The 57,671-nt window shown below is 44.2% G+C and carries 47 protein-coding genes, 1 tRNA gene, 1 pseudogene, 1 riboswitch and 1 other annotated feature (1 of these 51 cut by a window edge); of the genes and pseudogenes, 8 read left to right on the top strand and 41 right to left on the bottom strand.

Translation table 11 applies throughout. From position 1 onward, the window contains the following. From ffh to HMPREF9698_RS07600, 8 genes are all read right to left on the bottom strand, one after another. On the bottom strand, nucleotides 1-1,384 hold the 5' portion of the coding sequence (gene ffh / locus HMPREF9698_RS07635; protein ID WP_003778997.1) for a signal recognition particle protein. The gene continues 116 nt to the left of window position 1, outside the view; the window shows 1,384 of its 1,500 coding nt (coding positions 1-1,384); the start codon lies at nucleotides 1,382-1,384; the stop codon falls past the left edge of the window. 7 nt (nucleotides 1,385-1,391) lie between these two features. Then, nucleotides 1,392-1,727, bottom strand: coding sequence for a putative DNA-binding protein (locus HMPREF9698_RS07630; protein ID WP_003778996.1), 336 nt, complete (start codon nucleotides 1,725-1,727; stop codon nucleotides 1,392-1,394). 30 nt (nucleotides 1,728-1,757) lie between these two features. Continuing rightward, nucleotides 1,758-3,245, bottom strand: a complete 1,488-nt coding sequence (gene ftsY, locus HMPREF9698_RS09170; RefSeq protein WP_003778994.1) for a signal recognition particle-docking protein FtsY — start codon at nucleotides 3,243-3,245, stop codon at nucleotides 1,758-1,760. A 41-nt stretch (nucleotides 3,246-3,286) separates the two neighbouring features. Beyond that, nucleotides 3,287-4,105 (bottom strand): Cof-type HAD-IIB family hydrolase, encoded by an 819-nt coding sequence (locus HMPREF9698_RS07620; RefSeq protein ID WP_003778992.1) that lies wholly within the window; start codon nucleotides 4,103-4,105, stop codon nucleotides 3,287-3,289. 136 nt (nucleotides 4,106-4,241) lie between these two features. Further along, nucleotides 4,242-7,814 (bottom strand): chromosome segregation protein SMC, encoded by a 3,573-nt coding sequence (gene smc, locus HMPREF9698_RS07615; protein WP_040292833.1) that lies wholly within the window; start codon nucleotides 7,812-7,814, stop codon nucleotides 4,242-4,244. Between the two features lie 181 nt (nucleotides 7,815-7,995). After that, the gene (gene rnc / locus HMPREF9698_RS07610) at nucleotides 7,996-8,703 is read right to left on the bottom strand and encodes a ribonuclease III (RefSeq protein ID WP_003778988.1); all 708 of its coding nucleotides are present in this window, start codon (nucleotides 8,701-8,703) and stop codon (nucleotides 7,996-7,998) included. Between the two features lie 521 nt (nucleotides 8,704-9,224). Further along, entirely contained in the window at nucleotides 9,225-10,211 is a 987-nt protein-coding gene (locus HMPREF9698_RS07605) for a nuclease-related domain-containing protein (protein ID WP_003778986.1), read from the bottom strand. A gap of 216 nt (nucleotides 10,212-10,427) precedes the next feature. Then, entirely contained in the window at nucleotides 10,428-11,336 is a 909-nt protein-coding gene (locus tag HMPREF9698_RS07600; protein WP_003778984.1) for a ribokinase, read from the bottom strand. A 292-nt stretch (nucleotides 11,337-11,628) separates the two neighbouring features. Here HMPREF9698_RS07600 and HMPREF9698_RS07595 point away from each other — a divergent pair, with 292 nt between their 5' ends. Next, nucleotides 11,629-12,471, top strand: a complete 843-nt coding sequence (locus HMPREF9698_RS07595) for a DUF72 domain-containing protein (protein WP_003778982.1) — start codon at nucleotides 11,629-11,631, stop codon at nucleotides 12,469-12,471. Between the two features lie 222 nt (nucleotides 12,472-12,693). Here the strand turns inward: HMPREF9698_RS07595 and HMPREF9698_RS09020 are convergent, their stop codons facing one another. Next, the gene (locus HMPREF9698_RS09020; protein WP_003778980.1) at nucleotides 12,694-13,644 is read right to left on the bottom strand and encodes an N-acetylmuramoyl-L-alanine amidase family protein; all 951 of its coding nucleotides are present in this window, start codon (nucleotides 13,642-13,644) and stop codon (nucleotides 12,694-12,696) included. Continuing rightward, nucleotides 13,641-14,183 carry a sigma-70 family RNA polymerase sigma factor gene (locus tag HMPREF9698_RS08560; RefSeq protein WP_003778978.1) on the bottom strand — a complete coding sequence of 181 codons (543 nt, stop codon included), beginning with the start codon at nucleotides 14,181-14,183 and terminating at the stop codon, nucleotides 13,641-13,643. Before HMPREF9698_RS08560 ends, HMPREF9698_RS09020 begins: the two co-directional genes overlap by 4 nt. A 332-nt stretch (nucleotides 14,184-14,515) precedes the next feature. Here HMPREF9698_RS08560 and HMPREF9698_RS07580 point away from each other — a divergent pair, with 332 nt between their 5' ends. Further along, the gene (locus HMPREF9698_RS07580) at nucleotides 14,516-15,676 is read left to right on the top strand and encodes a glycosyltransferase family 4 protein (protein ID WP_003778977.1); all 1,161 of its coding nucleotides are present in this window, start codon (nucleotides 14,516-14,518) and stop codon (nucleotides 15,674-15,676) included. Nucleotides 15,677-15,780: 104 nt separating this feature from the next. Here the strand turns inward: HMPREF9698_RS07580 and HMPREF9698_RS07575 are convergent, their stop codons facing one another. The 11 genes from HMPREF9698_RS07575 to HMPREF9698_RS07525 all read right to left on the bottom strand — a co-directional run bounded on the left by HMPREF9698_RS07575 (nucleotide 15,781) and on the right by HMPREF9698_RS07525 (nucleotide 27,946). After that, nucleotides 15,781-16,152, bottom strand: a complete 372-nt coding sequence (locus HMPREF9698_RS07575) for a hypothetical protein (protein WP_003778974.1) — start codon at nucleotides 16,150-16,152, stop codon at nucleotides 15,781-15,783. A 151-nt stretch (nucleotides 16,153-16,303) separates the two neighbouring features. Beyond that, nucleotides 16,304-17,770 carry an oligosaccharide flippase family protein gene (locus HMPREF9698_RS07570; protein WP_003778972.1) on the bottom strand — a complete coding sequence of 489 codons (1,467 nt, stop codon included), beginning with the start codon at nucleotides 17,768-17,770 and terminating at the stop codon, nucleotides 16,304-16,306. A gap of 57 nt (nucleotides 17,771-17,827) precedes the next feature. Beyond that, the gene (locus tag HMPREF9698_RS07565; RefSeq protein WP_003778970.1) at nucleotides 17,828-18,784 is read right to left on the bottom strand and encodes an acyltransferase family protein; all 957 of its coding nucleotides are present in this window, start codon (nucleotides 18,782-18,784) and stop codon (nucleotides 17,828-17,830) included. A gap of 101 nt (nucleotides 18,785-18,885) precedes the next feature. Continuing rightward, nucleotides 18,886-20,058: a nucleotide sugar dehydrogenase gene (locus HMPREF9698_RS07560; protein ID WP_003778968.1), complete on the bottom strand. Its 1,173-nt coding sequence runs from the start codon at nucleotides 20,056-20,058 to the stop codon at nucleotides 18,886-18,888. A 25-nt stretch (nucleotides 20,059-20,083) separates the two neighbouring features. After that, entirely contained in the window at nucleotides 20,084-21,001 is a 918-nt protein-coding gene (locus tag HMPREF9698_RS07555) for an LCP family glycopolymer transferase (protein ID WP_040292829.1), read from the bottom strand. Nucleotides 21,002-21,258: 257 nt separating this feature from the next. Beyond that, nucleotides 21,259-22,680, bottom strand: coding sequence for a hypothetical protein (locus tag HMPREF9698_RS07550; RefSeq protein WP_003778964.1), 1,422 nt, complete (start codon nucleotides 22,678-22,680; stop codon nucleotides 21,259-21,261). A gap of 424 nt (nucleotides 22,681-23,104) precedes the next feature. Further along, nucleotides 23,105-23,908: a glycosyltransferase family A protein gene (locus tag HMPREF9698_RS07545; protein WP_003778962.1), complete on the bottom strand. Its 804-nt coding sequence runs from the start codon at nucleotides 23,906-23,908 to the stop codon at nucleotides 23,105-23,107. A 15-nt stretch (nucleotides 23,909-23,923) separates the two neighbouring features. Then, on the bottom strand, nucleotides 23,924-24,997 hold the full coding sequence (locus HMPREF9698_RS07540) for an EpsG family protein (protein ID WP_003778960.1): 1,074 nt from the start codon (nucleotides 24,995-24,997) through the stop codon (nucleotides 23,924-23,926). Nucleotides 24,998-25,012: 15 nt separating this feature from the next. Further along, nucleotides 25,013-26,071: a hypothetical protein gene (locus HMPREF9698_RS07535; RefSeq protein WP_003778957.1), complete on the bottom strand. Its 1,059-nt coding sequence runs from the start codon at nucleotides 26,069-26,071 to the stop codon at nucleotides 25,013-25,015. A gap of 29 nt (nucleotides 26,072-26,100) precedes the next feature. Then, nucleotides 26,101-26,856 carry a glycosyltransferase family 2 protein gene (locus HMPREF9698_RS07530; protein ID WP_003778955.1) on the bottom strand — a complete coding sequence of 252 codons (756 nt, stop codon included), beginning with the start codon at nucleotides 26,854-26,856 and terminating at the stop codon, nucleotides 26,101-26,103. Then, nucleotides 26,849-27,946 carry a glycosyltransferase family 4 protein gene (locus HMPREF9698_RS07525; protein ID WP_169315229.1) on the bottom strand — a complete coding sequence of 366 codons (1,098 nt, stop codon included), beginning with the start codon at nucleotides 27,944-27,946 and terminating at the stop codon, nucleotides 26,849-26,851. Before HMPREF9698_RS07525 ends, HMPREF9698_RS07530 begins: the two co-directional genes overlap by 8 nt. Before the next feature lie 172 nt (nucleotides 27,947-28,118). Here HMPREF9698_RS07525 and galE point away from each other — a divergent pair, with 172 nt between their 5' ends. Both galE and HMPREF9698_RS07515 read left to right on the top strand, forming a co-directional pair. Beyond that, a complete protein-coding gene (gene galE, locus HMPREF9698_RS07520) occupies nucleotides 28,119-29,144 on the top strand; it encodes a UDP-glucose 4-epimerase GalE (protein WP_003778952.1) in 1,026 nt (341 codons plus the stop codon). A 2-nt stretch (nucleotides 29,145-29,146) separates the two neighbouring features. Further along, on the top strand, nucleotides 29,147-29,854 hold the full coding sequence (locus HMPREF9698_RS07515; RefSeq protein WP_003778949.1) for an RluA family pseudouridine synthase: 708 nt from the start codon (nucleotides 29,147-29,149) through the stop codon (nucleotides 29,852-29,854). 116 nt (nucleotides 29,855-29,970) lie between these two features. Here the strand turns inward: HMPREF9698_RS07515 and HMPREF9698_RS07510 are convergent, their stop codons facing one another. Both HMPREF9698_RS07510 and map read right to left on the bottom strand, forming a co-directional pair. Then, nucleotides 29,971-30,825 carry a YihY/virulence factor BrkB family protein gene (locus HMPREF9698_RS07510; RefSeq protein WP_003778947.1) on the bottom strand — a complete coding sequence of 285 codons (855 nt, stop codon included), beginning with the start codon at nucleotides 30,823-30,825 and terminating at the stop codon, nucleotides 29,971-29,973. 77 nt (nucleotides 30,826-30,902) lie between these two features. Continuing rightward, nucleotides 30,903-31,658, bottom strand: coding sequence for a type I methionyl aminopeptidase (gene map, locus HMPREF9698_RS07505; RefSeq protein WP_003778944.1), 756 nt, complete (start codon nucleotides 31,656-31,658; stop codon nucleotides 30,903-30,905). A 210-nt stretch (nucleotides 31,659-31,868) separates the two neighbouring features. Here map and HMPREF9698_RS07500 point away from each other — a divergent pair, with 210 nt between their 5' ends. Next, nucleotides 31,869-32,318, top strand: coding sequence for a flavodoxin (locus tag HMPREF9698_RS07500; protein ID WP_003778942.1), 450 nt, complete (start codon nucleotides 31,869-31,871; stop codon nucleotides 32,316-32,318). A 161-nt stretch (nucleotides 32,319-32,479) separates the two neighbouring features. Here the strand turns inward: HMPREF9698_RS07500 and HMPREF9698_RS08555 are convergent, their stop codons facing one another. Further along, the gene (locus tag HMPREF9698_RS08555; protein ID WP_003778940.1) at nucleotides 32,480-33,022 is read right to left on the bottom strand and encodes a TetR/AcrR family transcriptional regulator; all 543 of its coding nucleotides are present in this window, start codon (nucleotides 33,020-33,022) and stop codon (nucleotides 32,480-32,482) included. Nucleotides 33,023-33,224: 202 nt separating this feature from the next. Between HMPREF9698_RS08555 and HMPREF9698_RS07490 the strand changes: the two genes are divergently transcribed. Further along, a complete protein-coding gene (locus HMPREF9698_RS07490; RefSeq protein WP_003778938.1) occupies nucleotides 33,225-34,472 on the top strand; it encodes an aminopeptidase in 1,248 nt (415 codons plus the stop codon). Nucleotides 34,473-34,640: 168 nt separating this feature from the next. On the opposite strand, the gene HMPREF9698_RS07485 is transcribed toward HMPREF9698_RS07490, so the two are convergent. The 13 genes and pseudogenes from HMPREF9698_RS07485 to pepV form a co-directional block, all read right to left on the bottom strand. After that, a complete protein-coding gene (locus tag HMPREF9698_RS07485) occupies nucleotides 34,641-35,042 on the bottom strand; it encodes an OsmC family protein (RefSeq protein WP_040292791.1) in 402 nt (133 codons plus the stop codon). Nucleotides 35,043-35,109: 67 nt separating this feature from the next. Further along, on the bottom strand, nucleotides 35,110-36,285 hold the full coding sequence (locus HMPREF9698_RS07480) for an NADH-dependent flavin oxidoreductase (RefSeq protein ID WP_003778934.1): 1,176 nt from the start codon (nucleotides 36,283-36,285) through the stop codon (nucleotides 35,110-35,112). Between the two features lie 624 nt (nucleotides 36,286-36,909). Then, nucleotides 36,910-36,982: transfer RNA gene (locus tag HMPREF9698_RS07475), tRNA-Val, on the bottom strand. 127 nt (nucleotides 36,983-37,109) lie between these two features. Next, nucleotides 37,110-37,961, bottom strand: coding sequence for a metallophosphoesterase (locus tag HMPREF9698_RS07470; protein ID WP_003778932.1), 852 nt, complete (start codon nucleotides 37,959-37,961; stop codon nucleotides 37,110-37,112). Between the two features lie 245 nt (nucleotides 37,962-38,206). Continuing rightward, nucleotides 38,207-39,679, bottom strand: coding sequence for a DUF1538 domain-containing protein (locus HMPREF9698_RS07465; protein WP_003778930.1), 1,473 nt, complete (start codon nucleotides 39,677-39,679; stop codon nucleotides 38,207-38,209). A gap of 56 nt (nucleotides 39,680-39,735) precedes the next feature. Continuing rightward, the gene (locus HMPREF9698_RS07460; RefSeq protein ID WP_003778929.1) at nucleotides 39,736-40,416 is read right to left on the bottom strand and encodes a P-II family nitrogen regulator; all 681 of its coding nucleotides are present in this window, start codon (nucleotides 40,414-40,416) and stop codon (nucleotides 39,736-39,738) included. Between the two features lie 130 nt (nucleotides 40,417-40,546). Continuing rightward, the gene (locus tag HMPREF9698_RS07455; RefSeq protein WP_003778927.1) at nucleotides 40,547-41,440 is read right to left on the bottom strand and encodes a DegV family protein; all 894 of its coding nucleotides are present in this window, start codon (nucleotides 41,438-41,440) and stop codon (nucleotides 40,547-40,549) included. Nucleotides 41,441-41,578: 138 nt separating this feature from the next. Continuing rightward, nucleotides 41,579-42,417: pseudogene (locus tag HMPREF9698_RS08715) on the bottom strand (DegV family protein). Between the two features lie 227 nt (nucleotides 42,418-42,644). Continuing rightward, nucleotides 42,645-43,529, bottom strand: coding sequence for a DegV family protein (locus HMPREF9698_RS07440; protein WP_003778920.1), 885 nt, complete (start codon nucleotides 43,527-43,529; stop codon nucleotides 42,645-42,647). Nucleotides 43,530-43,766: 237 nt separating this feature from the next. After that, nucleotides 43,767-45,509 carry a Na+/H+ antiporter NhaC family protein gene (locus tag HMPREF9698_RS07435; RefSeq protein ID WP_003778918.1) on the bottom strand — a complete coding sequence of 581 codons (1,743 nt, stop codon included), beginning with the start codon at nucleotides 45,507-45,509 and terminating at the stop codon, nucleotides 43,767-43,769. Between the two features lie 78 nt (nucleotides 45,510-45,587). After that, nucleotides 45,588-45,755: riboswitch (Lysine riboswitch) on the bottom strand. An 85-nt stretch (nucleotides 45,756-45,840) separates the two neighbouring features. Then, nucleotides 45,841-46,329, bottom strand: a complete 489-nt coding sequence (locus HMPREF9698_RS07430) for a nucleoside 2-deoxyribosyltransferase (RefSeq protein WP_003778916.1) — start codon at nucleotides 46,327-46,329, stop codon at nucleotides 45,841-45,843. 128 nt (nucleotides 46,330-46,457) lie between these two features. Continuing rightward, nucleotides 46,458-47,243, bottom strand: coding sequence for an SDR family oxidoreductase (locus HMPREF9698_RS07425; protein WP_003778915.1), 786 nt, complete (start codon nucleotides 47,241-47,243; stop codon nucleotides 46,458-46,460). A 200-nt stretch (nucleotides 47,244-47,443) separates the two neighbouring features. Continuing rightward, nucleotides 47,444-48,847 carry a dipeptidase PepV gene (pepV, locus tag HMPREF9698_RS07420; RefSeq protein WP_003778913.1) on the bottom strand — a complete coding sequence of 468 codons (1,404 nt, stop codon included), beginning with the start codon at nucleotides 48,845-48,847 and terminating at the stop codon, nucleotides 47,444-47,446. A 108-nt stretch (nucleotides 48,848-48,955) separates the two neighbouring features. On the opposite strand from pepV, the gene HMPREF9698_RS07415 reads away from it, so the two are divergent. Beyond that, nucleotides 48,956-49,867 carry an NAD(P)H-hydrate dehydratase gene (locus HMPREF9698_RS07415; protein WP_003778912.1) on the top strand — a complete coding sequence of 304 codons (912 nt, stop codon included), beginning with the start codon at nucleotides 48,956-48,958 and terminating at the stop codon, nucleotides 49,865-49,867. A 275-nt stretch (nucleotides 49,868-50,142) separates the two neighbouring features. Beyond that, nucleotides 50,143-50,394: a hypothetical protein gene (locus HMPREF9698_RS07410; RefSeq protein ID WP_003778911.1), complete on the top strand. Its 252-nt coding sequence runs from the start codon at nucleotides 50,143-50,145 to the stop codon at nucleotides 50,392-50,394. A gap of 954 nt (nucleotides 50,395-51,348) precedes the next feature. Here the strand turns inward: HMPREF9698_RS07410 and HMPREF9698_RS07405 are convergent. The 4 genes from HMPREF9698_RS07405 to HMPREF9698_RS08980 all read right to left on the bottom strand — a co-directional run. Then, complete coding sequence (locus HMPREF9698_RS07405; RefSeq protein WP_003778910.1) at nucleotides 51,349-52,068, bottom strand: pseudouridine synthase; 720 nt, start codon at nucleotides 52,066-52,068, stop codon at nucleotides 51,349-51,351. Nucleotides 52,069-52,161: 93 nt separating this feature from the next. Then, entirely contained in the window at nucleotides 52,162-53,829 is a 1,668-nt protein-coding gene (locus HMPREF9698_RS07400; RefSeq protein ID WP_003778905.1) for a putative polysaccharide biosynthesis protein, read from the bottom strand. Between the two features lie 263 nt (nucleotides 53,830-54,092). Further along, nucleotides 54,093-56,510, bottom strand: coding sequence for a leucine--tRNA ligase (gene leuS / locus HMPREF9698_RS07395; RefSeq protein ID WP_003778903.1), 2,418 nt, complete (start codon nucleotides 56,508-56,510; stop codon nucleotides 54,093-54,095). A gap of 50 nt (nucleotides 56,511-56,560) precedes the next feature. Next, nucleotides 56,561-56,775: a binding site (T-box leader), on the bottom strand. Nucleotides 56,776-56,833: 58 nt separating this feature from the next. Then, nucleotides 56,834-57,671, bottom strand: an 838-nt coding sequence (locus tag HMPREF9698_RS08980) for a LysM peptidoglycan-binding domain-containing protein (protein ID WP_003778896.1), incomplete at its 5' end; no start/stop codon positions are given.

The following is a 57,671-nucleotide window of genomic DNA, read 5'->3' as shown; positions in this document are numbered from 1 at the left end:
GGATTTTACTGGCCATCCGCTTGAGCATGCCACCTTTTTTGCCACCGGACCCGCCCATGAGCTTGTCCAGTCCTTTAGGCATTTTACCTTTAGACATTTTACCCATGAGTTCACGAGATTGCTTAAATTGCTTGATGAGCTTGTGGACGTCGGCTAGGGGGCGACCAGAGCCTGCTGCAATCCGGCGCCGTCTGTTTTGCGATAGCATGTCTGGGTTCCGTCTTTCTTCCATGGTCATGGACTGGACAATGGCCTTCATTCGGTCCAAGTCCTTGTCATCCACCTGGAAGTCATCCAAGCCTGGCAACTGGTTCATGCCCGGAATCATTTTAATGATGTCTTCCATGGGTCCCATGTTCCGCATCTGGTCCATCTGCTCAATGAAGTCGTTAAAGTCATAGGTTTGATCAGCCATCTTGTCGGCCAGTTCTCTGGCCCTTTTTTCGTCCATATCCTGCTGGGCTTTTTCGACCAGGGTCAGGATGTCCCCCATCCCTAAGATTCGATTGGCCATCCGGTCAGGGTAGAAGGGGTCTAGGGCATCTAGTTTTTCACCGGTACCGGTAAATTTAATGGGCTTGTTGGTAATCTTACTGATGGACAGGGCAGCCCCACCCCGGGTATCCCCATCTAGCTTGGTGAGGATAACACTGGAGATGTCCAGTTGGTCGTTAAAGGCATCAGCCACATTGACAGCATCCTGCCCGGTCATGGCATCCACTACCAGGAAGATTTCTTCTGGGTCGACAGCCGACTTGATATTGGCCAATTCATCCATTAAGGCCTGGTCAACGTGCAAACGCCCGGCTGTATCAATGATAACCACATTACGGTTTTGGTCTTTGGCTGCTTGGATCCCTTGTTCGGCAATTTCAACGGGTGACACCTGGTCTCCCATGCTGAAGACCGGGATATTCAATTCTTTCCCAATGGTCTCCAATTGGTCAATAGCCGCCGGTCGGTAAACGTCCCCGGCCACCATCATGGGCTTCATGTTCTTGTGCTTGCGGAGATAGTTGGCTAACTTCCCAGCTGTGGTGGTTTTCCCAGCCCCTTGGAGACCGGTCATCATGTAGACGGTAATGCCTTGGTCATTGGTTATGATATCTTGGCGGTCGCCACCCATCAGGTCGGTCAATTCGTCGTTGACAATTTTAACAACCATTTGGCCGCCATCTACGTTATCCAGTACTTCTTCCCCAATGGCTTTTTCGCGGACGGTCTTAACGAATTCCCGGACAACCTTATAGTTAACGTCGGCTTCCAGTAGGGCTAACCGGACCTCCCGCATGGCATCTTTTACGTCTGATTCGGTAATTTTTCCTTTTTTTCTCAAGCCGGAAAAGGCATCTTGTAATCGGCCACTTAAACCTTCAAAGGCCATTTATCTGTCACCTCTCTAAACTGATCTTGTCAATAAATTCTTGTAATTGCTGGTCCTGTCCGTAGTGCTCTTTGACGTAGCTGGCTAGCTTGTCAAGTTCTTGCTCTCTTGCTTGGAAGTCAGCTACCAGGTGTAAGGTCTGCTCATAGTCTTTCAAGATTTTCTCTGACCGTTTGATGTTATCATAGACAGCTTGCCGGCTGACCGCTAAGTCATCCGCAATCTCCCCCAGGGAATAGTCTTGTTGGTAGTAGAGCCTGAGATAGTCTTGCTGTTTTTCGGTCAGTAAGGGGCCATAGAAGTCAAACAAGCTGTTGATTTCAATCCTATCTTCGATGGGCATACTTAGCCTCCTTGCTTTGTTTGACCCACTTTAAGCCGTCTGCTCAATTAAGTCTCTAAAGAGACCGATGGCGAATTTTTCGGTATCAAAAGCGTGGAGGTCGTCCATGGTCTCTCCTAAACCGACAAATTTAACCGGAATGCCTAACTCTTTCCCAATGGCTAGGACAATCCCACCCTTGGCTGTCCCGTCCATCTTGGTTAAGACAATCCCTGTCACATCAGTGGTTTCCTTAAAGATCTTGGCCTGGCTCAGGGCATTTTGACCGGTAGTAGCGTCTAGGACTAGGAGGGTTTCATGTGGGGCATCCGGGATTTCTCTGGAGATGACCCGTTTCATCTTCTCTAGTTCGTTCATCAGGTTTTTTTTGTTTTGCAACCGTCCCGCCGTATCAATTAAGAGAACATCTGCTCCCTGGTCTTTGGCCTGGGCAATCCCATCGTAAACAACAGCAGCCGGGTCGCCCCCTTTTTGGGTGGAGACGACTGGGGCGCCAATCCGGTCTCCCCAGACATGGAGCTGTTCAATGGCCCCAGCCCGGAAGGTGTCTCCAGCAGCCAAAATAACTTTTTTGCCTTGTTCTTGGTACTGGTGGGCCATCTTGGCAATGGTCGTGGTCTTGCCAACCCCGTTGACCCCGACAAATAAGATCACGGTCAGGCCATCGGGATTGTCGTTAAACTCAATATAGTCAGGGTTGGTATCCCCATAAAGGTCCACCATGGTTTTGACCAAGACCCGTTCGGCATCCTTCATGGTCCGAATGTTCTCTACCTTGGCTTCATGCCGCATAACTTCTGAGATAAACATGGTGGCTTCAAATCCCACGTCTGATTCAATCAGGAGGTCTTCCAATTCTTCAAAGAATTCTTCGTCTTCATAGCGGAAGTTGGCAAAAAGCTCGTTCAGCCGTCTGGTAAAGGATCGGCGTGACTTGGACAAGCCTTCCGTGTATTTTTGGGCTTCCAGTCGGGCCACTTCTTCCGGGTCACGACGGCTTGGCTGACTGGCCTCTGGGTCTGCCTGTCCTTGGTCGGGCTGACTGGTTCGGTCCTGTCTGTCACTTGCCTGGGCTTGACCCTGGTCTGGATTGGGCTTGTTAGATTGGGCTTGGTCGCTGGTAGTTTGGGCTTGGCTCGTCTGACTCTCCTGGCCAGCACCGGTCTGGCTAGCTTGGTCGCCGGCTGTTTGGTCTCTATCCTGGCTTGGCTTAGCTTGACTTGATTGAGTTTGGTCAGCTTGACCTTGACCTGCTTTTTTGACTTGTTTTTGACTAGGCTGGCCCGCTATATCAGCCTGGTGTTTTTCCTGGCTTGGCTGCAGGCTAGAACTATCCAGGTCTTGGTCAGTGGATTCCGCCTGCCCTTGGTCTGAACTTGGACTGGCACTAACTTTTTGACCTTGGTTTGTCTTTTGGGTCTGACTGGCCTGTCCACCAGCTTCCTCACCCTGCTTTTCCTGGTCTTTTTCCTTTGACTCTCCGGTAAATACTTTTTTAATTTTATCAAATAATCCCATGAAATCTCTCCTCCCCAGTCAGTGCCTGGTTAAGCTTGCTTTCATTTTAACACAAATTTTTGGATGGCATGGGCTACCCCGTGGTCTTGGTTAGACTTAGTCACGTAGTCACTAATCTCTTGAATGGCTTCCGGTGCATTCCCCATGGCCACCCCAATTCCGGCATAGGTCAGCATGGAAGCATCGTTGCCCATGTCTCCAATCGCCAGCATCTGGCTGGGTTTTATCTGGAGTTCCTGGGCCAGCATATTCAACCCACTCGCCTTGTCCACTCCTTTAGCTAAGATCTCAACCAGGTTGGGCCGGCTTCTGACAATGGTAAAGTGGTCCTGGTAGGCTTGAGGTATCTGAGCCAAGGCCCGTTCAATTTCTGCCTGGGGTCTAGCACTGACAATTTTAGCGATATCTTCTAAGTCCTTAACCGCAACATTTTCGACTACTGGTAGGAGGGGTTGCATATCCCGGTAATAACTAGGCTTGCCTTGAGGCGGGTTGCTTTCATAGATGGTATCCATCCCGATCGCACTCATTGGCAGGTCCAAGTCAGCTAAAAGGTCAGCAATGGACTGGATTTCTTCCTTAGTAAAGGTATGTTTTCTGAGAATTTCCTGGCTAGCTGTTTTCTGGACCATGGCCCCGTTATAAGTGATGCAGTAGTCCCCCTCTTCCATTAACTGGCACTCTTCTAAGTAGCCAACCATACCTGGATAAGGCCGGCCGGTTGTTAAAACCGGTAGGACTCCCTGGTCTTTAGCTGCGGCAATGGCCGCCTTGTTTTCCTGGGAAATCTTCCGGTCCTGGTCTAAGAGGGTCCCGTCTAAATCGATGGCAATTAAGCGAATATCTGGCTTTACTTTCATGGCTGCCTCCTCTAGCAATCTTGATTTTAAGTATCCTGACTTTTCCAGATGGGTTGATCCTGCAGCTATCTCAATCTTCCTGATAGCTTGACTCCTGGAGCTTTCTCGACTCTTCCTTCTATCTTGACGCTTCCGGCTACCTTGCTTCTTCCCAGTCACCATCTTGGTCTACATCAGAAAGGCGGACAGAGATCAGTTTGGAAACTCCTTTTTCCTGCATGGTGATCCCATATAAGCGGTCCGCCTCCTCCATGGTCCCCCGCCGGTGGGTGATCACAATAAATTGGGTGTCCGTTTCAAATTCCTGGAGGTAACGACCAAAGCGGTTCACATTAGACTCGTCCAGGGCAGCTTCTGCTTCGTCCAAAATACAAAATGGGACAGGGCTAACCTGGATAATGGCAAAAAGTAGAGAAATAGCTGTCAATGCCCTCTCTCCACCAGACAGGAGGCTAAGGGAGGACAGGCTCTTGCCTGGAGGCTGGGCGATAATGTCTACCCCGGTGTTTAAAAGGTCGTCCGGGTCCGTCAAGCGGAGTTCAGCCCGGCCCCCACCGAAAAGCTGGGGGAAGACTTGGGCAAAGCGGTCCTTAATTTGGTCGAACATGGCCTTAAACCGGCTTTTCACTTCCTGGTCCATCTCTTTCATGGTCTGGTGGAGTTCGCTTTTGGCCTCTATGAGGTCGGCTTGTTGCTGGGCAAGGAAGTCATAACGCTGGGCCACCTGCTGGTATTCTTCAATAGCGTTGAGGTTGACCGGGCCTAAGTTGCTGATGGCAGTTTTCAAGGACTTGACCTGGTCTTTGGCTTGGCCAGCATCCATATCTAGGTCTGGTTTTTGGCTAGCTTCTTCAAAACTCACCCCATACTCTTCAACCAGGTAGTTGAGCTGGTGGTCCAGGTTAACTTCAAGTCTGGACTGGCTAACTTCATTTTTATTCTTGGCCTGGGTCAAGTCCTGGATTTGGTCTTGCTGGTCCTTGATTTGGTCAGCTAAGTTTTGAACCTGGTCTGCCAGGTCAGCCTCCCTTTCTTTTAGCTGGGCTTCCTGGTCTTTTTTAGCCTGGTGGTCGGCCTTTAAGTCTTTCAATTCCGCTGCCAAGCTTTCCCTAGAGGCTTGGGAGACTTCTTCTTCCTGAAAGGACTTGATATCTGCTTTTAGGTCGTCAATCACTGTTAGGAAGCGGTCTTCTTGGTCTTTCAGCCCTTCTAAGTTGGCCTTGATGGAAGCTAGGTTTTCCCGTTTTTGTCCTAGGTCGTTAGACAAACGGTCGATTTCAGCAAGGATTTGGTCTTCTTGCTTGCTGGAGTCTGCCTTGGCAGTGTTTAAGTCCTCCATTTCCTGGTTGATGGCCTCCAACTGGGCTAAAACTTGCTCCTTCTCCTGACTAATGGCTTGCAAACGGTCCTTGGCTTCTTGGGCTTCCCGGTCCCTTTCCTCCTGGTCAAATTGACCGGCCTTGACCTGGTCTTGGAGGGACTTGATGGAGTCAGTCAGGTGGGCAATCGCATTTTTCAAATTGTTTTCCCGGTAGCGCTTGGCTTCCCCTTGTGACCGGATCTCTTCTAGGTCATCTTGACTGCGGTCATTTTGAGCTTTCAAGTCCTGGAGTTGTTTTTCCTGGTCGTGAATCTTGGGTTGAAGGGATTTTAGCTTGCCTTGCAAGTGGTCCATTTGGTCTTTTTGGCTAAAAATTGGGGACTGCTGGGACCGGTTTCCTCCCCCAGTCATCGACCCGCCAGCGTTCATCATGTTCCCGTCCAAACTAACCACCCGGTGGCGGTAGTGGATGGCCTTGGCAATCTGGTTGGCAGATTTTAAGTCCTGGGCCAGGAGGGTGGTCCCCAGTAGGTTATGGACAATTTGGGTCAGCTTCTGGTCATAGGTCACCAGGTCCGATGCCAAGCCAATATAGCCGGGCTGGGTTTGGGCCTCTTGCAGGAGCTTGGCTTGGACTTGCCGCCCCTTAATGGTGGTGAGAGGCAAGAAGGTGGCCCGGCCAGCCTTGTTTTGTTTGAGGTAGTCAATGGCTGCCCGACCAGATGCCTCATCTTCCACCACGATAAACTGGCTGGAAGACCCCAGGCTGGTGTCAATGGCTGTGAGGTATTGGTTAGGGATGGTAATTAAGTCTGCCACTGTCCCGATAATGCCCTGAAGCCTTCCTTGGTTTTGCATAACTTTTTTGACCCCACTGTAATAGCCGGAGTAGGATTTTTGCATCTGGGCTAAACTAGTGTATTGAGCCTTGGCCCGGTCATAATCCTGTTTTAAGTGACGGAGCCGGTCTTCTGCTCCTTGATAGCGGTCCTTGAATTGCTTGCAGTCTGAGTCGATTTGCTGGAATCGGTCTAGTAGATCATTTAGTTCTTGACTGACCTGGTCTAGCTCTTTTTCTTTTTCGTTTAAGTCAGCCTGGCTCGATTCCAACTTGGCCTGAAGGTCAGCTTGGGTCTTTTCCTGACGGGCATTTTGCATGCCAAACTTGGTCAAGTCTTGCTTTAAGGACTGGTCTTCATTGTTGAGGGAGGCCTTGGACTGCATGAGGTCGATGTAGTCGGCCCGTAAGTCTTCCAAGCGGTCATCGCTATCTTCTTGTAAAAGTGCCAACCGGTCTCGCTTGGCCTTAAGGTCCTGGGTCAGCTGGTCGATTGACTCTTCTACTTGCACCCGGTCCTGGTCTTTTGCTTCCAACTTCCGCTTGACTTCCTCCAGGTCAGCCTGGTTGGCCTCAATCGATTTGGTTTTTTCCTGGACATAATCTTGCTTGTGCTTAGCCCTTTCTGCTTGAAGGGCCAGGTCACTTTCTTTACCTTCAATAGCTTGGATTAAACCGACAATTTCATTGTAAACCTGGTCACGTTTCTGGCTCAGCTGGTCTTGGTCACCCTTTAACTGGTCTTGGGTCTGGCGGTCTTCTTCAAGGGACTGACTGAGACTTTGGATTTTTTGCTTGAGGATCTGCTGGTCTTTTTTGGCCTGGTCCAGGTCCTTGGCATAGGCCTTGATTTGCATGACCGATAAGCCGACATCAGTTTTTTTGAGCTGGGCCTGGAGGTCCTTGTATTTCTGAGCTTGGTCAGCCTGGTCTTTCAAAGGATCGACCTGGCTTTTTAACTCATGCAAGATGTCTTCCACCCGGTCAAGATTGCCCTGGGTATCTTCTAACTTACGTCCAGCTTCTTTTTTTTGAACCTTGTATTTAAAAACTCCCGCTGCCTCTTCAAAGATAGCGCGCCGATCTTCCGGCTTGGCCTTAAAAATAGACTCCACTTCGCCTTGAGAAATAATGGAAAAAGATTCCTTACCCAAGCCCGAGTCCAAAAAGAGGTCCACAATATCTTTGAGCCGGCAGTCTTGCTGGTTAATCTGGTAGTCAGACTGGCCATTGCGGTTGAGTCGCCTGCTAATGCTAACTTCCTGGTAGTCAATGGGGAGGAAGCCAGTGGAGTTGTCCAAAGTTAGGGTGACCTGGGCAATATTCATAGGCTTGCGTTGGTCAGTTCCCGAAAAAATAATGTCGTCCATCCGCCCACCACGAAGGCTTTTGGCCGACTGCTCTCCCATCACCCAGCGAATGGCTTCGATAACATTGGACTTGCCTGACCCATTAGGACCGACAACAGCTGTCACCCCCTGGTCAAATTCAATTGTAGTTGGGTCCGCAAACGACTTGAACCCCTTGATTTTCAGTCTTTTTAACTGCAAACGATACTTCCCCTTTGATGGTGCTTGATAATGACTTGCTTTGCTTGGATTTAACTTTTCGGTAATGGACTGGTTTTTTTCCTTGACCAAGCCCTCTAACATAGAGAAGCTTACCCATCACAAGGACAGATAAGCTTGGTCAAGCTTATACTCATTTTTCCTCCGGTTCAGTCACCTAGGTCTAGTCACTAGCCTGCTTTTGGCTCAACTGCTCCAAGGCTTTTTTAGCAGCCTGCTGCTGGGCCCTTTTCTTAGAATTCCCTTGGCCGACCCCATAAGAATCGCCTTCAATTTTCACTTCCACATAAAAAGTCCGGTTGTGGTCCGGCCCCTTGGTATCCACCACATCGTAATCAATCTTGACTTCGCCGTTTTCCTGCATCAACTCTTGCAGAGCCGTTTTGAAATCCATCCCATGAGAAAAATCATCATGGTCAATTTTTGGGAAAAGCACCTGGCTTAAGAACTGGCGGGCCTGTTCGTAACCCTGGTCTTGGAAAATAGCCCCCGTAAAAGCTTCGAAAACGTCACACAAAAGGGCTGGTCGCTCCCGACCCTGCATCATTTCCTCACCCTTGCCGAGCAGGATAAACTGAGGCAGGTCGCACTCCCGAGCCAGTTGGGCCAAACTTTCAGCCCGAACAGAAGCTGCCCGAATCCGGGTCAACTGGCCTTCAGGTAGTTCCGGAAACTTATCATATAAATAAGCCGAGGTACATAATTCCACCACCGCATCACCTAGAAACTCCAACCGTTCCAAGTTTTTGTGCCGGGCCTGATGGTGATCATTCGCATAGGATGAATGGGTAAAAGCCTCTAACAATAAGCTTTCATCTTTGAATTCAAGATCAAACTCTGACTTGATATGGTTTTTCAATTTTTCTAACATCAAATCCTCCTTTCAACAATCGCTACCCTACATTATACCGAAAACAGCCGGCAAATAAAAATGCTAAATTGTAGTCGTGCCGAGGCTTAGATGTAAGATAGCCTCTTGCAGGCTGATATCCTACTTTGGGCTGGGAAAAGAGTTTCTTTCTGGTCGATAATCGGCTTACAACTTTTAAAGTCCTTATGGCTAGCCCATATTGTCGCCTTTCAAGTCCGAAAGTACCGAATGGCTAGCCCATTGTCGCCTTTCAAGCCCGAAAGTACCGAATGGCCAGCCCATTGTCGCCTTTCAAGCCCGAAAGTACCGAATGGCTGGTCCATTGTCGTTTTTCAAGTCCGAAAGTACCGAATGGCTAGCCCATTGTCGCCTTTCAACTCTTAAAGTACCGAATGGCCCCCCATTGTCGCCTTTCGGTATAGTATTGTTATTATTGAATAAAAAAGTTCATCCGTAGCTAGAGATTAATAATTAACATCCTCGCTAATTATCATCACAATCCTATTACGGATGAACTTCAATTATAAATTGTTATATATTTTGTGAAATATTTTATATAAGGGTGGAAAATTAAACAACTTGGTTGACGGGATATAATATTGAGTGAACAACTGTTTTCTACTTAAATAATTTTTAGTATTCTTCGTAATATATTTCCGACTCAACACCCCACCACTATACTGATGGATATCATGGGTCCGAATTGGGGTGTTCTGGTCCAAGATAGAGAGTTCGCCGATTAAGTTCTGCAAGGCCTTAGTTTTACTGCTTGCATGACCACAGTCTCGGCACTTGATTTGCTTGTAGGACGGGTAAGTATCTAAAGACCCGCACTTGTAGCACAGGATCCCCGGGGGCAGGTCTCGGTAATCAAAAGCATAATTCTTCTGGTAAGGGTTGTCGGTTTCAAACTGCTTAATTTTTTCCAGCAAGTTTGGCGGGTTCTTTTTATAAGGAGCTCGCTGTAGGCTTTGGAAATGAAGCTTGAGTTCGTTGCGCATCAAGACATCACTAAATTGGTCCCGGTCCTTAAAATAGCAGTCCTTATTAATCATGACCAGGTGGTAAGATGCCTGGCCTTGGTAGCTGATCAAAGACAGCAGGCTGTTAAACCGAGACTTAATGGCCCTTACCTGGTTGAAAGGATTGCTGGCAAGCGGTTGGCCATTGTAGGAAAAAATATCATTTTGGACCTGGCAATATGCCGGATAATTTTTAATCTCGTAAACATGGATATGGCCGGGCGTAATTAAAATAGCGTCTAGCTGGGTCAAGGTTCCCAATTCAAAATGAAAATCCGTTAGGTAGTCCCAGGAGTCCTGGGCGTAAGTTGAATAGGTCTCATCAAATTGCCTTTCGCCATCAAAGCCCTTGACCAATCGCTGGGCATGGGAAGTGAAGGCCTTTGTTCGCAAAGTTTTCACCACTTCTGCCTGGAGTTCTTGGCTAGGCTGACGAATAAAGTTTAGCTTCCCGTCCATCATCAGTTTTTCGGCAATAGTTCTCATTTCCAAATTTCACCTTCTTTTTCACCGTTACTATTATATACGCAAAAAAGGGCCCTTTTTATTTTTGCTTTTAAAAAAATTGCCAGGCTCATCATCCGATCAGACGAACTTTGAAAAAACTATAGCCTGCTAGCCCGGTCCTCATTACAAGTTGTTATCTCCAGAAAAATCTGGGGTCAAGATGATTTATTTGTGCCAAACTCAAAATTTCCCAGCCTAGCCTGCCAACCAATCTATTTCAATGCCACCTCTTGCTTTGACTTCCGCCACATTTGGGGACCCGGTTTGGGCGCCGATTTTTTCAATTGACAAGGAAGCGGCCAGGTTAGCAAAGTGGATAGCCTGGTCGAGGGGGAGGTCATGGACCATAGCGACTGCCAAGGCTCCATTAAAGGTGTCACCAGCTCCGGTAGTGTCTTTGACTTGATAGGGTTCGATGGACGGGACATGGATAACTTCCTGGCCGTTGTGAAATTTAACCCCATTGGACCCCAAGGTGATGATCAACTTGTTGGGGTATTTGGCTAAAACTTTAGCCTGGTCTTGACCCTTAAAAATGTGGTCAAATTCATTTTCGTTAGGGGTTAAATAAGCAATCTTGTCAATATCGTCTTCCGAAAGGTCTCGGGCTGGAGCTGGGTTCAACAAAACGGGTACTTGCTTGTCCTGGCACAGGTCAAGCAAGTAATGGACTGACTCTTTTGGGATTTCATTTTGGACCAAGACCAAGCTAGCGGATAAAATGTCCTCTTTTGCCTGGTCGACCAGGTCGGCTGTGACCGCATTATTAGCTCCAGGAGTATAGACGATTTGGTTGTCCCCCTTTGCCAAGACAATGAGGGCCGCTCCAGACCCTTGCTGGGAAACTTGGATCACCTGTCTAGCGTCAATTTGATGGTTCTCCAAGTTAGCGATTAAGTTTTTGGCAAAAGGATCATCGCCGACTGCCCCAATCATCTGGACATGGGGGAAGAGTTTGGCGGCTGCCACGGCTTGGTTGGCCCCCTTGCCCCCGAAGTGAGTTGAAAAGGCCTGTCCTTCTACCGTTTCGCCAACTTCAGGAAAACGGGATGTCTGGGCCACAAAATCGGTTGAAATACTGCCAACGACCACGATTTTTTTCATAATCCTTCCTCCTTTTACCCCATTGTACCTGTTCTTTTTTGAAAGTGTAAGCCTTAACAATTCTCGCCAGGTCTTTCAAAAGCAATAATATATTCCTAAACAATTTTCGCTAGGTCTTTCAAAAGACATAAATGTAAGCCTTAACATTTTTCGCCAAGGTTTTCAAAAAAAGTATAAGCCTTAACATTTTTTCTCTAGGGCTTTCAAAGGCAAAAGTGTAAGCTTTAACAATTTTTGGCCCAGTCCTTCAAGATCAAATGTGGTAGAATGTTTTATTGAATGAGGTGGTTTGATGATTGAGATTGCTTTGACCGGTTGGAGCGACCACGACTTGTTGACCGAAACGCAAAAGCAAAAATTAGAAGACTATGCCAAACACTTCCCGGCTGTGGAGATGGATACCAGTTTTTATGCCATCCCACCGGAGAAAAATATCCTGTCCTGGATCGAAAAAACGCCTGACCGCTTTCGTTTTTTCCCCAAGGCTTACAAAGCTATGACCTTGCACGCTGATTACAAGGAAGATTTTGACTCCTTGGAAGACCTCTTTAAAACTTTCAAGGAGACCTTTAACCCTATGATAGCCCGGGGGAAAATTCATAGTTTTCTCTTCCAATTCCCGCCCAACTTCGACTGCAGCAAGGCTAATGTCAACTACCTCCGCTTTGTCCGCCAAGAGATGGGCCAGTTGCCGGTTGCCATCGAATTCCGCCATCCTTCCTGGTTTGAAGAGGGGATGGCTGACAAAACGTTGGAATTCTTAACTGACCAAAACTTTATAAACGTGGTAGTGGACCAACCACAAACATCGTCTAATAGTGTGCCTTTTGTTCCCCAAGTTACCAACCAGCAGTCTGCTATTTACCGCCTGCATGGGAGGAATTATGAAGGCTGGTCGGGTGAGTCAGACGAGTACTGGCGGGATGTCCGGACCTTGTGGAACTATTCTGACCAAGAGATTGCTGAAATTGGCCAAACTAGTCAGAAATTAGCCCAGCAAGCTGATTCCGTTTTAGTGGTTTTTAATAACAATTCAGGGGGCCATGCCGCCAAGAATGCCAAGTCCCTGCAAAAATACCTGGGCCTTGAATTTGATGGTCTGGGCCCCATGCAAATGGATTTGGACCTGTTTTAAGTTGGGAAAAGTGGAGATAATTTAATTGTTTCGAACTTAGGACCGCAACAAACTAGATCCAACTTAGACTAATTAATTCAAGTCAAAAGCTAAAATAGGACTAATTTGGTTCGAATCTTGGAAAACATACAGGAAACACCAAACCCATACAAAAGAGGATGCAAAGGCCATCTTTGCATCCTCTTTCTTTTCGCTACATTAGATTATCTCGGAACTTCTCTCTTAGATCAACTCAACATACTTAGGACTGGCAGTAACATAAAAACGCTGGCCCTTGGAATTTTCCACCTGGTATTGACTGGCCAAGCCGACTTGAACTTTTTGTAAAACCCTAGGAAAGCCTTGGCCATAAGTTAAGTAACCGAAGACATCTTGGTTCTTCCAACTGGCCTTATTATAAAAGCGGAGCCGGCCCCGGTGGATACTTCTCAGTCGCTTGCCTGCTAGTTCTTTAGCTTGGGCACCAGACTTCTTTAATTCCGGCCCAGCTTGCCTTGTGGAAATCTTACCTAACCTTGACAGGCTAGACTTAGTTGAACTCGGTCCCGCTTGCCCAGAAGAAGTCCTGGCTGGTCCTTGTTGGCCTTTCTCAGCCAAAACTCCCCGACCTCCTGCTGGTTGATAAGAAATACCAATTTGGGCGCAAACCACCTTGACCACCCCTTCAGCCACCCGGTAAAAATGATCTTCCTGAGCGTAAAAACTGGCATCCAGTTTGTGGTCGATAAAACCATACTCAATGATAACCGTTTTGGTGGTCCCGGTTAGCCGGTGCATAAAGTAATAGTCACTCTTTTGGTTGGCGGTCTTACGGGAGAAAACCCGGCGCAAAGGTAGGCCACTATCTTTGACAATTTGGTCAGCTAACTTTTGGGCAAAAAGAGGATTGGCCCGGTAAGAATGAATGGTTTCCACCCCTCTGGCCTGGCCGTTAAAGGCATTCCAGTGGTTGGAAATACAATAGTCATATTGGTCCTTAATCCGGGCTACCCGGCTATAAGAAGGCAAAGTTTCGTCTCCTGCCCGGCTCAAGGCAACCCTTGCCCCTAGTTCCTCCAAACGCTTGTACTGGTATAAACTGATGGCTAAGGTCCAGTCCTTTTCTAAGCGACCAAAGCCCACTGCACCTGAATCGCTCCCCCCATGGCCGGGGTCAATCATAATGGATTTCATTTCCTAACCTCCCTGTTTGTGTCCGACATGACTTGGTCATAAGCCAAATACTTGCCTGCAATACGCTTCCTGATTTGGTAGACGGTTTTCCGGCTCCGCCCCATTGCCTGGGCTACCTTGGTCACATTCTCATATTCCAAGTAAAGAGCCAGGTAACACCTTTCCTGGTCCGTTAAACTTTGAATGAAGTCTGCCATCTCAAGCCGAGCCAAACAACCTACTTCGATCCCATCCGTCTGGAAAAGGTTTAACTCTTCATACCGCATAGGGAGGTCGGTTTCTTGGTCAGCCGACCGCTTGATTTTACGGCATTCATCAATAACCGCCCATTTTATTTTTTGGTAGGCATAGCCCCCAAACTGGTAGAGGCCCTCCTCGCTTTCAAAATCACCGGGAAAGTCCTCATAAGCTGCAAAGAGCTTGATTAAGCCTAGCTGGTAGCAGTCATCATAGTGGCTAGCAGTAGAGTGGATCCGCAAGCTAGCTAAAACACCCCATATTATTGATTGAAAGGTCAGGAGAAAATCTCTTTCGTCCATTGCTTCACATCCTTTATTAAATTCCAAGGCCTTGGTAAGGCTAAGATTACTAGACCAGGCCTTCTCATTCAAAAGTCCCTTTCAGCCATAAATGAGGCGAAAAGGGAGATTTCTTGTATTTAGACCTTTTTTCAAGCCAAACCGCTCTTTACCGTGCCAAATCTCATGCAAGTTTTAGAAAATTTGCCAGGTCAAAAATCAGTCTTCGCTTTAGAAGTTAACATTAAGTTTACAAATTTATCATAATTTATACATTAACTTTGACTAATTTTAATAATAGAAAGTTAGGATGGAAATGAAGGCCTACCGTTTGACCAAAAGAGGTGATGATTGTGAAACTTGCACTATTTACTGATACCTATGTGCCAGATGTGAATGGGGTTGCCCTTACCCTAAAAAGATGGGCTGACTACTTAAAGAACCAGGGCCACCAGGTCAAGGTCTTTGCCCCAGAAAGCAAGGAAAAGAAAGATTCCAGCGACCATATTATCCGCTACAAGAGTTACCCCTTTTTCCTGTACCCTGACTTAGAAGCCGCCATTGCCAACCCCCTTGAAATCAAGGCAAAACTGGACCGTTTCAAGCCAGACCTTATCCATGTGGCTACCCCCTTCAATTTGGGTGTCTTGGGCCGGCGATACGCCGTCAAGTATGGTGTCCCCTTTGTGGCTTCCTACCACACCAATTTTGACCAATATTTAAAGTCTTATAACCTGGATTGGGCTAAAGGGATCTTAAACTTTTACCTCAACTGGTTCCACCAAGCTTGCCAGGCTGTTTTTGCGCCATCATCCGTTACGGCTGACCAGCTAAAAGAACAAGGCTATCCCAATGTCAAGATTTGGCCCAGAGGGGTGGACCACCACCATTTTAAGCCAGCCAAGGTCAAAGACTGGGCCAAGCATGAAGCCCAGGCCAAATTCAAGCTAGAAAAAAACAAGCTTACCATTTTATATGTGGGTCGCTTAGCTACGGAAAAGTCCTTGGATGTCTTGATTGATACCCTCAAAGAAATCCCGCCCCACCTCCTCTACAAGCTGCAAGTCAATATCGTGGGCGACGGTCCCATACGACAAGAAATTAAAAGGCAGGCCAGAGAATTTGACCTCCCCATCAACTTACTTGGCTTCCAGCAAGGGGATAACTTGTCCCTCTTATACCAGGCAGGAGATATCTTTTTCTTCCCTTCTGCCACTGAAACCTTTGGTAATGTTGTTTTAGAAGCCCTAGCAAGTGGCCTGCCGGTTATCGGGGCCAAGGCTGGAGGAGTTAAAGACTTAGTCAAGCAAGCCCACAATGGCATCCTCTGCCCTCCTGGAGAGGTGGAAGCCTTTTTAGACGCCCTCTTATTTTTAATGAACAATGCTTCCGTCCGCCAGTATTACGCTAAAAATGCCCGGGCCTTTGCTCTCAAGCAAAGTTGGGACCAGATTATGAAAGAATTATTGGAAGAGCTCCAAGACCTAGTAGACAACCAAGCTTTTTTTAACTAAGCCTGACCAAGAATAGATAAGGCTCAAATACTAAAAAACTGCAGTAAAGTCCAGCTTTGAGCTAGCTTTACTGCAGTTTTTTCAGTTGAATCAGTCGACAGACCCTATCCCCTATAATGCGGGGCCTTTCTTTCGTCATACCAAATCCAAAGGAAGGCAGCTATAAAGAGGATAATGACTAATAAGTGGGCAATCCCTTTTAAAACGATTGGAAAGCCCGATACCAATTGGATAGCAATGGGAAGGCCAAAATAAAAGACCACAGCCCACAAGATGGTCAGGCCAACTTTTTTCCAAGTAATGGGTCTAAGGGAGGACCAAACTGAAAAGACCATCACCAAAAAGACCAGGGTGAGAAGGCCGTGGAGAAGCCCCTTGCCGATTGACGACAAGTCCCCTGTTAGCAGAATAACCACCGGAAAGATGATCAAGGCTGCCAAAAGTATCCACAAAGTTTTCTTAATCCGATAATCCATTACGTCACCTCTATTTTCTAATCTTCCATATTCTATCAAAAGTTAGCTTAAAAAGCATTAGCTTTAGCCTAATGATCTAGATCACAAAAGCCATGGCTACAAAAAGGCCCCTCCCCTAAACTGATCATTTAGGACAAGGAGCCTAATCAAATTAAACACGGTTGGCTACCATGCCAACAAGGTCGTGGAAGGTTTTTTTCTCGAAGAGGTAAACGCTGGCGACATAGGAGATGACTCCTAAAATCACGCTGACAATAAAGTCTACATAAACACTCATGTCGTTCAATACAGCATTTTGGGCTAGGAGCACAACGGCCACCATAATCAAGGTACTAGCAATCAAACCGGTAAAGAGTTTTAGATATTCCAAAAATGACCGGTTAAACTGCTGGTAAACATAGTGTTGGGTGACAATGGATTTAACCAGCATATATAAACCATATAAAATTACAATAGGGTATAGACCAATCTGTAGCCAAGATACCAAGAGCAGAAGAAGAATATATGCTAAGTTTGTGACAAAGTCAATGGCTAGGGCTAATTTCGGTTTGTTGATTGAATACAAAAGATCAGTGCCTATTGAATCACTAATAATATAGGGAATATAGCTAATAGCTAATATTATGAAAAAATTAGAAGAAGCTAACCATTCTTCGTCAAAAAAGATGGGGATAAAAGAATTAGTTGTTAAAGCAATACCTGTAAAAATAGGCAAGGTAACCGTAGCTATATAAGAAGAAATTTGGTTATACCCTCTTATCAAACGTTCTTTTTCATATTTTACTTTAGATAGTACTGGTAAAAGCACCTTAGAAAAAGATACAGTTAATAGTTGTCGAAATTTATTTAAAAGGTTTTTAGCAAAATGGTAATAGCCTAGTACTGATTCTGGTAAGAAAAAGCCAATAATCATTTCATCAACATTGTGGGTCAATTGTATGACAACTTTTTGAAAGCCAACAACAATCCCAAATTTGAAATAAGGCTTGATATCGTCAAGCTTAAAATGGAGACGCAAGTGTAAAAGGTCGAAACTAAAAGTGGCAATTGTTATTCCAATAGCCATAAAACCAACGGCTAAGATTTGTCCAATAACTACAGCATAGAGTGGTTGACTCAATACCTGGAACAAAATGGTGGTCGAAATTAGCAAAACAAGTTCTCGACCCATGTGGATGATTGAAACTGCTTTAAACTGAAATTCTTTCTCTAAGAAGGCAGTGAATAAAATAACCGGACTGTTAAAAAGAATAGACAAACTTAAAACAGGTAGCAAGTCGTTTAAAGGTGGCATATTAAATAAGCTAGCAATCAATGGTGAAGAAATAACCAATAATGAGGCCAAAAAGATAGAAATCATTATTTGTAAGATAAACAAAGAAGACCGTTCATCCTTGGTTACTTCATCTTTACGGATAATGGCCGTATTAAAACCAAAATTTTCTAAAACACTAATAATCCCAATAAAAATATTGATAATAGCCATGACACCGAATTCCTCAGGGGATAGGTTGCGGGTTTTAACAATTAGTAAAATTGGGCCGGTAATAGCGGTTAGTATGGTCCGGGCTGTAGTCCATTTCGTCCCGTTTACGGCCTGGTTTTTTAATGATGGCATTGCTTTGTCAATCTCCATTCAAGTTTAATTTGCTTTACGTATTCTATACCATAATACTTAAGTTTGTGTAAATTTTTCTAGAATTTTACCTAAAAAAACACAGATAATTAAATTAAAGATGAGAGACAATCCTAGATTACTTGGACTGGTTAGCTGACTCATTAACCAGAAGTAAAGCATTTGGCTTAAAAAGATAGGATAAGACGTTTGGCCAAGCCAAATAAGGGGACGACCTAGCCAGTGGTCTGGTTTAGCATAATAGACATGTAGCCCTAAAAAGACTAGGAGTAAGGTCCAAAAATAAGCTGGGCCGTGCTGGGCCTGCCAGTATGTTTCCAATGGAGTGGTTAGGTCAAAATAATAGACTCCGGTAATATAGACCAGGCTCAATCCGGCTAGAGCAAGTAGCCATTTTAACTGAACCCTTTCCTCAGCTAAGGCTAGCCACATGCCTAAGACAATGGCGAAAAGGTAGCGGACAATCAAAATCCGGTAAAGGCTGCCCCACAATCCGGCAAGGTTCAAGCCCCAGTCCAAGGCTAAGGACAAGACCAAAAGCCAAAGGGTATTTTGCTTAGTATTTTGCCGGATTAACCAGTACAGTATAGGGTTTAGAAAGATAGATTGGACCATAATCGGGATGTAATAACCCCCAAAGTCAATATCCCCTAAGAAGAGGTCGGTCAAAAAATTGGCAAGGTCAAGTCTTTGATAGAGAACTAGCTCTAAGACTAACCGAACAAGCATAACTAGGACAAAGGGCTGGATAATCTTAACCAAGCGTCTCCAAATCAGCTTGCCTTGGTAGAGTTGTCCTAAGCTCTCCCTTCCCTTGACCTGGGCCGACTTGGCAAAATTATAACCTACTAGTACCATAAAAATTGGGACCGCCTGCCAAATATGGTAGGGAGCCCCCACCCGGAACCGGATTGACCATGGAAGGGTATGGAGTAAGATTACTGAAAGAATGGCTAGCCCTTTTAAGACGTCGATATTGTAATTTCTCTGTCTCATATCTTCAGCTCAGTCCTTGTTCATTCATGATAAAACCAAGTATCTATTATAAGCTAAAAAAGGCCCTCTTGATATGCCAGAAGGCCTTTTGTAAAGGATTCTTAATTATTTTTGTAAAGGTCCCGGGTGTATACCTTGTCTTTAACGTCTTCTAGGTCATCTGCCATACGGTTGGCAATGATGACGTCCGCCTCTTCTTTGAAGGCATCCAAGTCTTTTAGGACCCTAGAGTTAAAGAACTTGTCTTCATCTAAGGTTGGTTCGTAAACGACCACTTCTACCCCTTTAGCCTTGATCCGTTTCATAACCCCTTGGATGGCTGATTGACGGAAGTTATCTGACCCTGACTTCATGGTCAAGCGGTAAATCCCAACCACTTGAGGATCTTTATCTAAGATCTGGTCGGCAATAAAGTCTTTCCGAGTCCGGTTGGCATCCACTATAGCTTGGATAATATTGTTGGGAACATCTTCATAGTTGGCCAAGAGTTGCTTAGTATCCTTGGGTAGGCAGTAGCCCCCGTAACCAAAGGAAGGGTTGTTGTAGTGGTCACCGATCCTTGGATCTAAGCCGACCCCGTCAATAATGGCCTTAGTATCTAGGCCACGAACTTCAGCGTAAGAGTCCAACTCATTAAAGTAGGCCACACGGAGGGCTAGGTAGGTATTGGAGAAGAGTTTGACGGCTTCGGCCTCAGTTGCACCGACAAACAATTGTGGGATGTCTTCTTTTAAGGCTCCTTCAGCCAGCAAGCTAGCAAAGTGGCGGGCCCGGTCACTTTCTTCCCCCATTATAATTCGGCTAGGATAAAGGTTGTCATATAAAGCCTTACCTTCCCGTAAAAATTCTGGAGAAAAGATGATATTATCGGTCTCATACTTGGCCTTGACATCTTCAGTGTAGCCGACGGGGATGGTTGACTTAACTATCATAACGGCTTCTGGAGCATATTTTAGAACCGTTTCGATAACGTCTTCCACAGCTGAAGTATCAAAGTAGTGGCTTTTTTCATCGTAGTTGGTTGGGGCAGCAATCACCACATAGTCTGGTGACTGACCGTAGGCTACTTTTGGATCAGTAGTCGCTACAAGGTCCAAGTCTTTATTGGTTAAGTAGTCTGAGATATCAGAGTCGACAATAGGAGACTTTCTGTCATTAATCAGGTCGACTTTCTCTTTTACAATATCTAAAGCGACAACTTCATTGTTTTGGGCTAGTAAGACAGCATTGGCCAAACCCACATAACCCATTCCTGCAACTGCGATTTTTGACATGTCTATCATCCTTTATCTTCTGCTTTTAGTTAATTTCAAGGTCTTCTTTCAAGAGGGTCTGAACCCGGTTGATTTCGGCATCACTGACAATATCGTAGTAGACACCATCTATCCTTGTCCCTTCGCCTGACAATTGTTCTTGACGGGTATTACCGGAAGCATCCCGATAATTGGTAAAAATAGTTACCATTTCGTCAAAGGCCATATTAGTTGCCATATTTTGGTCTAAAACCGAAAGCACGCTTCGGTAGTTCAAGATGGATTCAATAGAAGCCAGCTCATCCACAATAGCCATGACCACTTGTCTTTGCCGCTTTTGCCGGCCGTAATCCCCTTCTGGGTCCTGCTTCCGCATCCTAGAGTAGGCTAGGGCTGCTCCCCCATCTAGCTGGGTTTCCTGGCCTTGAGTAAAGCTGTAGCCACTTTGTTGGAAAGTTGAATCAGGCACAAGGGTTATCCCATCAAGGGCATCAACTATTTGTTCAAGTCCTTCCATATTGATGGAAACATAGTAGTCAATCGGAATGTCAAATAGCTTTTGCACGGTGTTAACCGCCATGGAGGTCCCACCAAAGGCATAGGCATGGTTGATTTTATCCATAGTCCCCCTACCTGCTATTTCGGTATAAGTATCTCGTGGAATAGACACGATAGTGGATTGTTGGGTGTGAGGATTAACCGTTACCACCATCATGGTGTCAGACCGGCCTTGGTCGACCCGGCCTTCTTCGCCTGTGTCGATCCCCATCAATAGGACTGAAAAAGGATCGCCATCGCCGAGGTCAACGGCATCATCCCGCATCACTTCTTGGTCTTCCACTTCTTCGTGGATGGCATCAGAAGTTGACCGAATATCCCGGTAAGCAAATAGCCCCACTATAAGAGCTAGGAAAAAGGCAATTAAAACGAAGAAGAGGCAGCCACCACAACCACAGCCTGGCAGGCACCCTCTCCTACGCCGGTAGTAGGGCGAACCCTGGGCAGCTCGAGAAGGAATACGTTCATTTTCCAAAGTTTTCACCTAAATTCTAAAGCATAAGCTAGGTCTAGTATACTGAATTTCGTAAATAAAAGAAATATCGTTTAAGAATTTCTAGTATTATTAATATTTTTCAGCATAATAATCTCGGCACTTTATTCTTAAATATATCTGTAACTTATCAACTTATTATATTCTTATTTCTCAATTAATTACTAACCTTATTTTCTTTTTAAACCTTGTAAGTAATATTTTCCAAAAGATCCTAAATAATAAAGGTATTGATTTGAAAAAAATTTATTCAAATATTTTTCATGTGGATTGATCGGTATTTTTAGCAATTCGGGCCAATTAGTTTTTATTATTTCTTCATGAAGAGAGTATTTAGTTCTTTGGTTTCTAGGAATACTTAACCATAATTCAATCAAGTATCGGCAATTAAAAAGGTAAAAAGGATCTGTCCAAATATCATAATTAATTACACTATTAGGAAACCATCTTCCAAATCTATACTCCCAGAAAAATAAATCATATATAGACAAATAATGGTATTCTTTTACGTCTTTCAACCACTTTTTGACGTATTCTTTGTTTTCTCTAGAATAATTATGGGTTTTTGTAACCAAATAACTTGCAGTAGCCCATTTTTCTGGTAAATTTTTCCCAAAATTACTTTTAGCAAGGGGAATAATATCACCAGTTAAAAAACTGCGATCTTTAAAAGCTGATTTCTTAAGTGTTAAGGCATCATTTAATACGCCTACTTTGTGGTTTCCATCTAGCTTATCACTAAAATAACTTATTTCATCATCTGTAAGTTTTTTTCGTTTAAGCCCTTTGTGAAAAAAATTCATTTTATGAGAAATATCCTTAGCTATCTCTAAATCACCTGTATCGTTTGTACTATAAAAAGTAAAAGTAGGTATATCGTTTATATAATTTTTTAGAAATGATAGTACAGTTCTACTATCAACTCCAGCAGTTAAAGGTAGTGATAATTTTTTTCTTTTTAATATAAAAGAGAGTACATTTCTAATGACATATATTGTTTTTTCAGTAGCATTGAGCAGTGAAATATGGCTTACATCGTCCAAAGGAAAATATCTATGCATTTCTCCGGTATTTGAATCATAATAATGATTTGGGATAAGAACCTTTATTTCCTCAAACATAGTTATGTTATATGGTAAAGGATGTTGATTATCAGCTGCTTCTTTAATGTTAATACTAGTTTCAGAAAATTGAAAATCAAATTTATTTTTTATCAAGTGACTATCTGAAGAGATATATTCTTTACCAGCTTTATTTGTATAATAAACTGGAATAGTTGTAGTGGCATCTGGGAGAATTTTCACTGAATGATCATAATCAAAATAAAATATAACAAACCGACCCAACAAATATTTGCTGAAAATTATAACATCTTCAAAGTTCTTTAGCTTTATTATTTCATTTGTAATATCTTGTTCAGTTAATTCAGGTTTTTCTATATGGAAAAATTCTCCTAATATTGCACAACTTCTTCTATCACTAATAGATGTATAAATAGGAGCTTCACAATAGTGAATATACCAGTTAGCAATATGTATACAATTTTTTAATTCACTTTTCTTTTCCTTATTTAATTCGTATGTTTTATCCATAACATTTTCTCTTTATTAGTATTATTTATCAAATGTAATTAGTAATAAACCAAACACACAAAATGTGCTTTAAAATAACATGTAGAGGCACAAATTACTTAACACTATCCACAGATGTAAATCATATATCTTTCATTTACAACTATTGACTTTATACATCTGTTACTATTCAAATATTACGTTATGTTTGCTATATAATAAGTCACTAATAACTTTAGAAATATTGGTTAAATTACTAATTCAAATTCTATATGAGACTAATTAAAGAGTATTACACCTTCTTTCGTATATTTCTAGTAACTAACTAAATGGTTTTAATTATACATATCTTATATTAAATACTGTATTTAGTGCCAAACAATTCTAACACTTTTATTGTGAATAATACTACAGAATTGGATCATATATACTATTAACAATAAATCTACCTGATTCCCATTTTCTTTTTATAGATATCAACACCTTGTTTCATTAAATAAATAGCTTGGAAAAAGCTAAGTTCCTCTTTATAAAGTTTATACTTTCGAATAGCAAATTGAAAAATTAGTACTGGATAGGTAATTTGAGACATATTATAAAATTTAGCCCCTAAGGTATGGAAATAAGAGGCATTATAACCTTGAAACCAGCTTGAATTAGAAACATCAACCTGACCCACCTCAATAGGTAAATAAAGAATCTTAAGTCCATGATCTAAGCAGTCGTATAAAAATATATTTTCTTCTCCATGACTAAAATACGTACCAGCGCCAAAATCTGTATTAAAAGATATTCCATTATTAACAATTGATTTTCGTTTAAAAGTAATCTCAACAGACGAAATTTTCATGCTAGTTAAATAGCCATCCCAACTTTTTCTTTTTCGAAAAGATTTCTTTCGGTCTTTACTATTAATACGAGAAACTTGGAAAGCAATAATATCAGCATGCGGATTATCCATGTAAGCCTGTTTAATAATATTTACATAATTCTTCTTATAAACAATATCATCGTCAGCTATCACACAAATGTCTGCGCGGGAATTTTTTATAGCTAGATTTCGGCTTCTACTTAGCCCTATATCTTTACTATTAACTAACCTTAAATTACAGCTGCCATATTGCACATCTTTTACACTATAATTATCTTTATTTTGATTCACTATAACGCAATTTGATGATAAGTTGATATTGTTTAAAAAATCTAAATTATTTTTGTTCATCGTAGATAGTAGAACTTCTAAATCCATAAAATCTCCTTATTTTTAATTATTAATAAATTCATCTATTTCTTCTCTTAAGCGATCATGACTACGATTTTCAAAAATCCTTATTGGTCTAAATTGGTAGTCAGAAATACTATAAGGGTCTACTATACCCAACCCACTATAAATCCCAACAAAAAGAAAAGAAACAGTTGCTACAGCTATTATATTTGATACAAACTTTGTTTGTTTAAAGTAATATGCTAGGAAAACAAGTTCAAAAATTTTGAAATACATGCTGACTCTTAAAAAAAGGGCAAACTGGAAACTCATGCCGTAAAGCAAAAAGTTAAAGACTAAGCCATTCAAGATCATCTGCTCAACCCGTCCTTTCCCTAACCGGTCTATAGTCCATAAAAAATATAGAACAATAGCAAGCAAGATATAAAATCTAAAATAGTGAAAGATTGACAAGTCTACATCAAACTGTCCACCTACATAGTGAGAATATCGGTTAAAAATAGGTAATTTAAGTAACAAAGTTAAATCAATTAAAGGTAAAACCCCACTCAATATAAGTAGATAAATAGTTTTAATCTTATCTAGGTTCAAATGGATTAATAGAAATGGAACAAGAAATATAATTGAATCATGAAATAACAGTCCTGCAATAATTCCTAAGCCCGATCTTAAATATTGTTTTTGAAAGGCATAATAGTAACTATTCATGTAGAAACTCACAGCCAAAAATTGACGAATTTGCGACATCTGGGCAAAAAATATTTCTGAGATTAAAAATAAAAAAATCATTAAAACCGTATGTTTATTAATCTTGCTAATGAAACGATAAATGTTGTAGACCGTTATAGCAAAGACAATAAATATGAGAATACCAAAGTATAAATTGCCTTCGGTCAATATTTTTTGAATAAAATAGTAACCAGGTTCTACATTATCGTAATCAGTCAAATAATATCTCAAATAAAAAGGAAAATCTGTTCCCGTCATCCACCTTTGCCCAAAAATAAAAATGGCATAGATAAAAGAAGAGTAGATAAAAAAATTATCCTTTTTAAATAACTTAGCCACAATGAGCAAGATTGTGATCATACTAATATGGAATAACCAAATCATACTTCCACCACTTCGTTAGCCATTAATTTGAACTACTTTCATTTTGATATTGTACAAGCCCATCAATTCAACTTGGTCTTGGTACCAAGTTCGGTCAGTTCGGTAGGGTTGAACGATTAGGTCAATTTCTGCAAATTCTCCTTCCTGGTCCAAAGAAGTCAAGGAATCAAGCACTAAGACCTTGTCAGTATCGATCTCTTGGAGAACTTGGTCGACAGACAAATTATTTTCTTCCTGATTCCCATAGCCTTCCAGAAGAACAATTTTTTTAGCGTCCTTGGGTTGGCTGATAAAGGAATGCAAAAGCTGACTATTCGACTTAGCTGGGTTATAAACCAAAAATTCGACCTCATCTTCTACATTGTAGGCAAAACTATAGTCTAGCTTTTGACCAAAAATAGCCTTCAACAAGGCCAGGCCAGCTGCTAAGACTAGGGAAACAATTAAGGCGATAAAGGTATTTTTGATAACATTTACCGGGGTTATTTGTAAACCTGTTTCCATTAGTACCTCTTCCTCAAAAACTTCACTTACTAATTGAGGTTCAACCAAGGAAAATAGTCTTTTATTCTCTAAAAAATCCACATTCCCTTCCATCAAGAGATCATAATAATATTCTGCTAAAGTTAAATTATTACTTTCATTTCCTAAATTAACAGTAATTGTAAAGATATTCGAATCAGAATTACGAGTAACTTCAACTACTGTAAACTCATTATCGAATTCGGGATAGTCTTCGTTGATTCGATCCTCAATTTCCGGGATATTGATATTTGTTTCTTTATATACATTCTCATTAATAGTGTTCAATTTTAAGTAATCTTCAACCAATTTACCATTAGTAAATAAGTCCCCATCTTCAAATTCAGCATAAAACTGGAAATAAGCCGAATCAGCCTCCAAAACCTCATCATACTCTAGTTCATTTTCCAATTCACTGCTTTCACTGGAACTTAGGCCATCTACAAGGGTCAGTAAACCAGCCAGGACCAAGGTGAAAATAATTGTTGTAATGGTGATAAATTTTAGATGGTCTTTTAAAAACCGCTTGATTTCACTCAAGGTTACATCCATATCTTAAACCTCCAAATGCTCTCCCGTTGTCACTTCTTATTCAAACCAAATTTAACCGTTAAGACCTTGTGGCCAAGTAGGTAGGCTGATTTAGCTAGGCTGAGGTGTTCGATTTGCCGGTAGACCCGCCACTGGTATTTAACCAAGGCAGGCTTGTTTTTAGATAAACTGTCATCCCGTACCCGGTAGTAGGTTAAGGTTTCTTTCAGGCCATAGAGGGTCTTGGCTTTTTTGATCACCCGGAGCCACATGACAAAGTCGTTGCGTTTTTTGATATCTGGGATATAAAACTTGCCTAAGACCTTGGCATTGTAGATCACAGTTGAATTGCCGGGGCAGTACTTGAGCAAACCCTCATAGTCTAACTGGTCGTGGTTGGCTGTGACAGAAAGCAAATTGCCGTCTGAATCAACATTGCCATACTCCGTTGATGAAAATAGGATGTCTTCGCTTTCCATAAAGGCAATCTGTCGGGTCAATTTATCCTTGTGCCAAAAGTCGTCGCTGTCCAAAAAGGCCAGGTAGTCGCCTCTTGCTTGTTCAATGGCGGTATTGCGAGCAATAGCTGCTCCCTTATTTTCCTGCAATTGAAGCAATTTTATTCTGGGGTCGGCAAAGGATTGGATGACCGGAACAGTCTGGTCGGTTGAAGCATCATCGGTGATGACCAATTCCCAATTGTCGTATGTTTGGTTGAGGACTGACTGGATGGACTGGCTGATAAAGCCTTCCGCATTATGGGCTGGCATAATAATGGAAACCAAGGCTTGCTGTACATTAGTCATGGTTTTTTTTCCCCTTTCTATTAATCTTCCGGGCAAAAGCACGAATGGTTTTCACTAAGGGCCGTCGATCTTCCCCGACTAGGCCGATCATTTCCACAAAGATCTCCACCCCAAGTAAGAGTAAAAGGGTAATTAAGATATTACCGAGATAGGATGAGATTGGGTACAAGAGGGCTGTGATGGAAAAGATAGCCGCAATAGCATAGATAAACAAGACGGTTTGTCGGTGAGTCAAGCCCAAAGACATCAGTCGGTGGTGCATGTGGTTTTTATCCGCAGAGGAAATTGGTTTTTTATTTAATTTCCGCCTTAGCATAGCATAAACCGTATCTGTAATTGGCATTCCTAAGATGACGATGGGGATGATTAAACTGACCAGGGTAACATTCTTTAAGCTATACAGGGAAAAGACCGAAATCATAAAGCCTAAAAATAAGGCCCCGGTATCCCCTAAATAAATCCGAGCCGGGTTAAAATTCCAAGGTAAAAAGCCTAGGATGGACCCAACCAGGCTATAGATTAAAATGGTCGCCAAGTAGCTGTTAGCACCGAGGAAGAAGAAACTGATCAAGCCCATGGTCGTCAAGGCTATGGCAGACACGCCACTGGCCAAACCGTCCAAGCCGTCCACCAGGTTAATGGCATTGGTGATGGCCACAACCCACAGCAAGGTAGCCGGGAGACCCAACCAAAATGGCAGGTTAACAGGTCCAATAAGGGGCAAGGTAAACCGGGCCACCGTTAAGTCATTGATCAAGACAATAAAGAGGGCTGCGATCACGATACCAAGCAACTTGGCCTTGGGAGAAATTTCTTTAATATCATCAATCAAACCAGTTGCTACCACGATGGTCGCTGCGATAAAAAGGGGCAGGGATTGTCTGAGCTGGATAGGCTGGAGGAAAAAAATGATAAAGAAAAAGGTGACATAAATCGCCAGGCCACCCAAGGAAGGCATGGGCTGGGTATTCACCCGTCTTTGGTTGGGATAGTCCACTGCCCCTAGCTTGAAGGCCAAGCGCCTGACAAGGGGCGTTAAGGCAAAAGCCATTAAAATGGCCATAATGCAATAAATAATCACTTCATACATGTTATACATATGCTAAATTCCTATCTCTGATTCATTAATATGCCCATCCATTTTAACATAGAAATTTAAATTAAGTTCGGCTTTTTAAAAAGTCTTAATTTTTTCACCCTTCCGCCACACTGGTTCAGTTGTGGTAGAATAGAAGTGATACTATTTAACGGAGGGAACATTTATGTCAATTCTAGTTACGGGTGGAGCTGGCTATATAGGCTCACACACCTTGGTTGAACTTTTAAATCAGGATTACGATGTAGTAGCAGTCGATAACTTCTCCAATTCCAGCCCCCAAGTCTTGAAGCGGTTAGACCAAATTACTGGCAAGCCCTTTCGCTTCTACCAACTGGATATCAATGATAAGCAAGCTTTGACCAACCTCTTTAAAAAAGAAACAATTGAAGCGGTCATCCACCTAGCCGGTTATAAGGCGGTGGGCGAATCCGTAGCCCAACCGGTCAAGTACTATCAAAACAATGTGGGCGGCACTGCCATTTTAATGGAGGTTATGAACCAATTTAACTGTAAAAAGATGGTCTTCTCCTCCAGTGCCACTGTTTATGGCTTAGACAATGAGCCCCCACTGACTGAGGATATGCCCTTGTCCACGATTAACCCTTATGGGCGGACCAAGCTCTTTATCGAGGAAATCTTACAAGACCAAGTCCAAGCTGACCAAAACTGGTCTGGGGTCATCTTGCGCTACTTCAACCCCATCGGAGCCCATGAATCAGGCCTGATTGGAGAAGACCCAACTGACGTCCCATCTAACATCATGCCCTATATCTCCCAGGTAGCTATTGGCAAGTTGGACCAGCTCTCCATTTATGGCAAGGACTACGACACCCCTGACGGAACGGGAGTCCGGGACTACATCCATGTAGTAGACCTAGCCCGAGGCCACCTCAATGCACTAGAAGAAGTCTTGGACACAAAAGACCACCTTGAAATCTATAACTTGGGGACCGGGAAAGGTTATTCAGTTTTAGACCTGGTCCAAAGCTTTACGGAGACCAACCAAGTCCAAGTCCCCTACCAGTTCGTTGACCGGAGACCGGGTGACGTGGCTACTTCCTATGCTTCAGCTGACAAGGCCAAGGAAGGTTTAAGCTGGCAGGCAGAATATGACTTAAGTCGGATGGTCAAGGATAGCTGGCGTTGGCAAAAACAAAATCCCAATGGCTACCAGGCTGAAGAGGGATAAGGATGGCAGACTTCCAAGATATAAAGCTTATCTATGAGGATAACCACCTGATCGTGGTTGATAAACCCCTTAATATGCCCTGCCAGGAAGATGCCTCTGGTGACCCCGACCTCTTAAATGAAGTCAAGGAATACATCCGGGTTGAGTACGACAAGCCTGGCCGGGTTTATTTGGGCTTGGTCCACCGGCTTGACCGACCAACTGGGGGCCTAATAGTCTTTGCCAAGACTTCTAAAGCAGCTAGTCGCTTGTCAGAAACCATCCGGAAGGGAAATATGGACCGGACCTACTTAGCAGTCCTTCAGGGTAGCCATTTGCCTCAAACAGGCCAATTTGAAGACTACCTCTACAAGGACCAGGCCAATAACCAGGTCTTTGTGGTAGAAGAAGGCAGCCCAAAAGCCAAGTATGCTAGTCTGACCTACCAAATCCTAGAAGTTAAACAGGATTTAAGCCTAGCCCAAGTCCAACTGCAAACTGGCCGGTCCCACCAAATCCGGGTCCAGTTTGCTAGCCGGGGCTGCCCCTTATGGGGGGACCAAAAATATGGCAGTTACTTTAGCCAACCCGGCCAAGACTTAGCCCTCTATGCTTCAAGCCTGACCTTCCCCCATGTCACCAAAGGAGACAAGCGGACTTTCACTAGCCAACCCCAGCAAGCTAGCCAAAGGCAACCCTGGTCTTACTTTGACTACTTCCACAAGGGTTAAGGCAAAGAGTATGTAATGATACTAAAGTCTGGTCTAGCTTGACTCTTTCTACAAAAATTAAAACAAAGACAGAGCCAACTCTATGGAAATGAAAGCTTTTCCCATAAAGTTGGCTTTTACTTTTCTTGTAAAATATTTAACCGGATCAAAAGCTTGAGGAAAGAACTGTCTTCATTTTTAGCTGTCACCTGACCTTCTCTTCTTTCAATAAAGTAGCGGTTGGCTAGGCCTCCCACCAAGATAAAGAAGGCTAGCTTTTGGGTAATGGCAAAGATGATCATAAAAGCCCCCAGCATGGTAAAGAGGATGGAGTCAGACGGCAAGAGGCCCATTAGAAGGACATAAATGATCCCTGCCACCAAGAAAGACAAAGTGACAATGACGGCCCCAGGCAGGGTTTGGTAGTATTTTTGCTTGGCATTGGGAACGGTAGAGAAAATAAACCAGGAAGTAAAAAAGGTTACCAATAATAAAATGATAATGACCTGGATATTATTTAAGGGAACTTGCTGGAGAAAGACCGAAACGAGTCCAAACCAAACTGCCAGACCAATGGTAAAGGAAAAGGCAAGCAAACGCAGGACCAAAATATTCCTACGGTAGCCCACCCCATAGGCTTGGTTGAGGCCCATGACGATGGAATTGGTAATCCAGCTAATGGTCCAGATCGATGAGATCAAAGCGATCAGGTAGATCCCAAAGTGGGAATTTTCATAAATCACATTGACGTCATTGACCAAGCGTTCGCTCAAAACAGAAGGTAAGACATTGTGGAGGAGGCGGTGGATAATAGTGATATCAATGTTGTGGAACTGGAAGGCATTGATAACCCCCACAAACAAGGGAAAAAGGGTAAAAAATATATAATAGGTGATAAAGGTTGAATACTGCCAGATCTTCCCTTCTGAGGCCATATCAATGACCTCTGTTACCCAGTCAAATTTCAACTTTTTTAAAATTTTATCTACCATTCTGGCCTCCTTAGAAAAACCATCCTCCCCTAATGATTAGGGAAGGATTGAGTTCATTATTGAGTTTGTTTTCGCCCTTACTGGCCTTCTTGTTTGGTTAAAATTCTTGGACCATTCTTGGTAATGGCTAGGGTGTGTTCATACTGACAAGACAGGCCACCATCTTTGGTTCGGGCTGTCCAGCCATTGTCATCCAGGCTTGACTGCCAGGTTCCGGTATTCACCATGGGCTCGATGGTGATCACCATGCCTTCTTTCAAGCGTTTGCCCTTGCCAGCCTGGCCAAAGTGAGGCACGCTCGGCTCTTCGTGAAGGGTAGGGCCAATGCCGTGACCCACAAATTCACGGACCACAGTTAGGTCTTCGGATTCAACGTATTCTTGGATAGCCGCCCCAATGTCACCGATCCGGTTTCCAACTTGGGCTTGTTCAATTCCCTTGTAGAGAGCCTTTCGGGTTACTTCCATCAGGTGGTTGACCTGGTCACTGCCCTGGCCGACTACATAAGCCCAGCAGGAGTCCGACAAGGCCCCATCCAGGTTGACTACCATATCTACCTTGACCAAATCGCCTTCTTTCAGTTTGGTCTTTCTTGGGAATCCATGGCAGATTTCGTCGTTGATACTAACACAGGTGGCATATTCATAGCCTTGATAGCCGATTTGTTCGGCAGTTGCCCCATGTTTTTCCATAATGTCCATGGCAAACTGGTTGATTTCTTCTCCAGTTACACCTGGTTTAATAAAATCACGCAAGCCTTCGTGAATTTCCGCCAAGACATCACCTGACTTGTCCATCTGGTCGATTTCCCGCGGTGATTTTCGTGTTATCATGCTTTCCTTCCTCTCTATTATTTTACCTTTCATATTATAACAAATTTTTCGTCAGAAGAAACATTATCTTTCACAATAGCTAAAAAGGCGGGCCAGTAGTTTTATCAGACTAGTAATTTTAGAATAATAAAAATCCAGACGGGTGAATTTATTCAGTGGGTCATCTTTGCTATAATAAGAATGATTGATTAAAAAAGGAGTTAATAAATCATGGTAAAAGCAATGATAGTATACGCTAGTTTGACCGGTAATACTGAAGAAGGGGCTGAAATTTTAGAAGAAGCCTTTGAAGAAGCAGGAGTTGACGTGGAAGTAGTTGAAGCTAGCTTTGCTGACCCGGAGGACTTCCAGGACTATGATATCGTCATTGTCGGCACCTATACCTATGGCCCAGATGGCAATTTGCCTGAGGAAATTGTTGACTTTTATGAAGAATTGGAAGAAGTCGACTTGTCTGGCAAAGTCTTTGGCACCTTTGGCTCAGGAGATGACTTCTACGAAAAATACTGCAAGTCGGTAGATGATTTTGACCAGCAATTGGCCCAGGCCGGTGCCAACCAGGGATTCCAACCAGTCAAGTACAACCTCATCCCTGGTCAAGAAGCCATTAACGACTTAAACGCCATGGCTCAAGCCCTTATTGACCAAGCCCAAAACTAAAACCCCTATCCTAACCTTCCCTAAAGGTCAGCTAAGCAAAAAATTGTGGCCCGTCCCAACTGGACGGGCCACAGCTTTTCTATTTGTTTTTTGAGCTAAGTGTCGGCCTCACCACTATTTAAAGGCCACAAGCTTTATATCTTTGCTTAAGTGCAAGCTCCTTATTTGGCTAAATCGACAGCGGTTTTGATGTAAGCACTAACATAATTTGAGAGGTTAATATCTTTTGTTTGAACTTTACCTAGGGCTATCAGGGAAGCGAGACCAAACAAGAGAGGGTAGAGATTTTTCCACAACTGCAAGGTATCACAGGAAGCTCCCGTATACTTATCAATCAAGTCAATCATGGTTTTGCCCATATTATCGTGGAGGTCGCCTGAATAAGCATTTTTGTACATGTACATGGACCGAAAGAGGGGCGATTCATCCTCAGCAAACTTTATATAGTCTTCACAAACACTTTGCAAGCTAGCATTTTCAATAGCAGTTGCACTTAATTTATTGGTAAAAAATTCTTCTGTATTGGCAATGACTTCCGACTTTAACTGCTCCATATTTTTAAATTCATTGTAGATGGGTTGGGTGGAACAATCGAGCTCATTGGCGACGTTTCGGGCTGTCAGGCTATCAATCCCTTCTCTTTTCAGTAAGTTCTCGGCAGCCTTGAGGATGTGTTCTTTCATTATGGTTTTTCTACGTGCCATAAAAAATATCTCCTTTTGTATTATTCAATTCTCTTCCACTATATCACTAATTAAAGCACCAATGGTAGATATGTATTAACATTGTACTAATTTTTTAACATGCCTGTAACACTTTCTTCATATTTGAGATTCTTTTAGGACTATGCTAACATGATATCCATGGAGAAATATTTATTTTATCATAAAAATGGGGGAATACGAAATGGTTCTAAACAATTTTGATCATTTAATCGACAAGTATGCTGAACTCTTTGTCAAAACCGGGGTCAATGTCCAAGAGGGTCACACAGTAGCAATCAATGCCTCTGTAGAAAACGCCCAATTGGCCCGGGCTATCGCCAAGACAGCCTACCAAAAAGGGGCTCGTGAAGTCTTGATTGACTGGGCAGACGACACCTTAGCCCGGCTGAAGTTCAGCCATGAATCCAAAGAAACCTTGACCGAGGTTCCCGAATACCGGATTGCCAAAATGAACTACCTATTGGACCATGGAGCTAGCCGGATCAGCATCGTTGATGATGACCCAGATAACTTGGCTGGTTTAGATGGCGAAAAAATTGCAGCCACCCAAAAAGCTCTAGGTCAAGCGATGAGACCCATGCGGGATGCCACCCAGGCCAATAAAGTCTCCTGGACCGTAGCCGCTGCAGCTAGTCCAGCCTGGGCAGCCAAAGTCTTCCCTGACCTAGACAGCCAGGAAGAACAAGTTGATGCTCTTTGGGATGCCATCTTTAAGGCGATCCACCTCTATGACGATGACCCAGTTGCTAGCTGGGAGGAAAAAGACAAGACCCTAGAGAGCAAGGCGGATGAACTCAATGAAGCCAATTTCACCGCCCTCCATTATAAAGCACCGGGTACTGACCTAACAGTAGGTCTACCTAAAGGCCACCACTGGGAAGGTGCCGGCAGCTTTAATGCTCGGGGTGAGCGCTTCATGGCTAATATGCCAACCGAGGAAGTCTTTACCGCCCCTGATGCTAAGCGGATTGACGGAGTCGTCAAATCAACCAAGCCCCTCAGTTATGCCGGGTCTATCATTGACGGCATGGAATTCCACTTTGAAAATGGTCATGTCACCAAGGTAACAGCTGAACGTGGCCAAGAAGTGATCGAAAAACTTCTGGAATTAGATGAAGGGTCCTCCAGTCTCGGTGAAGTAGCTCTCGTGCCTCACGAGTCCCCTATTTCCCAATCTGGCCTTATTTTCTTTAACACCCTCTTTGACGAGAATGCCTCCAACCACCTGGCACTTGGTTCGGCTTATGCCTTTAACCTAGAAGGCGGGACCGAAATGTCAGAAGCAGAATTAAAAGAAGCTGGCTTGAACCGGTCAACCACCCACGTGGACTTTATGATTGGGTCTGACAAAATGGATATCGACGGAATCAAGGAAGATGGTAGCAAGGTTCCCGTTTTCAGAAATGGAACTTGGGCTGACAACTTCTAACTCATACTACTTTTTGAGAAAAGGGTCGTGGTCACGACTCTTTTTTCTTTCTCTACATGCTTGAAACCGAGTTTGCCAGGTCACTTTTTAGGCGATCATCCAAAAGAAGAGCTTATTTCCCAGCATTGGAGCCGTGGGGGGAAGCCCCACGGCTCCTTTTGCTATAACTTATAGGTAGTTGATCTCATAAGACGTTTCAGCCTTAAGGGTATTGGAGACGGTGCAGTATTTCTCATGAGACAGCTTAACGATCCGATCAATTCGGTCTTTGGGAATTTCGGTCTTAATATTGATGATCATTTTAATCTCTTCTACCCGGTTTGGCGGCTTGTCACTTTTGACAAAATCCAAGTCTAAGCTTAACTCTTCTACAGGCTCCTTGTAGTTGAGCAAGGAAGTCATGATGGAAATTCCCATACAGCCCGCTAAAGAAGCGGTTAAGAGTTCAGCCGGGGTCATAGCAGACCGGTCGCCCCCCTTGTCTACTTCATCATCCATATGGACTTGGTGGCCGGCTTCGTTTTCCACCTTGATCCTTTTCTTCCCTTCCCAATTAGCTTTTATTTTCATATTTTCTTTTATCCTTTCTAAACCTAGCTAGCGAGCCTGGTTTATTTGCACTCTTTTGCCGACAAAATTACTTGAGATGGTCCGGTTTTTCTTTTAGACGAGCAACAAGTTGGTCTGAAAATGATTGGTTGACGCCAAGTGATCCTGCCATCCGGTAGAAACGGTCCGGCAAGGCAAGGTCAGCTAAGTCCTCTTCTTTCACTTCTAACTGGTAGTCTTGGTCTCGGCCAGCCTTGATGGTTTGAACCAGGTCAGGCTTGAGGATAGCACTGGCCCCCATGGCTAGAAGGTCTAGGTATTGGCTAGCTTCTAGGGCTTTGTCGGGGTCACTAATGTCACCAGCCCCTACCAGTAGGGCTCGACCAGCCAGCTTTTCTTTAACTACACTGTTGATGACTTGGCCACTGTACTTGCCGACTTCTGCTTTTTTCTTGAAAGATAAGGGACCGAACTGGGAGGTGTGGATGTAGTCCAGTCCCAAGTCAGCCAGTTTGTCCACCAAGTAAAGACTCTCTTCCAGGTCATAGCCGACTTGGTCATCGTGGACTTCTTCTGGGCTAAAGCGGTAGCCAATGATAAAGTCAGACTTGCCAGCTTTTTTCACCTGGTCCTTGACTTCTTGGGCAACAGCTAGTGCAAAGTGGGCTCTTTTTTCCAGGCTGCCACCCCAATCATCTTGGCGGAAATTGGAAGACTTGGAAAAGAACTGGTGGATCAAGTAGTGGTTGGCCCCGTGGATTTCGACCCCATCAAAGCCAGCTTCCACAGCCCGTCTAGCAGCCTGGCCAAAGTAGTGGACATAGTCTTGAACTTCCTGGCTACTTAAGCCGGTTACCGGGTAATCTAAAAAGTCAAAGTCAGCATCAGATGGGCCTACAACCTTGCCCTGGTCGGTATAGGAATACTTGGCCTGCCGACCTGGGTGGAAAATTTGCAGGACAGCCTTGTTGCCACTATCCTTCATTGTCTGAGCCAAGTCTTTCCAGGCGGGTATTTGACTGTCATCCAAGATCGATAAGCCGTTACCGAAAGCATTGCCTAAGGGACCAACTGCAGCAGCTCCTGTAATCAGAAGACCAGCCGTTTTATTCCGTCTTTTGAAGTAAGCCAAATCTTCTGGTCCAGGCGTTCCCTGGTATGTGGATCCCTCTACTACCATAGGCGCCATGACAAAACGGTTGGCTAATACACTTCCACTGTCTAATTTCACTGATTCAAACAAGGGTTTGAACTTGTCTTTCATGACAATCCTCCTATTCCAAATCAATTATAACCAGAAGCTTTGTCTGGGAAAACTCATATGAATCCGGTTTAATTGTCTTGTTACTTTTATTTATGTTAACGTATACATTTTTTGTAGTAATAGTCTAACATAAGATTTTTCTCAAGAGAAGAATGATGCCATTCCTTTATTTTTGCTTCAGTCTACACCTACCCTGGCTTTTGGATAAGGAATGTGGATGTTTATTACTGGCTATTATAAAAAAAGAAAGGCTTGGGTGCATCGATAACAGTTTTTTGTTGAAATAGAGTTAGTTCTCGAATAACATATGTTGTTCGAGAAAAATAGTTAAGAATTCTCAAATAACATATGTAGTTTGAGAAATTCTGCTAAAAATTCTCAAATACCAAGTGTTATATGAGAAAAAGCTCAAATATTTTCGTATAACTAGTGTTGTTAAAGAAAACCAACATAAGTCTTGTATAACAAGCGTTTCTCCATAAAAATTAACTTTGTTATATACAACAGGTGTAGTCAGATACATGCCTTCCTCTTTTATCTTTTCAATAAGAATAGAGGCTCAAATCGATCACCAAAAAAGCATAGAAAAAGCACACTAACCTTAAGCTAGCATGCTTTAGTTGATGGTTCCTACTGGGCTCGAACCAGTGACCTCTTGCATGTCGAGCAAGCGCTCTCCCGACTGAGCTAAGGAACCAAAAAATGACTACATCAACCATTGTATCTTATTTTAAAAAAATGTAAAGGGTCAATTTAAAATTTATAAAGGAATTTGACCTGCCTCGGGTATAGCCTCTCGAGACAGGCCCCTTTTCCTCCCCTCTTTAGTTAAGGGTAAGGGTTATAATCTCGCACCGGTTGTTAAACCGCATAGGAAAGCCAGAGTTACCCAAACCCCGGTTGACGATCATTCGCTTAGTTGGCTGGTCTTGGCCAATAAATATCCCGTAATCATAGTGGGGGAAAAAGCCTTGTGACTTGTTAAATAATCCGCCCAGGTAAGGTAGGATGACCTGGCCCCCGTGACTGTGCCCAGCAAATGTCAGGTCTGGTGCCTTGTTAGGATCGGCCAGGTATGCTTCAAAAAATTCTGGGTGGTGGGCCAAAAGAATTTTTGGTTTAGCCTCCATCCCCGCTTCTAGGTCGATGTTATTCAAGATAGGATCTGGGACATTCTCCATACCCCCCCGCTCGGCAAAGCCCATTAAAACCAAGTCTTCTTGAGGCTGGCTATCTTTAAAATGAGCATAGACTGCATCATCAATTAAAAGTTCACAGCCGGTTTGAGAAACCAAGGCTGAAAACTCATCAAAGTTGGGATTAGAAATATCGTGGTTACCAGTAACCAAGTAAGTTGGGGCTAAGTCATTTAAGTCGAGAAGAAAATCTTCGACCGGGGTCTCTTCCAGAAATTCCAAGCTAGCATGGAGGGTATCTCCTGTGAGCACGATCAAGTCAGGGTCTTGGCTAGCCACTTTTTTTAAGATGGATTTGACATAGCCATTGTTCATATTATCCCTGAAGTGGATATCAGATAGTTGGACAATTTTCTTTCCCCGCAACTGGCTGGGTAAGTTGGCAATGGTCATTTTGTATTTATTGACTTGAATGAATCGGTTTTGGTAATAAAAATAGATGGCTAATGCAACAATCAGAATCAGTAGAATCCAGAACATGAACTTCCCTCCAAATATGTCATCGTCACCTAGTATACCACATCCAAGCCTGGCTTGGATAGAGCCGATTTTATAGTAATAGGATTGAAATATTGTATATTACAAGTATTAACTAGTCAAAAAGGCTGGCCAAGCCAACCTTTTAACACATGCTATTGGGTAAAGAATGAGTCCGGGCTTTTACCATACTACGAGTTTAGGTGTGCACCCAATTTTAAGGTTACCACAACCACGATTTTTCTAGCTTAGTCCTTACTCCGGATTGAGTAGATAAAGCCTAAAATTTGGAGGGTCAAAATCGGCATAAGGGCGACAAGGGCAATCATCCCGAATCCTTCGCCGATTACCGTTGCTTGAGGAATGGCTTCTGCCGCCCCTTGGACAAAGGCTAGGATAAAGGTTGCGGTTAATGGACCAGTTGCCACACCACCTGCGTCAAAAGACATCCCTACAAAGACATTGGGAACGAAAAATTGCAGGATCAAGACAAGGATGTAGCCGGGGAGGAGGATATGCCACAATTCTAATCCAGGCACAAGCATCCGGATAATGGCTAGGAAGATGGCAAAAGAGACTCCGATGCACAAGGCCACTAGGACCGGTTTCCGGTGGATAGCGTTAGCGGTGACATCTTCAATCTGGTGGGTCAAAACGTTAACAGCTGGTTCTGCCAAGATGGTTACTAGTCCAATGACAGCCCCAACCAGGCTAAGTTCCACTAGCATATCCTCAGAACCTAAGGTGTAGCCAACAATAATCCCCATATCCATAAAGCCTGCGTAAACCCCGGTCATAAAGAGGACAAGTCCGATGTATACATAAACAGTCCCCTTCCAAATCCGGTTAAGTTCAGACTTGGGGATATTGAGTCGTAGCTTTTGGAAAATCCAAAAAAGGACAACGATAGGTAGGAGAGTAAAGAAGACATCAATGGCTTCTTCGATCAAGGTGGAGGCATATTGTTCTACGATATTAATCTCTTGGGCTACCCCAATGTCCAAGGAGCCGGAAAGGTCGCCGCCACTTGGAGTGAGGAGGTTGAAGATCAATACGGCAATGATGGCCCCGACGGACGCGACCCCAACTAGGCCGAAAGAATCGGCAGAGGAAGACTTGGAGTTACTTTCCAAGACGGCCACACCAGCAGCTAGGGATAAGATAAAAGGAACCGTAACTTCTCCCGTCGTTGCCCCGGATGCGTCAAAAGCAATAGCAATGATTTCATTGGAACTGATCAAGGTTAAACCAAAGATGATAAGATAAGAAGTGGTTAAGACGGCACGCAAGGACCACTTATAGACAATCCGCATCAAACCGAGGACAATCATAACCCCGAGTCCGACAGAGATAACCATTACCATGGCAAAGCTTGAAATTAATCCATCCGAGATGGTTTCTAGCTGCTGGCCTAAGACTAAAACAGAGGGCTCAGAAGCTGAGATCAAAAAACCAAGGATAAAGCCAAAGATAATTAAAATGCTTAGTTTATTAGACTTGGCTATCCCCCGGCCCATATACTCCCCAATTGGACTAATCCCGACTTCTACCCCTGTTAAGAAAGTGGTCAAACCTATGATAATCACAATGGTTCCGATCGTGAACGATAGTAGGATGGAAGAAGGGATATCAATCAAGAAAAAATAAATTAAAAGGACAATAATGTAAATGGGTAAAACTGAGGTCAGCACTTCTTTAAACTTTTCTGTTAGTATGTTCACAAATACATGGCCCCTTTCAATTGGGATTAGTTTTTCTCAGAACAAGTGCTGATTGTTCAGCCGAATAGACCCCGTGTTTCGCTAAGATCTACGGTGAAAAGTATACCAGCATTTCTTTCGTCAATATTCAAATGGTCACTGATAGCTTGAGTAATATCTGGAGTATTTTCCTTCTTAGCAATAATGAGTAAGATTTCTTTCTCAGGTTCTATTTCGATGTTAAAGACCCGCTTGGCTTCAGCTGAACCAGCACCCCGAGCCTTGATAAAGGTTCCGCCATTAGCACCCTTGTCTTCGGCTACCCGCATAACGTCCCGGCCATCGCCTTGGTCGACAATTGTCACAATTGCTTGGTACATGATTTCCTCTTCTCCTTCTAGTTGGTCTTCTTCTGGAACTTGGCCAAAATCGACTAAGTGCTTGCTAACACCTAAGACATTGGAAATGGAAGTTCGAAACGCAATGCCAAAATTTTTCTTGTTCAAGTTTTTGACTTCGCTAATGTAATCCATGGTTTCTTTGGCCTTGTGGCTAGGGGCTAATAAAAGGACAATTTCCTTGTGGCTATTGTCCAAACCGAGTTTCTTTAAAATGGAGTTGCGGACTGTACCGAGTCCAAGCAAGATAGTGCCGGCCCGAATCCCTTTTTTATAGGCTAAATTTATAACTGTTTGCCCTTTATCAGGGTTTACAATAAATAATAATAAATCCATTGACTCATTCAATGCATTCGTCATTTTGTCACCTCTAATCCTTATTATTTATATCAACTATATTAATTTTATCACATATGAAAGCTAAAAATAAATGCAGAGGCCTAATCCGATCAAAAAAGGCTTCCGACAGCAATCGGAAACCTGGTCTTATTTAAGATTTGAAAGCCACCGGTTCAAATAATTCTGGTTTTTTCTCGTAACCAAAAACAGCCATGCCACCCAAGCCAATATGGCTGGCAATAACAGGAGAGGCAGCAAAAATCCCGATATTAACCGGTCCAAATTGGTCAATAATATAGTTTTTAACTCTTTCAGCCATATCTGGCCGCCCCACATGGGAGACGACGATATATTGGCCTTCATAAGGTGAAGCTATATGGTCAATCAATCGGTCAACCATCTTGGTATAGACTCGGTCTCGGCCTCTGACGATACTGTCGCGAATAAATCCAGTATCATCTATACTTATGAGGGGCTTGACCCGGAGCAGAGACCCAACTCTCCCGACCGTTTTAGACACCCGACCGCCTTTTATCAGCCAGTCTATGTCGTCAACTGCCACGAAGACTGCTATCTCTTGGGCGGATTTTTGCAGCTGAGCTTCCACTTGGTCAAAGTTGTAACCAGCTTCAACTAGGGCTTGCCCATGTAGAAAAAGAAGCGTCCCTGCTCCAGAAGCTGACCGGCAGTCCACTACAGCTCCCTTAAAGTTAGGATAGCGGTCTTTGACCTCCTCCATGGCATTTTTGGCAACTTGAATGGAACTAGAAAGCCGGATGGAAATGGAAATGAAGATAACATCATCGCCTGCTTTGGCAGCCGCCTCAAAGGTTTCCATGGCTACTTGGGGGCTAATTTGAGCCGTATGGGGTTGTTTACCCTCACGCATATATTGGTGGAGGGTTTCTACTTTAAAGTTGTTGTCATTATCATCGATAAATTCCTTTTTACCTACCGTAATCGACATCGGGATGTTAACAAGTTTATAAGTCTCTCTTAAGGCCGGACCCTGGTCTGAAGCAGAGTCTAACATAATTTTAATCATTTCATCTCTTCTCCTCTAAATTTTCGGATGTGACTATTATCTTAAATTATGGTTCAGTATAACACGACCCTAGCTTGTACACAAAAGAATTAAAGTTAAAATACGACACTCTTGCCAGCAAAGAGGATCTAGACTGGCTTAAGAGTTGAACGTCACCGGTTCAAATAATTCAGGTTTAGTCTTGTAAGCAAAAACTCCAAGACCTCCTAAACCAATATGACATGAAATAACCGGTGAAGCTTCAAAAATACCAATATTAACCGGACCATATTTACTCATAATGTAATCTCTCACCTTCTCAGCCATCTCCCTCCGCCCAACATGGGAGATAAGTAGGTACTGGCCTTGGTAGGGAGAAATATGGTCGATGAGCTTGTCTGCCATCTTCATGTAAACCCGGTCTTTGCCCCGGACCAATGAATCTTTGATAAAGCCTTTATCATCTAAGGTCAATAGCGGTCTGACTTGGAGCATGGAACCGACTTTGACGATCGTCTTGGGGACCCGGCCCCCCTTTGCCAACCACTCAATATCGTCAGCAGCCCATAAACGGCCATGTCCTGGGCTGATCGGTCCAATTGGTCCCTTATTTGATCAAATTCATAGCCAGCCTCGATCAAGGCTTGGCCGTGTAAGAAAAGGAGGGTGCCTGCTCCTGAAGCTGACCGGCAGTCCACCACTGCCCCCTTGAAGTCAGGATAGCGGTCTTCAACTTCTTTCATAGCCTCCTGGGCAACTTGGATAGACCCTGACAATCCTTTGAAGATGGAGATAAAAATTACATCGTGGCCAGCCTGGGCTTGTTTTTCAAAGGCTGTCTCGGCTACTTGGGGGCTAATCTGGGCCGTCTTAGGCATCTTGCCCTCCCGCATAAACTGGTGGATTGTCTCTACTTTCACATTTGGATCGTCGATATACTCCTCCCTACCTACCATAATCGGCATGGGGATGGTTTCAAAGTCGTAAGTTTGTCTCATAGACTTACTCTGGTCTGAGGCGGAGTCCAACATTATCTTAATCATGACTTCCATTCTCCTATCAACTTCATAAGGGATTTGAGTATTTCAAATGATTTTAGGGTTAAACTAAGTTTAATTATAGCATGACAAGAGAATGAAGGCAGCTGATTTTAATGACAGCCAAAGCCCTCTCCTTAAAAATATAATAAAAAGGCTTCCCCCATCAGAAAGGAAGCCTGGTCTGGTTAAGATTTGAAGGTAACTGGTTCGAAAAGATCAGGTTTTTTCTTGTAGCCAAAGACCCCTACTCCGCCTAGTCCTACGTGACAGGAAATAACAGGGGAAACTTCAAAAATTCCAATGTTGACGGGGCCGATCTGGTCAATAATGTAGTCTCTGACCTTCTCAGCCATTTCCCAGCGGTCCACATGGGAGACAATCAAATATTGGCCTTCATAGCGGTCAATCTCTTCCAAGAAAGTGTTCGCCATCTTGGTGTAGACCCGGTCACTCCCCCGGACAACCCCTTCCTTGGTAATCCCCTTGTCGTTAATGCTCAAGAAGGGTTTGACCTTGAGCAAGGAACCGATCTTCCCAACCGTTTTTGACAACCGTCCCCCTTTGACCAACCAGTCTAAGTCGTCCACTGCTAAATAAACGGAGAGTTCCTGGGCAGACTGCTCTAATTGCTGGTGGACCTGGTCAAAGTCATAGCCAGCCTTGATCAATTCCTGTCCGTGCAAGTAAAGAATGGTCCCAGCCCCTGCTGCTGACCGGGAGTCAACCACTGCCCCTTGAAAGTTGGGATAGCGGTCCTTGACATCTTCCATGGCATTGACGGCAACCTGGTAAGTCCCTGACAATTGTTTAAATATGGAAATGAAGATGACATCGTCTCCGGCCTTAGCTGCCGCTTCAAAACGATCGATGGCCATTTGGGGGCTAATTTGAGACGTTCGCGGTTGCTTTCCCTGCCTCATATAGGCATGGAGGGTTTCTAAGCTAAAATCTTCGTCATCTAAGTATTGGTCCTGGCCCAAAATAATGGTCATGGGAACCACTTCAACATCGTAGGCTTCTCTTAAGGCTTGGTTTTGGTCTGATCCTGAATCTAACATAATCCTAATCATTTAGATGATTCTCCTCTCACAAGTGACAGATAAGGTCAAATTACTTTGATTATAAAAGTAATTTGACTAGTTATAAGTATAGCATGATAAAGCACTGGTAAGCAAATGAATCTTTACAAGGGCCTTCACTTGTTAGCCTAGCAAATGAAAAATAATGCCCCTAGCCTAGCTTTAACATCCACTGGACTAGGGGCTGCTATTTATATTTCTTTCAAGAACTTTTAATGGACTTCCTTATTAGTCTTGGTATATATTATTGGAATCTTTGACATTAATGGGCTCCCCTATGAAGTAAACCAAAACAACCAGGACGACAATTGCAACCGGAATCAAGACCCAAACCGGAACCCCCATGGCTGAAGGGATGTAACCAAAGACAATCGAAATAAGCCCGACTGTCAGAACATAAGGCAATTGGGTTCTGACGTGGTGGATCAAATTGGACCCAGCCCCCATGGAGGACATAATGGTAGTGTCCGAGATTGGTGAGGAGTGGTCCCCTAAAATAGCCCCTGCCAAAACGGCTGCTGAGGTGGTCAACAAGAGTTGGCTGTTCCCCGGATCTAGGTTGTAGGCTAGTGGGATGGCAAGGGGCATCAGGATCCCCATAGTCCCAAAGGAAGTACCGGTAGCAAAGGTGATAATTGAACCCAAGGCAAAAATGATGGATGGGAGCAAGATAGGTGAAATGACTGTCCCTAATTGGGAGACGAGAAATTCTGCCGTTCCCAAACTCCCCATCACGGATGAAAGGGACCAAGCTAGTATCAAAACACCAGCTGTAGACATGAGACTTTTCATTCCGTCAAACCAAGATTCAATTCCATCGCTTAGGGAGAAGTATTTTTGCCAGACCCCCATAATTAAGGCAATGATGCTGGCAGCCAGTGCGGATTGGAAAAGGACCAGGGAAGCATCCGAAGCGCCAAAGGTTTCCCGGATGGCTACAAATGAGAGGGGATTGTTTTCTAAGATGGAAACTATCTCACTACCCCCTTCTGCTAATAGGGCTTGGCGACCGTCGAAGTAGAAGCCGACAAAGGAGAAAATAATCAGCATAACAATGGGGAGGACGGCATTCCAAATAGACCCTTTTCGCCCTTCCTCAACCACTTGATCATTAGTTTCAACATGGGAGTCTTCTTCGACCAACTGACCTTGGTCTCTAGCCCGGAGTTGGGCATCTTTCATAGGCCCAAATTCTCTTAAAGTAATGGAGGTAATCACTACAAAGGCTAGCATAAAGATATTGTAGAAACGATAAGGCAAGGTTTCTAAGAAAAAGCCGTAAGTATTGACTTCCTGGCCAATCATATTAAAGGCTTCACTGATTAAACTGAGCTCGTAACCGATCCAGGTAGAGATCAGGGCCATACCGGTAACCGGCGCTGCCGTCGCATCAATGACAAAGGCCAGTCTTTCTCTTGAGTTTCCAATATTATCAGAAACGGGCCGCATGATGGGACCGACAATCAAGGCGTTGGCATAGTCATCGAAGAAAACTAAGAGGCCTAAAAGCCAGGTGATCAATTGGGTAGATACCGGACCCTTAGCGTATTGGGCCAGGGACTCTGCCACTGCCTGGGCCCCACCCGTTTTAGAAATGAGGGCAATCAAGCCCCCAATGGCCATTACTTGCAGGACAATCCCTGCATTCCAGGGGTCAGCCAGGGCATCTAGCATCTCTTGGACCACGGCAGTAAAAGAGGTGACCAAGGCCATCAAGACATTAACTCCAGAGGCCAGTTGGATAATATAGGCCCCACTAAAGACCCCAATGAAGAGGGACAAGATGACATCCTTGGTGGTAAAGGCCAAGATAATAGCCAGGATTGGAGGCAGTAAGGTCGCCATTCCTAGTCGTTCAGCGTTAGCTTCTGCAGCATCCTGGGCTTGAACCACAAGGGGGTTGGCTAAGATGGTGGTCGCCATCAAGGTCAAGGAGACCAGGATTCTTCGACCAAGTGCTTTGTTTTTCATTCTATTCTTCCCTTTCTTTTCAAATAAAAAAGCCTAGACCGGGACTGCCTAGGCTAGGTTAAAAAGCACTAAAAAAGTGCTAGTGACAGTACTCCACCTTCGTGACAGTTTGCAACTTGTTCAACTGCATCCCAGGATCAAGCCTGATGAGGGTCTTGAAACTTCGGCGACAAAGCCTTTCGCTAGGCCTCTTGGGGAATCACCCTCTTCCTAGCTAGTCATCTTTTTCGCTCCTCTGTTTTTTATTTGAATGATAGTCTATTTAATAGTCTACCATCTTACCCCCACATTTCAAGGGTGGATTTGCCTTATATGGCATAATAGGTTGATTTTATTTACCCAAAAAGCTGGCCAAGTTATCAACCAAGTCTTGGGCACTAGGGTAGATTTGCCCTCTTAGTTTGACCAAGCCCACGGTGTACAAGTTGATATAAGAAAACTGAGACTCGGCAATCTCGTCCAGGGCTTCAATTTTGGCCTGGTTGCCGTGGGTTCCCTGGCGAGAATCGGAATAAATGGCTAGGATTGGCCGGTTAAAGGAGTAGAAATAGCCAATCTCTGCCGATAAGCCGGAATCCGGAGTCACTCCATCTAAGATGGCAATCAAGATGTCTGCTTCTTCTAACTCAGCATTGTCCCCTTGGGCAATCGCCAAAGAATCTGCAAACTGGGTCTTATCGTTAATGGTCTCATTTTCCTGAGGCAGGTAAATTTCGACCTGGTCCCCGTACTTGTCTCGAATAAGGTCGACCACATATCGGTTGTAGCGGGTTTCCATCTCGGTAAACAAGGGGGCAGCAAAGTATATTTTTTTGGTCATTTTTGTCCTCCTTAACTGGGTCTTGTAAAGACTAATCGGTAAGTCACTTTTCCCTCCAGCTTTGGCTCCTTTACAAGGCTTTGTAAAAGCTAATCGGTAAGTCACTTTTCTCTCCAGCTTTGGCTCCTTTACAAGGCTTTGACCAAGCCACCATCGACCAGGAGGCTTTGGCCTGTGATATAGGTATTGGCTCCTGAGACCAAAAAGGCAGCAGTCTGGGCGAATTCTTCAGGCTTGCCGTACCGACCTAAGGGAATATCAGCCTGGTCTTTGGCAACATAGTCGTCTAAGGCCTGGCCAGCCTGGTCAGCATTGATTTGGTTGAGTTCTTTGATCCGGTCTGTTTCGATCCGACCAGGGCCAATCAAGTTGACCAAGACACCATGGGGAGCCAATTCTTGGGCAAGGGTCTTAGCTAGGCCTAGGATCCCAGCCCTGAAAATATTGGACAAGCTGAGTCCTGAAATAGGCTGCTTAATCGAAGAGGAAGAATTCAGCAAGATCCGGCCCTGGCTTTCTTTTAAGTCAGGCAAGACGAGGCGGATAACCCGGATATAGGAATTGAGGGTTAATTGGAAGGCTTCTTGGACTTCCTCATCCGAAAAGCTTTCAAAATTCCCTGCCTTGGGGCCGCCTGAATTGGCTACCAGGATATTAATTGGACCAAATGTCTCCCGGGTAAAGTCGACCAGGTCTTTGATACTTTGATAGTCTCTTTGGTCAAATACCTTGTACTTGACCTGGCCTTCCCCCTGACCTGACAAGTCACTTGCTGCTTGGGCCAGCTTACTTTCAGACCGGCTGGCTATGACCACCTTGGCCCCTTCCTGGACCAGGGCCTGGGCCACCGCCTTGCCCAATCCACTACTAGAGGCTAAAACAAGGGCTACTTTATCTTTTAAGTGTAAATCCATAGGACAACCTCCTTCATCTTTTCTTCTAGTATAGCACGATTGCCAAGTCGAAATGAAATGTGTCTGGCCTGGTTCCTGTACTTAGATAGGCCGTGTCAAGTTATAAAATTGGTACATGGTTTAGCCAGATTGTCTCAAGCTAGTCAAAAAGACCAAGTCGGCCTTGAGCCAACTTGGTCTTAATGATTAGGAATCATTTTTTATTTGACTAATTCATAGATAGCTTCTGCATAAATTGCCATGGCTGCCATCAAGTCGTCTACAGTAATAAATTCATTTGCCTGGTGCATGGTGTCAGTGGAGTCTGGGAAGAGGGCACCAAAGGCAACTCCACGTTCAAATAGTCGGCCGTAAGTTCCGCCCCCGATAACTTTTTCGTGGGCTTCTAAGCCAGTTTGACGACCATAAACATCTAGGAGGGTTTTCACCAAGGGGTCATCTCCTGGAACATAGTGTGGTACCCGACCTTCTTTTACCTTCAAAGTGACCTCTTCACCAAGTAAGGCTTCGGTGATCAAGTTGGTTAAGCTTTCATCATCACCGGTCGCGTAACGAATGTCCAAGGTAATGAGACCCTTGTCCCCTTCTTCAAAGCGGAAAATTCCAGGGTTAGAAGTTAACCGACCCATCACTTCATTGTCTTGGGCAATATCTAATTTTTCACCGTATGGGTCTTCATGCAAGTAAGTGTCAATCACATTGACAAATTGCTTAGCCCCACCGTCTAGGGCTTGAGTATTTAAGAAAGAAGCCAGGTAGGTAGCCGCATTAACCCCTGCATCTGGTTTAGACCCGTGGGCTGCCTTACCTTCTACCGCAAAAGAGAGGGTCTTGTCATCAATTTCAGCATTGGCCTTAACGGGTTTGTCTTTGAAAAAGTCGTCAAATTGGTCTCGGATTGGCTCTGGATCCTCTGCTTCTACTTTGGCAGTCGCATCCTGTGGAACCATGTTTTTACGCAGGCCAGCTTCAAAGGAAATCAAGCTGATGTCGCCGGTATTGTCGGCATCTGTTTCAATATCAAATTCATACTGACCTTTTTCACCGTTGATGATTGGGAAGTTCCCATCCGGTGAGAAGCCAAAGTCTGGGGTATCTTCTACTTCTAAATAGCGGTGGACACCTTGCCACTCGCTTTCCTCATCTGTTCCTAAGATCAATCGGATGCGTTTGTTAACTGGCAGTCCCAAGTCTTTAATGAGTTTGAGGGCATAGTAGGCTGCTAAAGTAGGTCCCTTGTCGTCACTTGCCCCGCGTGCATAAAGCTTCCCATCTTTGATAACGGGGTCAAAAGGATCAGTGTCCCAACCTGACCCAACAGGGACCACATCCATGTGGCCTAAAATACCTAGGGTTTCATCGCCTGAGCCGTATTCAATGTGGCCAGCCCAGTTTTCAACTTGTTTAGTGGTAAAGCCGTCCCGGTCAGCAATTTCCAAGGCCTTGTGGAGGGCTTTAGCTGGTCCTGGACCAACCGGGAATTCATCTGTCGCTTCATCGTCGTTACGGACTGAGTCAATTTTTAGGACTTCTTTTAAATCAGCTAAGAAGTCGTCCTGGTACTTCTTAACTTCTTCTTTCCAATTAATTTCTTGGTTTGACATCTTAACATTCCTCGCAATCTTTTGGTTTATTCTATTACAGAAGTATCCATAGCTATATCTTAACATGTTTTTTCGATATAATTAAATATATTGATAGGAGTTGTTAAGATGACTAACAATAATGCCCAAAGTAATCCTCAGCAAGAAGACCAAGCCAACCCTTTTATCCCCATCAGCAAAGAAATGGTGGCTTCAAATATTCCCGTACGGCCAAACGATTCCTACAAGGGAGATTACGGCCGGGTCTTATGCATTGGCGGCAGAGCTGAAATGGCTGGGGCGATCAGCCTGGCTGCTTCAGCTGCCCTTTATTCTGGAGCCGGCCTGGTAACAGTTGCTACTGATCCAAAAAACTTCCAAACGGTACACCAGACAGCCTTAGAAGTTATGTGCCTGGACTGGACTGATAAAGACCAGGTCCGCCAAAAACTCCAGGCTAGTGACACTATTTTAATCGGTCCTGGATTGGGCCGAAACCAACACGCCCAGGACTTATTAGACCTGGTCCTCAGCCACACCAACGACCAGCAAAACTTGGTTATTGATGCAGACGGCCTTTATCTGCTTAGCCAGTACGATGTCTCCCAAATTAAACTACCAGAAAAAACCATCCTTACCCCCCACCCTGGCGAGTGGAAAAACTTAACTGGTTTAGACCTAGCTTCGTCAAGCTGGCAGGAAAGCAGTGATTGGCAGAAAAAAATTGGGGCCCTCCTGGTCTTAAAACAAAGCCGAACCCAGGTTTATACCAACGACCAAGTCTACCAAAACACAGCTGGTAATCCAGCCATGGCTGTCGGTGGCATGGGGGACACCCTAGCAGGCATTATAACCGGCCTTCTAGGCCAGTATCCAGATTTTGAAACAGCCTGCCTGACTGGAGTTTTTATCCACAGCTACATTGCCGACCAATTGGCAACCCGGTCATACCTGGTCTTGCCCTCCAGCATTATCCCCGAAATCCCCGCCTGCATGAAGGCCTTTGTCCAGGTCAAACAAGGCCAGGACCAAGTTGAGTAACGAAGAAGATCGTGACCGGGTGTGGTGATTAAAACTTGTCTCATTTAACAAGGTTCAGCCCGGATGAATGACTAACAGGAATCACCCAAGTAATTAAGGTCACTGCTGCCTTGAGTGACCAATAGGACTTGCCCGAGTTAACAAAGTCACGTACAGGATTGGTGACGAAAAGGACATGTAAGATAAGCAAGGTCTCGACCGAGCTGACTATCCAACAAACTTGACCAAGTTAAACTAGGTCGCCTCCGGAATGCGTGACGAGAAGGAATGATATTTTGAAACCACTATATACAAATGGCCTCCTAGCCTTGGTGGCCATTCCCCTCTCCTACCTCTTATTTGAATACCTGATCCAAATTTACTTCCTAGGCCTAATTATTATCTTTTTCCTTATTTTCTTCCAGACCCCTCGCCCTTCTAAGACTGTTGACGAAAGAGAGCTAAACCGGTCCAAGCGCATCCTGGTGCTACTGACCACCTTGACCTTCTCTTACGGCCTAGGCGGTATTTTGGGTTTGATCTTGTAAGTAATTTTGGGAGAACCAGTAGTTTGCAAAATCATTGACTTGATCCTTGCTAATCATTTAACCCATTGTTCACCATTTGACGTGAAGTAGGAGCAAAGCCTTTACTATCAAAATGATCGCTTGTAAACTATTTGGCTTGGTGAAGCAATCAACTAGCGTCTTTTTAAACAGCTACCGCGACTTGGTAGCTGTTTTTATTGTAGAAGTGTTGGCTCATTTTTACTTGGTGAACTTGTCTTTTAATGTAGTTTATGACTTTTCAAACTCCATAACTCATTTATTGCTCAGCAATTGTCGCCTTGTTACTTCATAACTCCTTAATTGTCGCGTTCTTGCTCCAGAACTCCTTTATTACTCACCGATTGTCGCGTTCTTGCTCCAGAACTCCTTTATCGCTCACCGATTGTCGCGTTCTTGCTCCATAACTCCTTTATCGCTCAGCAATTGTCGCGTTCTTGCTCCAGAACTCCTTTATTACTCACCGATTGTCGCGTTTTGGACTTGATTTGGTAATTCTATAATCGCCGAACAATTCCAGAATTTTAGAAAAACATTTGTCATTGGTTGGCTCCTAAACCTTGACAGACTTGAACAAAGCTTTGGACCTGACTCCTTATTGCTGACTTTTTTTGCGGCTTCAATACGGAACAACCTTATTTTGATTTATTGTCCAGTTTTAAATCCAAAACCACCCTATTTCTATTTATTGTCCAGTTTTAAATCCAAAACCACCCTATTTCTATTTATTGTCCAGTTTTAAGTCCAAAAGTACCGAATGACTTTCCCATTGTCGCCTGTCACCTACAAAGGGTAAGTCTTTCCAAGAGATTACTAAACTAGGCAGAGGCCCAGTCCGGATTGACCGCCTCTCTTTCTGCCTCACCAACACACTTGACAAAAAACAAAAAAACCAGAACCCAACTAGCCTAGCTAACCAAGTCCTGGTTTTTATCTTTATTCTGCCTTTAACTGATCCACTTCTGCTTGAGTCAATTCCCGGTAGCTGCCCGCTTCTAGGCCAGGGTCTAGAGTTAGAGATCCCATAGCTAGACGCTTGAGGGAGATGACCTGGCTATCTACTGCCTGGAACATCCGCTTAACCTGGTGAAACTTGCCTTCAGTTAAGGTGACTTGAACCTGGGTTAGGTTGTTTTCTGGGTCTTGGTCAAGAATCTCTAACTGGGCTGGTTTGGTTTGGTAGCCGTCATCTAGGGTCAAACCGCTAGCAAATTTTGCCACTTCTTCCTCGCCAATCAAGCCTTCTACCACAGCGCCATAGACCTTTTCTACATCACGGTTGGGAGAAGTCAAGAGGTGGGTTAGCTTGCCGTCATTGGTCAGGATCAAAAGACCCTCAGTGTCAATATCCAAACGGCCAACTGGGTGGGGGTCTTGCAAGATGTCATTAGGCTCCAGTAAGTCCACCACCGTTTCATGGAAGTCATCCTGGGTTGCTGAGATAACTCCCTGGGGTTTATTTAACATAAGGTAGATAAATTCCTGGTAGTGGACTGGGACACCAGAGACAGTGATGGTGTCCGAGTCAGGGTCCACCTTGTCGCCGTGTTTTTTGGTCACTTGGCCATTGACTTCAACTAATTGGTCCTTGATCAATTGCTTGACTTGCTTGCGGGTGCCAAAGCCAGAATGGGCTAAAAGTTTATCGAGTCGCATGAAATCACGCCTTTCACAACTAGTATACTAAAAGTTGAAAGTTAAAGAAAACCTGGTCCAAAAGTCTGAGACTTGAGGGCCAGGTTTAATGTTTTATTTAATGTTGAGTTTTTCGCGAACAATGGCCACTTTGTCACCTAAGAGGCGGTCGGCTACCCGCAATTTTAAGGCCATATACATGTAAACTAGAAAGCCAACTAGGGCCAAAATACCGGTAGCGATCAGTCCTTGGAAACTATTGTGGTAGTCTAGGAAGGGTCTTAAGATTTCTCTAAAGACTAAAACAACAACAGCCATCAGAACTGACATCAATAAGAGCAGGAGAAAGCGTCTAAACAAGAACTTAAGGGAATAGCGAGTTTCATTGTAGAGGGCTCTCATCATCAAGGCGGAAGTCAGACCTAGGCCGATAAAGGTTGAAATGAGCATGCCATAAGGTCCGGCCATCCAAATAAAGAGCGGTTGGGTAACAATTTTGATGACAAAACCGAGCCCCACCGCAAAGATAGCTGGTCGTTGCAAGTTAGCTGATTGGCAAATGTTACCAAGCATAATGTAGAGAGCTAGGATAATGGTGACAATAGCATAAACTTGTGTCACCCGGTAGCCTAGGTCACTATAGTCATAGAAGAAAGAGTAAAGCGGTTCAGCCACCACTAACATCCCCAAAGAAGCGGGTAAAATAATGAACATTAAAAGCAAGATCCCCTTGACCAATTGCCGTCTAACTTCTTTGATATTGTGTTGGGCCGTTAAGTTGGAAATGAGGGGAACAGACGTAATGGCCAAGGCTGACCCAAAGGAAGTCAAGATCATGGATAATTTGTGGGCATTAGCCTGGGTAATCCCATAAGTAATCTGAATGTCTGCATCAGACAAGCTCGAAAAGACCCGCATCAATGGGGCATAGGTCTGCTGGTCGATGATCTGGAAGATAATAACACCAGTTGACACAATAATAAATGGGATGGAGGTTTTAATAATCTCCCAAATCAATTGTTTAGGGGAAACGTGAACCTGGTTCAAACTCTCTTCAGGGCTCCGGTCAAAGACGGTTGGGATGGTCTTCATCCGGAAATAAAGGTAGGCAAAAGAAGCCACAGCCCCGATAAAGGCCCCGAAGGTCGACATGGCAACCGCCGTAACTGGCTCGCCATTAAAGACCTGGCGGATAAGGTAGACAGCAGCCAGAATAAAGACGATCCGGACCAACTGTTCTACAATTTGGGAAATAGCTGGTTCTTTCATCCGGCTATGACCCTGGATTAAACCCCGGGTGACCGACATGGCAGGGATAATCAAGAGGGCTGGTGTTAGGGCCCGCATGACCACGATCCCGTCCGATACATCAGCTGAAGGACCAGTCCGGGCAAACCAAGGTGCGAAGAAATACATAAAAGCAGCGGACAAGACTCCAGTCAAAAGCATAATCTTCAGTCCCTGCTTGTAGATGGCCTTGGCTGTTTCATATTCCTGCATCCCGTTGTAGCGGGAGACCGATTTAGAGATAGCAGAAGGAATACCGGCTGTAGCCAACATCAGGAAAAAGTTGTAGGGGTTGTAGGCCATTTGGTAGAGACCGTTGGCAGCCGCTGCTGTCTCACCCCCTCCCATCCAGGAGAACCAGAGGATAATGTAGAGGGCTCCTAGGATCCTTGACCCCATGCTCCCAACCGTCATCCAGGCCGACCCAGTTAGGATTTGGTTGTCAAGCGATGGCTCGCGGTCTTCTTTTCTTTCTATTTTATTTTCGGTCATCATTTTCACTCACTCTATACCCACTTTTCTATACGTTTTTGTCAATTTTATTTGTTCATTCTACTTCTTTCCCTAGCAGGATTCAATTGCTTGCAGTAGAATTAATCAATTCTTTAGAAAGTTCACTATATTTTATAAAGTGCTTTATTTAAAACCCTTATCCAGTCATCCAATTCACTTATTAAGTCCTAAATTAAGCATAAGGAAAGAGACTCCAAAATTTGAAGCCTCTTACCTGTTTACTATTTGAAAATTCACTTCATAGCTTAGTTTGCCACGATATTTACCAACTTACCAGGTACTACAATAACTTTCGCTACTTCCTTGCCTTCTAATTGTTTTTGGACATTGGGGTTTGCGAGTGCAAGTTCTTGAAGCTCCTCTTTTGAAATGGACTTAGATGTTTGGTCTTTGGCCCGGACCTTGCCATTCACTTGGAAAACCACTTCCACTTGGTCAGAAACTAATTTTTCTGGATCATAATTTGGCCAAGGCTCATAAGTGATGGATTCGTCACTGTTGGTTAAGTAGTGCCAAAGTTCTTCGCCTAAGTGGGGTGCGACAGGAGCTAGTAGTTTGACAAAGCCTTTCATGTAATCAACTGGCAAGGCTTCTGCCTTGTTGGCTTCATTGACAAAAACCATCAACTGGGAAATACCAGTGTTAAAGTGGAGATCTTCAAAGTCTTCGGTCACTTTTTTAACAGTCTGATTGTAAACCACGTCCAGCTGGCCATCATTATAGGTGGTCACTCGATCCCGCAGCTGATCTTCCTCATCTATTAAGAGTCGCCATGACCGGTCTAAGAACTTACGCGCTCCTTCTAATCCATCTTCTGACCAGGCAACTGAAGCGTCCAAGGGTCCCATAAACATTTCATAAAGACGGAGGGTGTCAGCCCCATAAGCTTCCACCACATCATCGGGGTTGACCACATTGCCTTTAGACTTGGACATTTTTTCATTCCCTTCCCCTAGGATCATGCCTTGGTTGTAAAGTTTTTGGAAGGGTTCTTTGCTTGGGACAATACCCAAGTCATAGAGAAACTTGTGCCAGAAACGAGCATAAAGGAGGTGCAAGACAGCGTGTTCGGCCCCGCCAATATATAAGTCAACCGGAAGCCACTTGGCCAACTTGTCTGGGTCAGCTATGGCTTGGTCATTGTGGGGGTCAACGTAGCGGAGGAAGTACCAAGAGGACCCAGCCCACTGTGGCATGGTGTTGGTGTCCCTTTTACCTTTTTTACCTGTTTCGGGGTCTACCACATTAACCCAGTCACTGATATTGGCCAGAGGTGACTCCCCTGTCCCAGATGGTTTAATATCGTCTGCTTCAGGTAGCTCAAGCGGCAGGTCGGCATCATCAACCAGGCTCTTGGTCCCATCTTCCCAGTGAATGACCGGGATCGGTTCGCCCCAGAAGCGTTGGCGGGCAAAGAGCCAGTCCCGCAAGCGGTAGTTGACTTGTCTTTGTCCAGTCCTCTTGTCTTCTAAGACTTCAATTACCTTGTCAATGGCCTCCTCCTGGTTTAAACCATTTAAGATATCTGAATTAATGTGAGGGCCGTCACCTGTATAGGCTTCTTGGTCAATGTCCCCACCTTCTAGGACTTGGATAATATCGAGATCATGTTTTTTGGCAAATTCATAATCCCGCTCATCATGGGCCGGTACCGACATGACAGCCCCAGTCCCGTATGAAATCAAGACATAATCAGCTACCCAAATTGGGATTGCCTTTCCATTAACAGGGTTGATGGCATAAGCCCCAGTAAAGACCCCGCTTTTTTCCTTGTTCAAGTCAGTCCGCTCCAAGTCAGACTTTCTGGCAGCCTGGTCCACATATTGGTCAACTGCTTCTTTTTGGTCCGCTGTCACAATATCTTTCACCAACTTGGACTCTGGAGCTAAAACACAAAAGGTTGCCCCGTAGAGGGTATCTGGCCGGGTGGTAAAGACGGTAAAAGAATGGTCACTGTCTTTGACTTGGAAGCTGACTTCAGCCCCCTCAGACTTGCCGATCCAATTTCTTTGCATTTCTTTAATACTTTCTGGCCAGTCCAGGTCTTTCAAATCTTCTAAGAGGCGGTCGGCATAAGCCGTAATCCGCAGCATCCACTGTTTCATAGGTTTACGGTAAACTGGGTGGCCCCCTCTTTCACTCTTGCCGTCAATGACTTCTTCGTTGGCTAAAACTGTCCCCAAGGCCGGACACCAGTTGACGGCCACTTCCTCTTCATAGGCCAGGTCATGTTCGTATAATTTTTTGAAAATCCACTGGGTCCACTTGTAGTAGTCTGGGTCCGTGGTGTTAATTTCCCGGTCCCAATCATAACTAAAGCCTAAAGACTTAATCTGTTTTTTAAAAACTTGGATATTGGCTTGGGTAAAGTCAGCTGGATCATTACCTGTATCAATAGCGTACTGCTCGGCCGGCAAGCCAAATGCATCCCAGCCCATGGGGTGGAGGACATTATAGCCTTGGGCCCGTTTCATCCGGGAAATAATGTCAGTTGCGGTATAACCTTCTGGGTGGCCAACGTGGAGGCCTTGACCAGAGGGGTAAGGGAACATATCCAGAGCATAATAAGTTTCCTTGTCACTATCTTCTAGGGTTTTAAAGGTTTTATCCTTTTCCCAAAAATCCTGCCATTTGTGCTCAATTGTTTTGTGGTTGAATGACATGGCCATCTTCCTTTCTTTAAGAAAAAAACGCCCCATGGATTGGAGTCAATCCATAGGGCGTTTATACATTCTCGCGGTACCACCTATTTTAGTGGGAAAATTGGCTTTCCCACCTTCTCTAAACTATTAACGCTAGTCTACGGCAAAGGCTAGATGGTCTTGACCCTTGCAAGAATATGGACGAGTTCAGTAACTTAACCTACGCATTTCCAGCGACCATGCGCTCTCTAAAAGGATCATACACCTACTACTTCCAAATGTTTATTCTATTAAAGTGATGATAATATTCTAACAGACTATTCATTTAAAAGCAAGACTTAAATTTACTTGACCCGCAGTTCTTGACCGACCAAGATCAAGTCGCTAGTTAAGCCGTTTAATGCTTTTAAGTTAGCTACACTAGTACCATGTTGACGGGCAATATGGTAGAGGGTGTCCCCTGCCTTAACAGTATAGGTTGACCGGTTAGCTTTTTGAGGTTTCACACTCGTTTTAGCATCTGTTCGTAAGTTTAAGACTAAAGTCTGACCCACACTCAAGTGGTTAGGGTTTTCTAGCTTGTTCCAAGCCACTAGTTGGTTGACACTTAAGTTGTAGCGTCGGGCAATGGCACTCAAGGTGTCCCCTGGTCTAACGGTATAAGTGACAGCTAGGCCAGATGGTCGGCTAGTTGACTGGTTAGTCTTTTTGCTTGCTTTCACTGTTTGGGCTGGTTTGCGACCAGACTGGGAGACACGCAAGACTTGGCCTGGGTGGATCAAGTCACCAGTAAGTTGGTTCAAGTCTTTTAACTGAGCCACACTTAAGTTGTGTTCTTGGCCAATCTTGTAAAGGGTGTCGCCTGGTTTAACCGTGTAAGTCTGACTAGCTGGTTGGTTGGAAGCTGGTTGAGCCGACTGTTGTTTGGAGCTAGAAGCAGTTGCTTGGCCTTCACTTAGGCGGATAACCTGACCTGGGTGGATCAAGTCACCTTTGATGCCGTTGATAGCCCGCAAACGGGGAACAGTGGTGTTGTGGTTAAGGGCAATCCGGTAGAGGCTGTCGCCTGGTTTGACGGTGTAGGTGGCTTGGGAGCTTGTTTGAGAACCACCTTGGCTAGGCTGAGTTGGTTTGCTTGTTTGGCTTGGTTTGTTAGCTTGGGCTGGCTTACTTGGTTTAGCC

The sequence above is a fragment of the Alloiococcus otitis ATCC 51267 genome (genome assembly GCF_000315445.1).
GTDB lineage: Bacteria > Bacillota > Bacilli > Lactobacillales > Carnobacteriaceae_A > Alloiococcus > Alloiococcus otitis.
This window is presented reverse-complemented; position numbering and strand designations above follow the sequence as displayed.

Bases quoted from the DNA above. Each gene is read 5' to 3' on its own strand.
- HMPREF9698_RS07415 (WP_003778912.1), top strand. From the start codon at position 48,956: ATGACTAACAATAATGCCCAAAGTAATCCTCAGCAAGAAGACCAAGCC.
- HMPREF9698_RS07515 (WP_003778949.1), top strand. From the start codon at position 29,147: ATGGCAGACTTCCAAGATATAAAGCTTATCTATGAGGATAACCACCTG.
- HMPREF9698_RS07500 (WP_003778942.1), top strand. From the start codon at position 31,869: ATGGTAAAAGCAATGATAGTATACGCTAGTTTGACCGGTAATACTGAA.
- HMPREF9698_RS07570 (WP_003778972.1), bottom strand. From the start codon at position 17,770: ATGCCATCATTAAAAAACCAGGCCGTAAACGGGACGAAATGGACTACA.
- galE (WP_003778952.1), top strand. From the start codon at position 28,119: ATGTCAATTCTAGTTACGGGTGGAGCTGGCTATATAGGCTCACACACC.
- HMPREF9698_RS07525 (WP_169315229.1), bottom strand. From the start codon at position 27,946: ATGTATGAAGTGATTATTTATTGCATTATGGCCATTTTAATGGCTTTT.
- HMPREF9698_RS07540 (WP_003778960.1), bottom strand. From the start codon at position 24,997: ATGATTTGGTTATTCCATATTAGTATGATCACAATCTTGCTCATTGTG.
- pepV (WP_003778913.1), bottom strand. From the start codon at position 48,847: ATGTCAAACCAAGAAATTAATTGGAAAGAAGAAGTTAAGAAGTACCAG.
- HMPREF9698_RS07545 (WP_003778962.1), bottom strand. From the start codon at position 23,908: ATGGATTTAGAAGTTCTACTATCTACGATGAACAAAAATAATTTAGAT.
- HMPREF9698_RS07485 (WP_040292791.1), bottom strand. From the start codon at position 35,042: ATGAAAATAAAAGCTAATTGGGAAGGGAAGAAAAGGATCAAGGTGGAA.
- ftsY (WP_003778994.1), bottom strand. From the start codon at position 3,245: ATGGGATTATTTGATAAAATTAAAAAAGTATTTACCGGAGAGTCAAAG.
- HMPREF9698_RS07560 (WP_003778968.1), bottom strand. From the start codon at position 20,058: ATGTCAAAAATCGCAGTTGCAGGAATGGGTTATGTGGGTTTGGCCAAT.
- HMPREF9698_RS07510 (WP_003778947.1), bottom strand. From the start codon at position 30,825: ATGGTAGATAAAATTTTAAAAAAGTTGAAATTTGACTGGGTAACAGAG.
- HMPREF9698_RS09020 (WP_003778980.1), bottom strand. From the start codon at position 13,644: ATGAAATCCATTATGATTGACCCCGGCCATGGGGGGAGCGATTCAGGT.
- HMPREF9698_RS07490 (WP_003778938.1), top strand. From the start codon at position 33,225: ATGGTTCTAAACAATTTTGATCATTTAATCGACAAGTATGCTGAACTC.
- HMPREF9698_RS07595 (WP_003778982.1), top strand. From the start codon at position 11,629: ATGATTGAGATTGCTTTGACCGGTTGGAGCGACCACGACTTGTTGACC.
- HMPREF9698_RS07425 (WP_003778915.1), bottom strand. From the start codon at position 47,243: ATGGATTTACACTTAAAAGATAAAGTAGCCCTTGTTTTAGCCTCTAGT.
- HMPREF9698_RS07480 (WP_003778934.1), bottom strand. From the start codon at position 36,285: ATGAAAGACAAGTTCAAACCCTTGTTTGAATCAGTGAAATTAGACAGT.
- HMPREF9698_RS07460 (WP_003778929.1), bottom strand. From the start codon at position 40,416: ATGACGAATGCATTGAATGAGTCAATGGATTTATTATTATTTATTGTA.
- HMPREF9698_RS07455 (WP_003778927.1), bottom strand. From the start codon at position 41,440: ATGATTAAAATTATGTTAGACTCTGCTTCAGACCAGGGTCCGGCCTTA.
- HMPREF9698_RS07575 (WP_003778974.1), bottom strand. From the start codon at position 16,152: ATGGATTATCGGATTAAGAAAACTTTGTGGATACTTTTGGCAGCCTTG.
- HMPREF9698_RS07400 (WP_003778905.1), bottom strand. From the start codon at position 53,829: ATGATGACCGAAAATAAAATAGAAAGAAAAGAAGACCGCGAGCCATCG.
- HMPREF9698_RS07440 (WP_003778920.1), bottom strand. From the start codon at position 43,529: ATGATTAGGATTATGTTAGATTCAGGATCAGACCAAAACCAAGCCTTA.
- leuS (WP_003778903.1), bottom strand. From the start codon at position 56,510: ATGTCATTCAACCACAAAACAATTGAGCACAAATGGCAGGATTTTTGG.
- HMPREF9698_RS07430 (WP_003778916.1), bottom strand. From the start codon at position 46,329: ATGACCAAAAAAATATACTTTGCTGCCCCCTTGTTTACCGAGATGGAA.
- HMPREF9698_RS07600 (WP_003778984.1), bottom strand. From the start codon at position 11,336: ATGAAAAAAATCGTGGTCGTTGGCAGTATTTCAACCGATTTTGTGGCC.
- HMPREF9698_RS07405 (WP_003778910.1), bottom strand. From the start codon at position 52,068: ATGCGACTCGATAAACTTTTAGCCCATTCTGGCTTTGGCACCCGCAAG.
- HMPREF9698_RS07435 (WP_003778918.1), bottom strand. From the start codon at position 45,509: ATGAAAAACAAAGCACTTGGTCGAAGAATCCTGGTCTCCTTGACCTTG.
- map (WP_003778944.1), bottom strand. From the start codon at position 31,658: ATGATAACACGAAAATCACCGCGGGAAATCGACCAGATGGACAAGTCA.
- rnc (WP_003778988.1), bottom strand. From the start codon at position 8,703: ATGTTAGAAAAATTGAAAAACCATATCAAGTCAGAGTTTGATCTTGAA.
- HMPREF9698_RS07630 (WP_003778996.1), bottom strand. From the start codon at position 1,727: ATGCCCATCGAAGATAGGATTGAAATCAACAGCTTGTTTGACTTCTAT.
- HMPREF9698_RS07530 (WP_003778955.1), bottom strand. From the start codon at position 26,856: ATGACTAATGTACAGCAAGCCTTGGTTTCCATTATTATGCCAGCCCAT.
- HMPREF9698_RS07565 (WP_003778970.1), bottom strand. From the start codon at position 18,784: ATGAGACAGAGAAATTACAATATCGACGTCTTAAAAGGGCTAGCCATT.
- HMPREF9698_RS08560 (WP_003778978.1), bottom strand. From the start codon at position 14,183: ATGGACGAAAGAGATTTTCTCCTGACCTTTCAATCAATAATATGGGGT.
- HMPREF9698_RS07550 (WP_003778964.1), bottom strand. From the start codon at position 22,680: ATGGATAAAACATACGAATTAAATAAGGAAAAGAAAAGTGAATTAAAA.
- HMPREF9698_RS08555 (WP_003778940.1), bottom strand. From the start codon at position 33,022: ATGGCACGTAGAAAAACCATAATGAAAGAACACATCCTCAAGGCTGCC.
- HMPREF9698_RS07535 (WP_003778957.1), bottom strand. From the start codon at position 26,071: ATGGATGTAACCTTGAGTGAAATCAAGCGGTTTTTAAAAGACCATCTA.
- HMPREF9698_RS07605 (WP_003778986.1), bottom strand. From the start codon at position 10,211: ATGAGAACTATTGCCGAAAAACTGATGATGGACGGGAAGCTAAACTTT.
- HMPREF9698_RS07620 (WP_003778992.1), bottom strand. From the start codon at position 4,105: ATGAAAGTAAAGCCAGATATTCGCTTAATTGCCATCGATTTAGACGGG.
- HMPREF9698_RS07470 (WP_003778932.1), bottom strand. From the start codon at position 37,961: ATGTTCTGGATTCTACTGATTCTGATTGTTGCATTAGCCATCTATTTT.